This window comes from Myxococcus sp. CA023 (assembly GCF_010998615.1).
Taxonomy (GTDB): Bacteria; Myxococcota; Myxococcia; order Myxococcales; family Myxococcaceae; genus Myxococcus.
The window spans coordinates 57,672-115,018 of sequence record NZ_JAAEAH010000005.1 but is presented as its reverse complement, the minus strand read 5'-3'; the positions used below and the strand labels follow the sequence as shown (position 1 = coordinate 115,018).

Genomic DNA, 57,347 nt, shown 5'->3' with positions numbered 1-57,347 from the left:
GCGGCGGCAATAGTCCAGGAAGCGGTTCGTCATCGTCGTACACAGCCACGCAGCCGCCGCGGAGTCCGCCCGGTCCTTCAGATGCTCGAACTCCGGCATCGCCCGCTCGAAGGTCTCCTGGACGAGGTCCTCCGGCTCCAGGCTGGAGCGGGCACACAACCGGCGGGCCAGCCCCAGAAGGCTGGGCCGATGTTGACGGATGAACGCTTCGAAGCGCCTCCGTTCCCGGTTGAAGAGGTTGGACATGCAGCCCCACTCACATGCGCGCCTGCGCGTTACCCAGTCAAAGACGCGCAGCGGTCCAATCCTTGAGAAGAAAAAAAGAAGGACCCGGACAGAAAAATGCCCGGGAGGGTGAAAAACCCCGCCCGGGCCTGGAGATCAGCGGGCCTGGCTGGCGCTCGGATGCTCCGGCCCGGCCAGGGGAGGAACTGCTGGCGGCGGCAGCGGGAGCCGCTTGCGCGGGGCGACGCTGGCCGTGTCGCAGTTGACGTAGGTGTTCTTGACATGGGCTTCACCGGACTCGGAATCCAAGCTACCGGCCATAAGGGATTCGACGGGCGTCATGAGCGCTCGCACCTCGCGATGGGGATGGTCTGAAAGCTAGACATGGATGATACGGCAACACGTACAGTCCTTATCATGACACGCGCCAACCCCGTGCATCTGACGGGGCAACTCGCGACATGGAATTCACGGAGTTCTGAATGAGCAGGGAAGATTCGCGCCTGGCATTGGAGTGGCACACCTGGCTGGCGGAGAACCTCGCCCTGGGCGTGAGCGCGGAGGACGCGCAGCGGGTGCTTGTGGATGCGGGCGTGGAGGCTTCGCTGGCGCAGCGGGAGATCGCCGCGGCACAGGCGCACCCCTACATGGTGGCGGCGCGGCGGATTGGCCGGCGCTACGAGTGGCTGGAGGCGATGGCGGACCTCTACGCGGAGCTGCACCGCCAGTCCGGCGCGGTGACGCTGGAGAAGCGCCGCGGGGTGAGCCCGGAGGAGTTCTTCACCCGCTACTACTTCGGTCACCGGCCGGTGGTGCTGCAGGGCTTCATGGAGGACTGGCCGGCGATGCGCCGCTGGTCGCTCGCGGACTTCCGGGAGCGCTTCGGGGACGTGGAGGTGGAAATCATGTCCGGGCGCGACACCAACCCGGACCATGCCTCGCAGCCCGACAAACACCGCCAGGTGGTGAAGCTGCGCGACTACGTCCAGCGGGTGGAGACGGGCGGCGAGACGAACGACTTCTACATGGTGCCGCGCAACGAGAACTGGAAGCGCGACGGACTGGCCCGGCTGCGCGAGGACATCCGCGCGCCCGCCGGCATCATCGACCCGGAGCTGCGTCCCGACATGACGACGCTGCTGCTGGGACCGCCGGGCACCGTCACCCCGCTCCACCACGACAACATGAACGTGCTGCTGGGCCAGGTGATGGGCCGCAAGCACGTGCGGCTGGTGCCGTCCTTCCAGCGCCACCTCGTCTACCCGCGCCATGGCACCTTCAGCTCCGTGGACGCGGCGAGCCCGGACGCGGCGCGCTTCCCGCTCTACGGCGAGGCCACCGTCCTGGAGGGCGTGGTGGAGCCGGGCGAGCTGCTCTTCCTGCCCGTGGGGTGGTGGCACTGGGTGCGCGCACTGGACGTGAGCGCCACTGTCACGTTCCATCATTTCCAGCTCCCGGGAGGCAACACGCACCTGAGGACTCCGCAGTAGACGGCCGCACCGCGCGGCCGCCTGCACTCAATATGACTCCACGAGGATGACGTGCCGGGTCCACCCGGCACGGCTGTCCCGCTCCAACCAGCGCTGACGCTCGTCCCGCAGCGCCACCGCCGGCGCGGCCCCTTCGCGAATGCGGCGCCGGACCCCATCGAAGAAGCGGCCGGCGGCATCCGGGATGTCCACCGTGGAGGCCAGCACCGCCCGCGCGCCCGCGTCGATGAAGGCCGCGGGCAGGCTGAAGGGCTCGTGGCTGGTGGTGGTGCTCGCCGCGCGTCCGGCGCTGCACGCCGCCAGGAACACCATGGGCGCCCCCGTGAGCTTCTGCTGCCGCACCACGTCCGCGGTGAGCGCGTAGCGGCCGCTCGTCTCCGGGGACAGCACCACCAGCGACGCATCCGAGAGCGCCGGGTCCATGATGCCGTGGGCGTGGATTTCGATTTCGGTGGCGTCCCGCATGTCCGCCAGCACGCGCGCGGGCGTGGCGTCCGAGCCGGACAGCACCTGCAGCGGCACCGCCTCCGGCTCCTGGGAAGGCAGCCACGGAGGAAGCCGCGGCAGTTGGAGCAGCGCGGGCGCATCCACACTGGAGATGACGAGCCGCCGGGCGTTGGGCGTGGTGCGCGGCTGGGCCGTGCGGCCGAGCCGGAAGCTCCAGGGCACCTCCGGCGGCAACACGTCCGTGCGGCCGAAGACGGGCGGCCAGGCGAGCACGTCCACGCGCTCGCAGCCACGCAACACCTCACGCAGCCGATCCGGCACCAGCCGCGAGGTGTCCGCGCGGATGAATGGCCCCTGCCGGTCCGTCTCGTAGTGGCCCAGCACCTGGCCTTGCGTCCCGCGCGCCACCAGCACCGTGCGCTCGCCATGCACCGCCGCCGCCAGGGCGCAGCGCTGAGGCACGGGCGTGCCAAGCTGCGCGGCCATCAACTCCAGCGCCTGGGTGTACTCGCCCGCCTTGCCCGCGTCCGTGACGAGCGACGAATAGCTCAGCGCCCAGGCCTCGCGCGCCAGTGAATCTCCCCGAGGCAACGCCTCCGCCTCGGTGATGGTCTGCCGCAGCAGCGCCAGCCCCCGGGCTCTGTCGGAATCCAGCAGGAAGCGGCCCTCCACGTAACGGGCATACACCGCGTCGCTGGGCATGGGGTTGCTGTGGTCGGCCCACGTGAGGGCCTGCCGCAGCAACGCCTCGTCCCCAGGCTTCGGCCGGGTGCGCGACAGCTCCGCGAGGTTGACGGCGAACAGCAGGCTCAGCGGCTCGTTCTTGCAGGCGGCGTTCGCGTCCACTTCGCGGCGCGCGTCGTCCATGCGGTTGTCCAGGTAGTACGTGTGGGCCAGGTTCTCCCGGGGCCAGACGCAGTTGCCGTGCCCACGGGCGGACCACTCCTCCACATAGGCACGCGAGCTGGCGAAGTCCCCGCGTGAGCGGCTGATGGCGGCCAGCGTCTCCAGGGCGGTGAACTCCATGTCCCATTCCCGGAGCTGACGCGCCCAGGCCCAGGCGGTGCGGGCATGCTGCTCGCCCTCGGTGAGGCGCTGGAGGTCGGCGTAGAGGATGCCCAGGCGCAGCTCCAGGTCCACGCAGCGCGCGGACAGGCCGCCCTCGCGGCAGCGCTGGAGCGCGTTGAAGATGCGCTGCTCGGCCTTCCACCACTGGCCCTCGGCCGTCTCGCGGATGGCCTCCTCACGTTCGATATAGAGGTTGAACCAGGGGTCGTTCTGGCGCTTCGCCCGCTCCACCACCTGCGACACCATGCGGCGCGTGGCCCGCGTGTGCTGGGCCGTGCCCAGGAAGAGGTCGTCCTCTCCCGACGCCAGCACCCGCTCCAGCAGCTTGTCCGGCTGGTTCAGCTTGCCGCGCACCAGCGACGCATACTCACGCGACAGCGCGCCGCGGCGCGTGAAGTTCCGGCCGCTCACCCGCTTGACGTAGTCCGTCAGCGTGGAGCCGCCGTGGCCGCGGTCCAGCTCCTGCGCCAGGGGCAACAGGGCCAGGACGCGCTCCTTCGACGGCGCCGCGCGGACCACTTCATAGAAGGCCTGCCGGACGATGCCCGGGTCCTTGCGGGCCGCCTCCAGCGGAAGAGGTGCCTGAGGGTCATCCACCAGCGCCAGCGTGGCCTCGCGCGCTTCCTTCCACCGGCGGGCGCGCTCCATCGTGGCGTCGCGCTGCTCACGGGCGTTGGCCTTCGCCTCGCGGCTCCAGCCCGACTCCCCCATCAGCGCCACCTGTTCGAAGGTGTCCGCCGCCTTCATCGTGAGCCCCATCGCCTGGAGCACCAGCGCGCGGTTCCACATGGCCTGCGCATGCTTCGGCTGCGCCTTCAGCACGCCGTCCAGCAACCGCAAGGCCTGCTCATGCGAGCCGCGGGCGAGGTACACCGCGGCCAAATCACTGTCGCGGTCCGGAGAGGCGGGCATGCGCTCCAGGAACGAGGCCGCCTGGTTCCACTCGCCCTGAAGGGCATACGCGGAGGCGATACCGGACAGGTCGCCCGCTTCCTCCAGCCGGGCGAGGTCTCGCAGTGGGATGGGTTCGGGAGTGACGGGGCAGCCGCCCGCCGACATGCGTGGCCGGTAGCGGTCCGCTTCGGGGTGCGTGAGCCGGGCCTCGATGCGTGACGCGGAGCGGCGCTCCGCCCAGAACTGCGCTGATACAGGTGCCCCGCTTCCCTTGGAGGGCGTGCGGGCAAGAAGGACGGTCAACACCAAGACGGGCGTGGCCAGCGCCAGGACCAGGACTTTGTCGTACGCCGGCTTCAACATACTGCCCCCTCGGGCGCCATCCCCCAAGCAGCCGCCCAGCTATCGCGTTGTACACCATCCACCGCTCTCCACCGACTTCCGGGGAGGCTGGGCGACCCGAAACAGACGCCTGGCTCATCGCCACCTGCGGCATTTCTCCCGCTTTTTCCAACCCACCTCCCCGACTGCCCGCCCACGATTCGCCGGGTGGTCAGGCCGTGAACCAGGCGGCCTGACCTGGAGACGGCTTGCGCCGAAAACCTTGAGTGCAGGTCCTCCGCGCATCCCTTCGGAATCACTGTCTCCTCGGAGGAAAAAGCCAGCATGACGCCAGAGGCCCGCCCGTCAGGCAGCCCTCTACCTGAGACGGCGGACCCACGTCCGCCTGAGGGTTTTACGAGAGGACACGAGCGGGAAGTAGCACGTCCGCCTGAGTGTCCCACTGCGCCAACCTGGAACGAAAGGACCTCGCTTGACGCAGCTGCTTCGACTCGCCGCCCTGGTGTCTCTGATTCCCTCGTTCGCCTCCGCGGACGTGGTGTGGAAAGGCGACTTCGAGACGGGCAATACCTCGCAGTGGACGCGCAGTCAGAGCGTCTCCAACAACCGTCTCCAGGTCGTGACGGATGTGGTCCGCGAGGGCCGCTATGCGCTGAAGGCCACGGTGCGCCAGGGCGATGACCCCATCAACGCCAGCGGCAACCGCAATGAACTGCTCTACATCAGCCAGGAGAAGACGGACTCCACCTGGTACTACAAGTGGAGCACCCTCTTCCCCGCCAACTACCCGCTCGATGACAGCTGGCAGGTCTTCGCGCAGTGGCACCAGGAGGGCTGCTGCGGCTCACCGCCGCTGGAGTTCTACGTGCGCGGCGAAGAGATGCACATGCGCGTGGGCGGCGCGAAGGGCAAGGTGCTGTGGACGGCCCCGCTCAAGCGCGGAGACTGGAGCGACTTCGTGTTGCAGGTGAAGTGGTCGCCCAACGCGAAGACGGGCTTCGTCCAGCTCTGGCACAACAACGAGGTCGTCGTGCCGAAGACCTACGTCGCGACGCAGTTCGGCAAGGAGATGAACTACCTGAAGCTGGGCCTGTACCGCGACGACGCCATCCGTCCCGAGGCCAGCGTGTACCACGACGGTTTCACCATGGCCTCGACGATGGAGGAGGTCATGCCGCCGCCGGAGCCGGCCCCCGCGCCGGAGCCCGAGCCCACCACTCCCGCGCCGGAGCAGCCAGGTGAGGACGCGCCGTCCGAGGAGCTCCCCGACGAGCCCATCGTCCGGACACCCGACACGCAGCCGCAGCCCCGCTGGGACGTCACCACCCCCGAGGACGTCCTCTCCGGGGAGCGTCCGCTGGGCGCCGACGGGGCGCGGGGCTGCAATGCCTCCGGCGGCGGAACGGCGGGTGTGCCCATCACCGCCGCGGTGGGCCTGCTCTCCTTCGCCGCGCTGTTCGCCCGCCGCCGCAAGCCAGCACAGGCTCGCGCCCACGCGAAGCACTGAGCGGCCTCGGCATCGCGGGGCGTGTCGGTGATACGGCAGGCCCCGCGCGGCAAGGTCGTGCGTCAGGGCTCCTTGAGCAAGGGGAGCCCTGAGCTGACCTTGGCCAGCAACGTCCGCAGCGTGGTGCGCTCCTCTTCACTCAAGGGCGCCATCAACGCGGCAATCCGCCGGTAGTGGTCCGGCAACACGCTCTCGATGAGTTGCCGGGCCTTGGGCGTGAGGCGCACCGTGTACATGCGGCGGTCCTCCGGATGGTCCTCGCGGGAGATGAGGGCATCCTTCTCCAACGTGTCCAGCAGCCCCGTCATCGTGGCCCGGCTGACGCCAGAGCTCTCCGCGAGGTCCGCGGGCGTGAGCCCACTCACGCGCTCCACGTCGTCGTCCTCGGTGGTGAGCAGTCGGACCAGCACCATGAAGCGCCCCATCGACAGCCCGTGACGGCCCAGGTGCGCCTCATAGGCCCCCGACAAGTCGTGCGAAGCCCGCAGCAACGTGATGCACGTCTCGATGGCGCTGGCGTCGAGCTCGGGGAAGCGCAGCGCCAGGCGCTGGAGCCGCTCGTAGCGAGGCATCGCCGCGGACGTCGGGGAAGTGGGAGATCGAGTAGGCACGGCACAGGCCTCGTAAGGCCCCTAATGATTTTAGGCAATCAGAAAGGGCGCGCTCCGCACCGTGGGCTGGCGCCTGCTGACCCGGGCGTTATGAACAGGCCGTGCTGGATGTGAAGGACGCGGCCGTGCAGACGGCCCTGCGCCGCGCGTGCGAGGAGGTCGGCTTGCCGGACTCGCTGCGGGGCTGCGTGTATCCCCTCCTTCGCGACCCGGAGGGTGACTGGCCGGGCTGCTGCGGTGGAGGCTGCCACCCGTGTGCCTCCTCCCTGGTGGACGTGGCGATGCGCACGCTGGAGCTGCTCGGCACGCCCCGGCGCGCGCCCGTGGTCGGGTGAGGTGAAGTGAGGCCGGACAGCGGCATAGGCTGCGGGCATGAATCCCATTGTCCATGCCGAGCTGGCCTGGCTCGCGGCGCAGGGCCTCAAGGAGCGCAGGGACCGCATCCTCGTCACCTGCGCGGGACTGGCGCCGGACCTGGACGGACTCACGCTGCTCGCGGGCGAGGCGTATTACGTCCGCTATCACCACGTCATCTTCCATGGCTACGTGGGTGCCATCGTCACGGCGGTGGCCTGCGCGGCGCTGGCGCGGCAGCGGCTGCGGGTGGCGGCCCTGTCCCTGTTCACCTTTCACCTGCACCTGCTCTGCGACCTCGCGGGCAGCGGCCCGGGCTGGCCCATCTACTACTACTGGCCCACGAGCATGCGGGAGTGGTTCTGGGAGGGACAGTGGAACCTCGCCTCCTGGCAGAACGCGGTCATCGGGCTGGCCACCACGTTGCTGTGTCTGGCGTGCGCGCTGCGCTTCCGACGCACCTTCGTGGAGGTGTTCTCCGCCCGGTGGGACGCCGAAGTCACGCGCACGCTCCGGCGCCGGTTCCTCCGTGAGGATTTCGTGCGGGAACCATGACGTGATTGTCCATGCGTCCGTCGCCAGCATGGACGCATGCTCATCCTCGGACTCGGGTTGATGGCAGTGGGCGTGCTGGGGGCGTCGCTCGAAGCCCCCGTCACATCAGTCACGGTCTACAGCGACCAGGCGCAAGTGGTGCGCTCCGGCAGCCTCACGGTTTCCGGCTCGCGGCGGGTGACGTTTCCCCGGCTGCCCAAGAACGTGGATACGGATTCCATCCGCGTCGAAGCCGAGGGCGCGGAGGTGTCCCACGTCGACGTGCGCATCGTGAAGGGAGAGGCCTTCTCCCATGACGAAGCCCGGAAGCTCATCGCGAGGCTGGAAGACGTCGACGTCGCGCTCGCGCGCATCGCTGCGGAGCGCAATGTCCATCACTCTCAGATTGAAGCGCTCCGACGTATTCGCCCCACGGTGCCGGGTGACGGCGAGGCGACACGGGCGCAGACGCCCCCCTCCAGTTGGAGCACGGCCGCGGCCTTCCTCGTTGACAACATCGCGCGGCTCGACGCTCGGATGCGAGAGCTGGAGGCACAATCCGAGACGCTCAAGAAAGAACAGCAGCAGCACAAGGAGCGCGCCTCGACGTTGGGCAAGACGTTTGGCGAACCGGGTGTCGAGGTGGGCGCCACGCTCACGGGCAAAGGCGCCACGAAGGTGACGTTGACGTACCTCACCACCGGGGCCCGCTGGTATCCCCGATATGAGTTGCAGCTCCAGCCTGAGTCGCAACGGATGCAGATGGCCTTCTACGGCCGCGTCAGTCAGGAGACGGGTGAGGATTGGGAGGGCGCGCGGCTCACGCTCAGCACCGCCCTGCCCTCCAATGCCACCGCGATGCCGAAGCTCAGCACCTGGAAGTTGGGCGTCCGGGAGCGCTTCATTCCCACACCCCATCCCCATCAAGAGTCCATTCGGCCCGCGCAGGCCGCTCCAGACAGCCAGCCCAAGGTCACGGCATCGGCCGATCAAGCACTGCGTGGGCAGTTGCTATTCCTGGCTGGAGCGCAGGCCGGGGAGCAACCCGCGCCCACGCAGCCCCAAGCCCCCGAGCCTCCTCGGGAAAAGGGCCGGGGCACCATCCTGGGCACCGTCATCGACGCGCAGTCCCGAAAGCCGCTTTCAGACGTGGTCGTCATCGCGACGGCCCCCTCGCTCGAGGGGGACTACGTGACAGTGACCAACGCCAAGGGTGAGTACCTCATCCCCGGGATTCCCGCGGACCTCTACACCTTGCGGTTCGAACGCGAGGCGAACAAGCCCTATGACCGCAGCCACATCCAACTCCGTCCGGCCCGTACGATCCGCGTCAACGTGGAGTTGCTATCCGATTCCCTGCGCGAAACCATCGGAATCAATGGCCGCGGGCCCATCATCGACGTCAGCTCCTCCATGGCGGGCGTCAATATTGACGTGACGTTCGTCCACAGGGACTCCATCCCGCAGGACGTGGGACTGAGCCCACCGCCTGCCTGGCGGCCCCCCACATTCGCCCCGGAGTCGCCCGTCGCCGTCGCGGGGGGCTACAACCTCACCTTCACCTCGCAGCATCGGGAGACGCTTCTCAGCGGCAAGGGTGAACGCAGCCTGCCCCTGGTCTCCGAATCCTGGCCCGTGCAGGTGGAGCGACAGGTGTTCCCCGCGCTCTCGCCAAACGCATACCTCGTCGCGACACTCAAAGGCGCCGCCCGGACCGTGCTTCCCGGCGGTGACGCGTCGCTCTTCGTGGGGACCGACCCGGCCGGCTCCGCGACGTTGGAGACGCTCGTCCCCGGCGGCACCTTCACCCTGCCGCTGGGCATCGACCGCGCGGTGCGCAGTGCCCGCAATGTGCGGCTCGTCGAGGCGGAGAAGGGCTTCATCTCCAAGGAAGAGGTGGGTACCTACGAAGTCACCATCGAGGTTCCCAATCCCTATCCCTTCCCGCTGGCAGTGAGCGTGATGGACCAACTCCCGCTCAACACCGACGGCAAGGTGGAGGTGGCGCTGGTCCGCGCCGTGCCCTCCGTTCAGCCCGACGCGGGAACGGGGAAGCTCCAGTGGAACGTGACGGTGCCCCCGTCCAGCAAGTCCACCGTCACCTTCCAATACACCCTGAGCCGCCCCAAGGGCTGGCGTCTGTACCAGAAGTAGCCCGAGGACCGAACCATGCCTGCCCTGTCCCTGACGCTGTGGGCGCTCGTCGCGTCCGCCAAGGTGTCCACCGTCGTGGTGTACCCGGACCGTGCGCAAGTCACGCGCGAGCAGACCGTGACGTGCCGAGGCCCCACCAGCGCCCGTTTCGAAGCCGTCCCCCTGGCCGCCGCAGCCGACAGTGTGCGTGCCCGCGCCACGGGCGCCACAGTGGAAGGCCTCATCAGCGAGGAGTACACGCGAGAGGAAGCCCATCGCGAGGAACGCGCCCGCCTGGAAACCCGCCTGGGCGCCATCCTCCGTGAGGAAAAGGCCCACAACGACGCGGTGGCACGAGTGAGCGACCTGAGAACGCTCGCGAACGGCTACACGGATGTCGCCGTGGACCGCATCACCCGGGAACTGACGGCTTCTTCAAAGCCTGACCCACGTGCCTGGGAAGCCGCCCTCGATTCGGCGTTGGCCGTGCGGCAGCGCGCGATGACCGAGGCTCTGGAGGCGAGCGCCAGGCTTCGTGCGCTCGAGAAACAGCGCTCTCAGGTGGAAGCCGAAATAGAGATGCTCCGGCTCGACACCGAACGACAGGAACGCCGCGTGGAGGTGCGCCTGTCCTGTCCCGAGGGAACGCGGGCCCGCGTGGAGCTGACCTATCTGGTGGGCCAGGTTTCCTGGACACCTTCCTATGAGGCCCGCGCGAACGAGAACACCCGGACGATGGAGTTGACAACGCTGGCCACGGTGCGCCAGGCCACCGGCGAGGATTGGACGGAGGCGAAGCTGGTGCTCTCCACGGCGCAGCCGCAACGGGACGCGACGCTTCCGGCAATCCGGCCCCTGACCGTGTTCGCGGAGGAACGGACGAAAGAGCGCCGGGTGTTGGTGCGCCGCGACGAGCAGCCACAGCACGCCCACGCGGGAGGTACCGACAACACCGCGCGTTCGAAGGGACTCGAATCCGTACCACAGGGCCTGTCCGTGCAACTGGTGGCGCCGACCCCCGTGAGCATCCCTGGCGATGACAGCGCCGTGCGCGTGCAGGTGGCACAAACCCGGCTCAAGGCCGCGTTCCACTGGCGCACCATCCCCAAGCTACACCCCGTCGTCTTCCGCGTGGCCCGCATGAACAACGCCGCCGCATTCCCGCTGCTGCCCGGCGACGTGGACCTCTACCGGGGGACAGGCTTCATCGGCCGCCAGTCCCTGGAGCACGTGGCGCAGGGCGCACCCTTCGAGCTGACCTTCGGCGTGGAAGAAGGCTTGCGCGTGGAGCGCCGCGTGGTGGAGGAACTCCAGCGCCCCAAGGGCCTGTTCAAGGACACGCAGCGGTTCCGATACGCCTACCAGTTCACGCTGAACAACCTGCGCGCGCACCCGGAAGAAGTGGAGCTCTCCGAGCACTTCCCAGTGTCCGAGTTGGAGGACGTGAAGGTGGAGCTGGAGCCCGAGACGACGGCTGGTTACACGCTCCAGTCCAACGACGGCATCGCGACCTGGAAGGTGAAGCTGGCTCCGGGCGAGAAGCGCACCCTGGACTTCGCCTTCCACGTCGACGCCCCGTCCAGCTATGAAACGAAGGGGCTCTGACGGCTTGCCCGGGGCATCCTGCCCCTCTCCGGGGCAATCTGCCCCGCCCAGGGTGGGACACGGCACACGCGTCCCCGAGTGAGGCCCCGCCCCGCATCCGTTGGCACAGCGGATGCTTTGCGTGGGCCCAAGGAAGCACGTCCCGCCCGCCCCGACAGCCGGCGAGGGCTCGTGCGGCAAACGCCGCCTTCCTTGTTGCAGCACTCGCGGTACGTTGTGAGAACCCACCTCCAGTCCGTGCGCTCCCTCCCCTCGAGGCGCACGGACCGGAGCAGCCTCTTTCGAACCGCCCGTGAGACTCGCCCGCAAGTTCACCCTCGCCCTCGTCCTGCTCGCCATCGCCGTCATGGCGGGCTTGCAGTACGTCCAGGTCCGCCGCGAGCTCGAGCGCTCCGCCCTGGACATGCAACATGACCACCGGTTGCTCGGCCACACGCTCGCCGGCTCCATTGGCAAGGCGTGGCAGCTCGCCGGGGAGCGTGAGGCGCTCACCCTGCTCCACCAGGCCAACCGCTTCCAGGAGCAGGTCCACCTGCGCTGGGTGTGGCTGGATGGCGGCCCCGGCACCCCGGCCCTCACCGGCTTCCCACCGCGCCTGCTCTCGTCCCTGCTCCAGGGCAAGGACGGCTCCATGGTGGACCCCGCCGTGGACCCCGGCCTGCTGCATTCGTACACGCCGGTGCTCATCGGCGACCGGCTGGGCGCCATCGAAATCACCGAGTCGCTGGGCGAACAGCAGAAGTACGTCAACACCGTGGTCATGGGCACCTTCGCAGCCACCGCCGCCATGGCCATTGGCTTCATCGTGGCCGCCATGGCCATGGGCCGCCGGCTGGTGGGCGAGCCGGTGGACCAGCTCGTGTCTTTGGCCCACCGCATCGGCGAGGGAGACCTCACCGCCCGCGTGCCGCTCCCGCAGCGCCGCGGCGACGAGCTCACCACGCTGGCCGGCGCCATGAACCGCATGGGCGAGCAACTGGAGGAGACGCGCTCGCGCCTCGCCACGGAGACGGCCGCGCGCCTGTCCGCCGTGGACCACCTGCGTCATGCGGACCGGCTCACCACCGTGGGCAAGCTGGCCTCCGGCGTGGCGCATGAGCTGGGCACCCCGCTCAACGTCGTCATGGGCCGGGCGAAGATGATTTCCTCCGGCGAGGCGGAGGGCGAGGAAGTGGGCGAGTGCGCGCAAATCATCTCGCAGCAGGCCCAGCACATGACGGCCATCATCCGTCAGCTCCTCGACTTCGCGCGGCGAAGGAAGCCGCACCGCGCGCCGGAAGACGTGCAGGGCCTGGTCGAACGCACCCTGTCGCTGCTGCGCTCCATGGCGGCGCGCGGCAGCGTCACGCTGGAGACGGACATCCCCGCGGGGCTCACGGTGGAGGTGGACGCGGGCCAGGTGCAGCAGGTGCTCACCAACCTGGTGATGAACGGCGTGCAGGCCATGAAGCAGCCGGGCACGGTGCGCGTGCGCGCGGCCCACACCCGGAACACCCCGCCCCCGGATGTGGGCGGGCCCGAGGCGGACTACGTGCGCCTGGACGTGGAGGACGAGGGCCAGGGCATCCCCGAGGACGTGCTGGCCTACGTCTTCGAGCCCTTCTTCACCACCAAGGACGTGGGCGAGGGCACCGGACTGGGCCTGTCTGTCTCCTATGGGCTCATGCTGGAGCATGGCGGCTGGATTGCCGTGCGCAGCGAGCCCGGACGAGGTAGCTGCTTCTCCATCTACCTGCCAAGGGGTGAAGACACATGCCAGGCCGCGTCCTAGTCGTCGAGGACGAGCGCGAGATGCGCGCGATGTTGGAGAAGGGGCTCACGCGCCGGGGCTTCACGCCCGTGGCGCTCCCGTCAGCGGACGAGGCCCTGGTGCGGCTGGCCGCCGAGGACTTCGACGTGGTGCTCACCGACCTGCGCATGCCCGGCATGGACGGGCTGGCGCTGTGCGAACGCATCGCCCTCAACCGCCCGGACATCCCCGTGGTGGTGGTGACGGCCTTCGGCAGCCTGGAGACGGCGGTGGCCGCCATCCGCGCCGGCGCGTACGACTTCGTCACCAAGCCCATCGACGTGGACGCGCTGGTGCTGGTGCTGGAGCGCGCCGTGCAGCACCGCGCCCTGCGTGAAGAGGTGCGCAGGCTGCGCCAGGAGCTGGGCCGGCGCGAGGACAGCGGCACCGTGGTGGGTGAGAGCCCCGCCATGAAGCAGGCCTACGCGCTCATCGACCGCGTGGCGGACCTGGACTCCACGGTGCTGATTACCGGCGAGAGCGGCACCGGCAAGGAGGTGGCGGCCCGGGCCGTCCACACGCGCGGGCGCCGCAAGGACGGGCCCTTCGTCGCCATCAACTGCGCGGCCATGCCGGAGGCCCTGTTGGAGAGCGAGCTGTTCGGCCACGCCAAGGGCGCCTTCACCGACGCCAAGGCCGCGCGCACCGGCCTGTTCGTCCAGGCCAACGGCGGCACCCTCTTCCTGGACGAGGTGGGCGAGCTGCCCCTCACCCTCCAGCCCAAGCTGCTGCGCGCCCTGCAGGAGCGCACCGTGCGCCCGGTGGGCGGCGACACGGAGGTGTCCTTCGACGCGCGCATCGTCGCCGCCACCAACCGCGACCTGGAACTGGCCGTGGAGGAGGACCGCTTCCGCGAGGACCTCTACTACCGGCTCAACGTCATCGGCGTGGAGTTGCCGCCGCTGCGGGCGCGAGGCAACGACGTGCTGGCCCTGTCCCAGCGCTTCATCGAGCAGTTCGCCTCGCGCACCGGGAAGCGCGTGCTGGGCCTGTCCCCCGCGGCGGCCCAGCGGCTGCTCGCCTACGGCTGGCCGGGCAACGTGCGCGAGCTGCAGAACTGCCTGGAGCGCGCGGTGGCGCTCACCTCCTTCGAGGAAATCACCGTGGACGACCTGCCCGAACGCGTCCGCAACTACAGCCAGCCGCGCGTGGTGCCGGAGACACAAGACGCCTCGGAGCTGGTGACGCTGGAGCAGTTGGAACGGCGATACATCCACCGCGTTCTGGAGGCGGTGGGCGGGAGCCGCACGCTGGCGGCGCGCATCCTCGGGGTGGACCGCAAGACGCTGTACCGCAAGCTGGAGCGCGACGACGACACGCCCAAGGGCTGACGTCAGTCCACCACGTCCAGACGCACCTCGAAGATGCGGGGCCACAGCTTCCCCGTCATGAAGATGCGGCCCGAGCCCGGCTCCACGGCGATGCCGTTGAGCACGGCCTCGGGGTTGGTCACCTGCCCCGCCACCGCGCGCGTCAGCGCCGACGCGTCGATGACGCCCACCACCGTGCCCGTGGCGGGGTCGATTTCCAGCACGTCCGAGCTGTGCCAGATGTTGGCGTAGATGACGCCGTTGGCGCACTCCAGCTCGTTGATGAGCTCCACGGGCTGGCCGCGCAGCTTCACCTGCACCGCGCCCACCAGGGCGAAGCCGTCGGGCTCATGGAAGGTGAGCATGGTGCCGCCATCGCTGCGCACCAGCTTCCCGTTCCAATAGCAGAGGCCCCAGCCCTCCCCCGAGTAGCGCGTGGTCCGCTCGCGCCGCGGCGGCATGCCGCTCCAGGTGAAGAGCAGTCCTTCGGTCCAGGTGAGCTGGTACAGGCGCTCGCCGTCGCTGGCCAGGCCCTCCGCGAAGATGTTCCCCAGGCGCTCCATCCACACCGGCTGCGCGCTCTCCAGCGACAGCTGCCGCAGCGTCCCCTGGTGCCCGGTGCTCTCGAAGAGGTGCCCCTGGTGGAACACCAGTCCCTGGGTGAAGGCATTCGTCGCGTGGGGATACTCACGGATGATGTGCGCCACGCGCCGCACGGGTTCCTGCACGCCGCCTCCCGCATCCGGCACCGGCCGGTTCGTGGGGCTGCAATGGCACGCCGCGCCCAGCGCGAGCAAGGACAGCAGCGAGGATGGAATCCGCATGAGACGCCTCGAGTGAAGCGGTTCGTGCGACGCCCACCGCCCCGCGCGAGCCTGGACCCAGGCCCGTCAGGGTGCAAGCACCCGCCCCACCGCGTCCATCGGATTTCTCGCCGGGCCCACGACACTGGGCGAACAGTCGGGGCACGCGCGCCGTGAAGGCTCAGCGCGGCGGCGGTACCAGCGTCTCCACCGCCTCGCACAAATCCTCCATGGCGAAGGGCTTGTTGAGCACACGCGCCGCGCCGAGCAGCTCCGCTTCCTGGTGGAGCTGCGCATCGCCGAAGGCGGTGATGAGGATGACGGGCGTCGTCCAGCCCTCGCGGCGCAGGCGGGCCAGCACCTCGATGCCCGAGAAGCCGGGCATGCGCACGTCGGTGACGATGAGGTCGGGGACCTGCGTCTGCTCCGCGAGCAGTCCGTCCACCAGCGCCTTGACCAGTCCCGGGCCGTCCGGGGCCTCCACGACGTCATACCCGCGCCGGGACAGCGCCCGCCGCAGCAGGCTGCGCATCTCGGGTTGGTCCTCCCCCAGGAGGATGCGCGGAGCGCTGCGGCGCGACACCCACTCACGCGTCGACAGCGGCCACTCCCGCGCCTCGTCGCTGACCGCCGTGAATTCGTCTGGCCCCATCAATGGCTGCTCCTTGTGGTGTGGTGGGCACGCCCGGCACCTGGGCCCCTTCCTCGCTTCGGGACGGGGCGGCGCCGGGCGCCCAATCCATGAGCATCCGCCGTGCCACGCCGTGGCCCCTGGAGCGTTGGCCCCTGCCCGCCCGCCAGCCGGCCCGCGGGGGCTCGCTCGCCTCCCATGACTGAGCAGCCAGGAGCCCCAATCCCTGTCGCTCATATAAGGAGGCGCTCCGCTTCTGGGACAGGCGCGGCACACCCGGACAGCGCGCCGGCCCAGGTGCGGGACGCTCCTGACAGGTTCCACACCCGCTGTATGGCCCGCTGGCGCCCCAGAACATGGGGCGGGGCACGTTGCCTCGGGGAGAAATGCCCCAAGCCGGGGCAGTTTGCCCCGGGATGATGGGGCACCTGGGGCACGCACGGACTGTGGCCCCGAGGCATCCCGAGGGCGAGGAGCGTTGGCCCGCCAACTGCAATGCCTCCCAGCATCGGTTCGGGCGCGGGGCTCACGCAAGAAACCCCATGGCGATGACCGCTGCTGACGTCGGGGGACAGTCGGCCGCAGGGCATCACCTTCCACCCCTCCAAGGTGGGACCTTTCTCGCGCAGGCCCCTCGCCTGAACCGGCATTTTCCCTCTCGATTGGAGAACGAACGATGGCCTGCTCGCTCCCCTCCCGCCGCTTCCTCAGTGCTCTGGTCCTTCTTCCCGCCGCCACGCTTGGCGCCTGTGGCCAAGCCATTGGCTCCGCGTCCGCGGCGACGCCCGCTCCCACCGCCCAGGTCGCCGCCGCTGTTCCGGCGCAGGCGGCGCCGCCCATCCAGAAGGCGCTCTTCAATCCGGCCGTGGCCGGAAGCCAGGGCGGCATCACCTCGCTGGCGCCGCTGGTGGACGCGGTGAAGGGCGCGGTCGTCAACGTGGAGGTGCGCGCGCGGCCCCGCAGGTCAGCCGCCATGCAGCGCCTGCCACCCGGCATGGCGGAGCGCTTCGGCCTGCCGCCCGGGTTCGGCGGCGAAGGCAACGGCCCGGCGCGACAGGGCGCGGGCTCCGGCTTCATCATCGACGCCTCGGGCATCGTCCTCACCAACAACCACGTGGTGGAGGACGCCGACCAGGTGCGCGTGAAGCTGGATGACGGACGTGCCTTCGACGCGGAGGTGATGGGCCGCGACCCGCTCACCGACGTGGCCCTGCTGAAGCTGAAGGGGGCGCCGGGCAACCTGCCGGCGGTGCCGCTGGGGGACTCGGACGCGCTGCGCGTGGGCGACGCCGTCATGGCCATTGGCAATCCCTTCGGCCTGGCGTCCAGCGTGAGCGCGGGCATCCTCTCCGCGCGGGCCCGCGACATCCAGGCGGGCCCCTATGACGAATTCCTCCAGACGGACGCCGCCATCAACCCCGGCAACTCCGGCGGGCCGCTCTTCAACATGCAGGGCGAGGTGGTGGGCATGAACACCGCCATCGTCGGCGGCGCCACGGGCATCGGCTTCGCGGTGCCCAGCAAGCTCATCCAGGCGCTGCTGCCGCAGCTCAAGGAGACGGGCGTGGTGCGTCGCGGCTGGCTGGGCCTGGCCGTGCAGGACCTCACGCCGGACCTGGCGCGGGCGCTGGGCCTGGAAGCGATGAAGGGCGCGGTGGTGGCGGGCGTCAACCGAGGCAGCCCGGGTGAGCGCGCCGGCCTGCGCGAGGAGGACGTCATCACCTCCGTCAACGGCAAGCCGGTGGAGTCCGCGGGCGGACTGACGCGCGCCGTGGCCCTGCTCCAGCCCGACAGCCGCGTGAAGGTGGACCTGCTGCGCGGTGGCAAGGCGCAGTCGATGGACGTCACCCTGGGCACGCGGCCCGCGCAGAATGGCGAGCAAGAGGTGCTTCCGCGCAACGCGTCCGCCTCCGCGCCGAGGCGGCTGGGCGTGCAGCTGTCGGACACGCGGGACGGCGGCGCGCAGGTGGTGGCCGTGGAGCCGGGCAGCCCCGCCGAGCGCGGAGGACTGGTGCCGGGCATGGTGCTGGTCCAGGTGGGCGACCAGAAAATCGCCAGCGTGTCGGACGCCGCCCAGGCACTGACGGCCGCGAAGCCCGGCGCCGCGCTGCTCCTGCGCGTGCGCATGCCGGGTTCGGAGTCCACGCTGCTGCGCGCGGTGGAAGTCCCGGAACGCTGAACGCGGTGGTGGGAAACTCTGGACCCCCGGGATGGTACGTAGACGACCCCGGGGGTTCTGAAACCGGAGGACACCTGACGTAGAGTCCCCTCCGTGCCGCGATGCCAGACATGCGGACGGCGCTGGGAAGGCTCTCATGCGCCGTGCCCGCCAGGACCGTCTCCTCAGGGAGACACGCCCTCGCCGTCCCCTGTGCCCGCTGTTCCGGGCTACCAGGTGGACGGCGTCTTCGCGCGAGGAGGCTTCGGCGTGCTGCTGGGCGCCCTGCGCGAAGCGGACGGCCTGCGCGTGGCCATCAAGGTGGCCCGCGGGAGCAACTGGTTGGGCCGCGCCCAGCTCGCCCGTGAGTCGGAGGCCCTGCGCGTGCTCGGGCCGCCCACGGTGCCCGCGCTCTACGAGGCGGGCGCCATGACGGGTGGCGCGCGCTTCCTGGCCATGGAGTACGTGCCGCTTCCCACCCTGGCGGACCGGCTGGCTCGCGCCGCGGGACCGCTGCCCCCCGAAGAGCTGGCGCCTCGCGCGCTGGCCGTGGTGGACACGGTGGCCCAGGTCCACGCACACGGGCTCGCCCACTGCGACCTCAAGCCGGAGCACCTCTTCGTCGACGAAGCAACGGGCCGCGTGCGCGTCTTCGACTTCGGCCTGGTGCGGGGCGCCACCACGGAGAGCGCCTCGCAGCCCAGCGATGCCTCCACGCCCAGTGACGCGTCTGGCTTCGCCGGCACCGCGGAGTACATGGCCCCCGAGCAATGTGCGGGCAATGCGGACATCTCCGCACGCACGGACGTGTACGCGCTGGGCGTCCTCCTCTACGAGATGCTCACCGGACGGCCGCCCTTCTTCGGCCCCACCCCGGACGTGCTCCAGGCCCACCTGTCGCTGCGCCCACCGCCCCCGTCCGACTTCGCGCCCGTGGCGCCCGCGGTGGAGGAGGTGGTGCTGCGCTGTCTGGCGAAGGAGCCCGCCCGCCGTCCGGAGAACGCCGCCGCGCTGGGCAGCGCGCTGCGCGAGGCCTTCGAGCACGCCCTCCGCGCCACCGAGCCCACGACGCCTCGGCCCGCGGCACCGGGCGAGCCGCGCCCCGCACAGGTGCGCCGCTCCGTCGCCATCCTGTTCCTCACCTCGCGCGCCAATCCCGTGTCGCTCCAGAAGGCCCTGGCCTCCTATGGCGGCCACCTGGCCTTCTCCGACGCCCAGCGCATCGCCGCCGTCTTCGACCCGGACGCGGGAGAGAACCCGGTGCGCCGCGCCATGCGCGCCGCGGAAGGGCTGGCGGAGCGGGGCCTGTCGCCCAACGGCCTCGTGGACGTGTCCGCTGTCACCGTGCAGCGCCGCCCCTCCGGCGCGCCGCGCTACCTGGGCGCCATCCTGTCCCGCGAGGACCGCTATCCCAGCGGGCCCGAGGCCCATGGCCTCTTGCTATCTCCCGCTGCCGCCGAGGCCGTGCCCGAAGTGCCCTGCATGGAGGTGCCGGAGCTGCGCGGCCTCCTGCGCCCCGCGCCGCCAGGCGCCGCGCCCCGTCCGGACATCACCGTCCTCCAGTTGGGCAGCGAGGTGCTGGTGGGCCGCGAGGCGGAGCTGGCCGAGCTGCTGGAGAGCGCACGCTCCGCGGTGGGCGGCGCCACGCCCACCATCGTCACCGTCTTGAGCGAGCGAGGCCTGGGCAAGAGCCACCTGGCCGCCACGCTCGCCCGCCGTCTGCAACTGCTGCTGCCCCACGCGCGGGTGTACAGCTCGCGCTCCCGGGAGCCGGTGCAAGGCGACCCCGACGGCACCCTGCGCACGCTGCTGCGGTGCGCCCTCAACGCCTTCGAGCGCGACGACACGGACACCGAGCAGCAGACACGCGCCGCCATCCTCCAGCGCCTGGGCCCCACGCTGGGCACCGAGCTGTGGCCTGGCGTGGCCGCCACGCTGGGTTGGTATACGCCCGGTGGTCCGGAGCTCCAGAGCTGGGCCGCCGCGCCCGGCGCGCTTCGCTCGCTGGCCATGCGCGCCGCGGGTGAGCTGCTGGCCGCCAATGCCCGCGAGCGTCCGCTGTGCCTCGTCCTGGACGACGCGCACTTCGCGGAGGAGACGGCGCTGGACGCGCTGGAGTACGCCTGCCTCGCCGAGGCCAGTGTCCCGCTGTGGGTGTGCGTGCTGGCGCGCCCGGGCTTCGAGAAGAGCCGTCCCACCTGGGGCACTCGCGCCGCGAAGCAGGCCACCTTGGCCCTGCCGGTGCTGGCGGCCGACCAGGCGCAGTCGCTGTGCCGCCTGCTGCTCAAGCCGGTGGAGAACGTGCCCGCGCAAGCGGTGGAGCGCATCGTCGAGCGCGCGCAATACGTCCCCCTTTACCTGGTGGAGCTGGTGCGCGGCCTCAAGCGCCAGGGCCTGGTGCGCCAGCGCGCGCCGGGCGGGAGCTGGTACCTGGTCACCGACGGGCTGGAGAAGGTGCCCGAGCTGCGGCTGGTGGAGTGGTTGGCGGACCGCGAGCTGGGCGCGCTGCCGCCATCGCTGGCCGCGCACGCGCGCCTGTGCGCGATGCTGGGCACCGACTTCACCGCGGCCACGGCCGAAGGTGTGGTGCGCGAGCTGGAGCGCGAAGGCGCCGCGGGCGGCTTCCCCCTGGACGCGGGCCACGCCACCAAGCGGCTCCTGGACTCCGGGCTGCTGGTGTCCCACCGCCACGAAGGGTTGAGCTTCCGCAACGAGTTGCTGCGCGAAGCGGTGGCCGCCACCCTGCCCGCCGCCGAGCGAGAGCACGTCCACCACGCCGCCTACCGCTACTTCCTCAGCGCGGCCGGCGCCGGTGAGCGCCAGCGCCTGCCTCGCCTGGCCCTGCACGCGGCCGCCGCCGGGCGCCGCGACGAGGCCGCCGCGCTCTCCATCGACCTGGCCGAGTCCGCCCGGGGCCGCCACGCGTTCCTCGACGCCGAGGCCATGTACACACGGGCGCTGGAGCTGCTGGAGCCCACCGACGAGCTGCGCTGCCTCACCGCGCTGCGCGGCCGGGGCCTGATGCGCATCCGCATTGGCCGGTATGACGACTCGCTGGCGGACTTCGCCGCGGCCCGCGAGCGCGCCCGCCGGCTGGGCCACACGCGCACGGAGGTGGAGCTACTGCTGGACGAGGCCATGGCGCTGGACTGGGTGAACGACTACACGCGCAGCGAGGCCCGCGCGCTGGAGGCCCAGCACCTGGCGGCCACCGTGGCCTCGCCCTACGTACAGGCGCGGCTGCTGCTGGCGCTGGGACGCGCCCAGTTCCGCAAGGGTGAGTGGCAGGAGGCGCGCATGCCCTTGGAGGCCGCCGCCGAGCGCGCGCGCCGCCTGGGCGACGCGGGCTATGAGACGCAGGTGGTGGCGCAGCTGCTGCTGGCCGTCATCCTTCCCAACCTGGGCGACATCGACGAGACGGAGCACGTGCTCACCGAGGTCATCACCGCCTGCACCGAGCGCGGTGACCACTTCCACCTGGGCAGCGCCATCAACAACCGGCGCAACTTGTGGGTGGCGCGCAAGGAGCTGACGCGGGCGCTGAAGGACCAGGAGCGCTTCATGCACCTGGGCCGCGAGCTGGGCATGGTGGGCTGGGAGTACTTCGCCGAGCACAACCTCGGTGAGCTGCACTACCAGGCCGGCGACGCCGACGCCGCGGCGCCCCACATCGCTCGCGCCATTGCGTTGGAGCGACGGCACCCGGAGGTGGCCTCGCGCCCGTGGGCCCTGCTGCTCCAAGCGCGGGCCCTGGCCTGGATGGGCCGGCACACCCGTGCCCGCGAGGTGCTGACCCAGGTGCGGCACGTGATGGCGGAAGGCCCGCCGGGCGTGGAGCTGAGCCCGTCGGAGGAGGTCCTCTTCTCCATGGTGGAGCTGGCCACCCGCGACGCCGCCCCCGAGGCGTGGTGGTCCCTGCGCGAGCGCTCCGCGCAGGTGTCCGTGGAGCAGGAGCCGCTGGAGGTCCTGGAGATGATGGGGCTGGCGGCGCTGCGCCGGGGCGACCGGGAAGAGGCCGCGCGCGTGCTGCGCGAGGCCCTGGAGCGCGCGCGGCACGTGCCCAACCTCATGGAGGGCCGCATCCGCCGCTCCCTGGAGAAGGTGCACGCGTCTTCGTCAGCTACGTGAGGCCGAAGGCCATCAGCGCGGCGATGAGCACGCCTGCCAGCGACTCGCCCGCGATGGCGCCCGCCGCCAGCGTGGACGTGTCCCGGTCGGCCGCCTGAGGCCAGCGCCAACGCGCTGCCGCCAGTCCCAGCGCCCCCAGGCACAGCGTCACCGCGTAGTAGGCCGGCAGGATGAAGCCGATGCCCAGCGCCACCGGCAGCGGCAGCCACCGCGCCGCCCGGCCACGGGACACAAAGGTGAGCAGCGCGCCCACGCCCACGGCCACGCAGGCCGCCAGCGCCGCGTGAGGCGGCAGCCCGTCCAACCCTCGCACCGCCACCTCCGCCACCGCGCGGAACTGGTGGGCGAAGGGCGCGGGCAGCGCCTCCGAGCCCAGGCCATGCGCCCTGGACAGCAGCAGGTACACAGGCACGCCCACCACCGAGCCCGCCAGCACGCCCACGAGCTGCGCGGCGAGCTGGTGGCGCGCGGAGGCCCCCAGCAGGTGCCCCGCCTTGAGCGACCACATGCTGACGCCCGTCTGCGCGGCCGCGCCTGACACCACGGCGCCCGCGGCGACGTTGGGCGCCATGGCCCCCGGCAGCAGCGCGCCGAAGATGACCTGCGTCACCTGCCCCATCTGCGTCACTGGGGACACGTCCACCTGTCCGGCGCCGCGCGCGCACACCGCGCACAGGGGCAGCACCAGCACCAGCGCCAGCAGCATGTACGGCACGCTGAGGCCGAACAGCGCCGAGCCCACCACCACCGCCAGCACGCACGCCGCCAGGCCCGCGCCCAGCGCCCAGGACGGCACCGCCGCGCCCCGCCCCAGGCTGCTCACGTCACGCGCCGCACTCAGGAAGTCGCGCGCCTGCGCAAGCAGTGCCGCCAGGGCCGAGCCCACCATCAGCCCCACGCCCGGCCACGTGAGCCAGGCGGAGAGCGTCTCGTAGCGCGTGTCCGCCAACACACCCGCGCCCGCGAGCCCCGGCGCCAGCACGCCCCACGCCACCACCGCGCCCGCCAGCATGCTCAGGCCCAGGCGCGGCCCCGTCATCATTCCAATGGCCAGCAGCATGGGGCTCCACCCCACGCCCCACGTCAGCGACGCGGCGGGGAGGCCCGCGAACGTGCCGGGCAGCGCCGTCATCCCAGGCAGCCATTTGAACGCATCCCGCGCGGCGGTAACCGCCACCGCCACCGCGCCCGCGCCCGCCAGCAGCCGTCCACGGCCCGCGCGGACCGTGTCGCCCGTGGACGCGTGCATCGCGGTAATCAGCTCCGCGGTGGCGATGCCGGTAGGAAACGGCAGGGCCTCCTGCGCCACCAGCCGACGCCGCAACAGGTGCGCGGCGAGCACGCCCAACACCCCCAGCGCCACGCTCCACACCGCCACACCCCAGCCCGGGACGGAGGTGCCCAGCAGCGTCAGCGCTGGCAACGCGCCCAAGAGGCCCGCCGCCGCCGGCATGGCACCCACGGCCGCCGCCGCCGTCTGCGTGAGGTTGTTCTCCAACGGCGTATAGGGCACGCCGCGCCTGCGGGACACCGAGGCCAGGGCGCTGAAGCCCAGCACCGCGGCGGTGACGGAGCCGCTCTCCCACCAGCCCGTCTTCAACCCCATGTACACATTGGTGATGGCCAGCAGCCCACCAATGAGCAGGCCCATGCCCAGCGCGCGCGTCGTCAACTCCAGCGGCGCGGGGCGCTCCGTCACCAGGGACAGGGAGGGCGCGGGCGCGACCTCCGAAGGGTCCTTTCCAGAGAGGCCACTCACCGGATGGCTCATCGCCCCGCCTCGGCGGAGCGGCCCACGAGTTCGCGCAACTGCATCAGGTCCAGCGGCTTGGCAATCTTGGCGTTGGGCACGTCACGCAGGAACGACACCGTGCGCGGCGTGAAGGCGCCGCCCGTCATGAACACCATGCGTCCAGCTTGCTCCGGGGCGCAGCGGCCCAGCTCGTGGTACAGGTCCATGCCCGTCATCCCGGGCATCATCACGTCACAGAGGATGAGGTCGAAACGGCCGCCATCGTTCACCAGCCGCAGCGCGGCCTGGGCGCTGTTCGCGGTGGCCACCTCGTGGTCCGCGGCTAGCGAGCGCTGGAGCGCCAACGTCACGTTGGGCTCGTCATCCACCACCAGGATGCGCGCGCGCGCGTTGGCCTGCATGGCGGCGGACAGGCGCGGCAACACCTCCAGCTCGCGCGTGGCGGCGCACAGCACCACGCGGAAGGTGCTGCCCCGGCCCGGCTCGCTCTCCGCCTGGATGGAGCCGCCCATGGATTCGATGATGCCGTGGCAGATGGACAGCCCCAGCCCCGTGCCCACGCCCACCGGCTTGGTGGTGAAGAACGGGTCGAAGATGCGGCCCAGCACCTCCTGGCCCATGCCCATGCCCGTGTCGCGGACCTCCACCACCACCCGGTCCCTCTCTCCGGCGCGGATGACCACGCGAATCTCGTGCTCCACGCCCGGCGTGCCCTCCTCCGGAATCGCCTGCGCCGCGTTGAGCAGCAGGTTGAGGAACACCTGGCACAGCCGCGACTCGCTGGCCTCCACCGGCGCCACCGGCTCGAACTCCGTCACCAGCCGCGCCCGGTGGCGGATGACGTTGTCCGCCATCTTGCACGCCAGCTCCACCGCCCGGCGCACGTCCACCGGCATCAGCCGCGCCTCCTGCTCACCGCGCGCGAAGACCTTCAGGTCTCGAACGATGGTGGCGATGCGCTCCGCGCCTTCCGCTGTCTCACGCACCAGCTGCTGCAACGACGCCACGGGCGCCGCGGGCGCCTGGCTCTCCAGCCGCTCCAGCCCTTCGCGGATGAGGTGCAGGTTGACGAGCATGTAGGCCAACGGGTTGTTGATTTCGTGCGCCACGCCCGCGCCCAACGTGCCCACCGACGCCAGCCGGTCCGCCACCACCAGGTGCGCCTGGAGTTGCTTCCGCTCCGTCGTGTCGCGGTGGACCATGATGTTGGCGATGGCGCGCCCCTCGCTGTCGCGCAGCGGCACGACGACGGACTCGCACCAGCAGGTGGTGCCGTCGCGGCGCTTGAACTCCAGTTCTCCGGACCAGCGCCCCTGCTTGTCCAGCGCGGTGAGAATCAGGCCGGTGAGCCGGTCGGGCTCATCCGGGTGCAGCACGCTGAAGAGCGTCTGGCCCAGCGCTTCCGACTTCTGCCGCCCGAACATGCGCTCGGCGCTGGAGTTCCAGTCGATGATGCCGCCGCCCAGGTCGGTAATCACCACGCCGTCGTAGATGCTCTCGAAGATGAGCGATTGGCGGTGCAACTCCTGTTCGGCCAGCTTGCGCGCGGTGATGTCCATCACCGTGCCCGTCACCCGCGCCGGCGCGCCCGAGGCGTCACACAGCACGTCACCCTTGCAGGAAATCCACCGCCAGCCGCTCCCCTGCGGCTCGATGCGGTACTCCACGTCCACCTGCGTCTTCTTCTCCAGCGCGGCGCCCAGCACCTCGCCCACGCGCGGCAGGTCCGCTGGGTGCACCACCTCCGACAGCTCCATGGCGCGGCCGGACAGCTTCCCCACGGGAAGCCCCAGCAGCCGGTCCACCTGCTCGCTCCACGTCACCCGGCCGCTCTGCGCGTTCCAATCCCAGATGCCCACGCGCGCGGCGGTCAGCGCCTGGCGAAGCTGCTCCTCCCGCTGCTCCAGGACTTCGCGCTTGGAGAAGCGGAACACGGTGACGGTGCCGATCTGCAGCCGGTCCCCTTCCATCAACTCGGCGGTGCTGACGGGCACGCCGTTGAGCAGCGTGCCGTTGGTGGAGTCCAGGTCGGTGACGTGGCAGGCACCGTCGCCCGCACGAACGACGCGCGCGTGCTTGCGCGACACCCCGTGGTCGTCGATGCGCACGGTGACGTCGGAACCGCGGCCGATGATGTGCTCGCCCTGGTCCAGGCGGTAGGCCTTGCCGATGGCTGCCGGCGTGGTGGTGCTGATGAGGATGAGACAGGCTCCCGTGGAGGACGGTGGCGCCAAGGCAAGGCCCGCGCACGTCGTGAGTTCATCCAACGTCGTCATGTAGCAGCCCCCCGACGCTCGCCCGAAGCCCCACTCTTCCTCCATCCCCGCTCTAAGCGTCACGCCCCCTGAATCCCATCAGTGCCAGGGCCCCTCCGTCCAATCCCCCCCGACTCCAGGGCAGCAGACCTTCCGCCAGCGAACACCCCGCGGGACGCGCCCACGTCCTCCCCGATGGGTGGCCAACGCCCACACGCCGATGCCGCGGCGCGGCGGGAATTCAACCCGGCGTCAGAGCAGACTCCTTGGGGAAAGGTGTAAGGATGAGGCACCCCATGGCGGCGGACTCCGAGAGCACCTTTCGCATCCAGGCCCGAGCGGACCTGCATGCATCCGAGCGGGCCCAGAGCGAACCTTCCCGTGCGCAGCGAGGCCCGGGCACGCTGGCCGGAGAGTACTTCCTCAAGGCGCTGCTCGCATCGGGCGGGCACGGCAGCGTGTACGAGGCGGAGCACCGCATCCTGGGCCGGCGGGCCGCGGTGAAGGTCCTCCACCCGCACCTTGCGGACCAGGGGGAGATGCTCAAGCGCTTCGTGCGCGAGGCGCGCGTGGTGAACCAGATTCGCCACCCCAACATCGTGGACGTGTATGACTTCGGGCTGATGCCGGACGGCAGCCCCTACTACGTCATGGAGCTGCTCACCGGCCGCACGCTCAGTCAGGTGGTGCAGGAGCGCGGGCGGCTGTCGTCGACGCGCGCGCTCGCGTACCTGGAGCCCGTCTGCGGCGCGCTGGAGGCCGCGCACCGTGCGGGCGTCGTCCACCGCGACTTGAAGGCCAGCAACATCCTCGTCGTGGAGGAAGGTGAGCGCCCCCGGGTGAAGCTGCTGGACTTCGGCATCGCCAAGCTGCTGCACGCCGAGCCTTCGCAGGAAGGGCTCACCATCGCCGGCCAGCGGCTGGGCACCGCGCACGCCATGGCGCCCGAGCAGTTCCGCGGCGGCCCCATTGGCCCGCACACGGACATCTACGCGCTGGGCGTGCTGCTGCATCAGCTCATCACCGGCCGCTATCCCTTCCAGTGCGAGGACCGGATGGAGCTGGAGCGGCTGCACCTGGAGGCGCCCGCGCCCCGGCCCAGCGTCCTCGCCGCGGTGTCCCCGGCGGTGGACGCGGTGGTGCTGCGCTGCCTGGAGAAGGACGGCAGCCGCCGCTTCGGCAGCGTGACGGCCTTCCTCGCCGCGCTCAGCGAAGCGGCCGAGGAGCCCGTCCAGCCCACGCGCCGCACACGGCTGGCGCTGGCCGTCCACGCCGAGGTCGTCCTCGCCGCCTCCGCCCAGGATGACGACGCCGTGTACGCGGTGCTCGCGGACGTGCTGGATGGGCTCGAGCAGGGCCTGCGCGGCGGCGGCTTCCTGCTGGCGCTCCAGTCCGGCACCTCCCTGCTGGCCGTGCACCCGCTGGACCACGGCGCCCCCAGCGCCGAGCGCACCGAGTACCTGCGCGAGGCGGAGCGCACGCTGCGGGTGCTCCAGGACATGGCGCAGAAGCTGGCGGACCCGGTGAACGCCCGCGTCCACCTCTGTGTCCACCTGGGCCAGGCGGAGACGCGCGGCGATTCCTCGGAGTCGGAAGTCGTGGGAGGCCCCGTCACCGACGTGGGCACCTGGCGCCTGCGCACCGCGGATGGCTTCGCGCTCACGCCAGCGGCGTCGCTCGCCCTGGAGTTCGACGAGAGCGACTAGCTGACGGAAAACACGTATCTGTTATCAGCTTGCGAGCAGGTGAGCGTGACGCCGTCGCCCATGACACACACCAGGTGTCTCCGGGCAGACCCCCACCCGAATTTTCCCGCTGGGCCATATTTCTCACGGCTTGAACACCGTCACACTGGTCTCACCCATCAGCGACAGTGTTTCAGTTCGTGGGAGCTGGAGCTGATGGCATCCGGGGAGCAGGCATTGCTCGCTCCCCGAAACGGGGGAAGCCATGCGTCTCATGCCAGCGTTTCTGTCTGGAATCCGAATCAATCACTGCCTGAAACACCTGCGCCGGCCGCGCATCGCCGGAGGGCTGCTGGGCCTGGCGCTGGGATTCGGAGGCGGGGCATGTGGTCCAGCGGAGCTTTCGGGTGATACGTGGACGCTGTGCGAAGCCCACGGGTCGGCCGATTCGGGCAACGGACTGTCAACCAATGGCTTATCAACCAATGGCCTTTCAACCAACGGGCTGTCCACCAATGGCTTGTCAACCAATGGGCTATCCACGATTGGATTCTCCAACTGGTTCAACCAGGACCCCGCACACGCCGATGAAATCATGCGTTACATCATCCGGTGCGCGGTGAAGGGGAATCAGCAGCGCAAGTACACCAACCCGGTGACGGGGGTGAAGTACACTTGGGAAGGAGGCCTGGGTCTGGCACACAACTGGGCCACGGGCGCACCGGCGACAGTCCAGGAAGAAGAAGTCGTCTCCGCCTGCCTGGCGGCCCATGCGAACAAGTTCGGGATTCCCGTCGCCATCTCCGTGCTGGGCCGCGACGCGCGGGGCGGTGCCCTGCCGTACACGGAGCAGGAGCTGTCGACGTTCAGCGAGCGGGAGGCGTGCTTCTTCGGCAACCTCTTCGACGGCACCGGCGTCTTCGCCGCCACGGACCGCGGCTACCTGCGCGAGGACGAAAGCACCGTGCGCGCCTGCGGCCTGCCCTCGAACCCCGCCCACGCGGACTGCCTGCCCATCATCCACGCGGGCACCTGCGAGTCGCTCTGCCAACGCGCCGCCACGGCGGCCCTCCCCTTCGACCGGGACGCGGACAAGAAGAACCCGCCCCCCCACGGCGAGCCGCCCTATTACGAAACCTGCACGTATAACGGACGGACCTTCCTGCCGCTCACGACGCGTCTGCAGCCACGCGACATCCACCGCTGTGGAGACGGCGTCTGTCAGCTCACTGAACGTTGCGGCGACGGCGCCGCGGCGGGAAGCTGCCAGGCGGACTGCGGCACGTGCCCCTACTGATGCAGCGGGTGCTCGGATGGAACACACTGCCTCCGTCCTGCGGCACACGCTGTCACCATCCTTCCGTCCCTTGCCCCTGACCGCCATGACAGTGTTGACTACGCGGGTCTGTCGCGACTCGGGGATTTTCCACGAACAGACACCACACCGCTGGAGCCGGACGTGATGACGCTGCGAGCGAGGGTGATGCTGATGTCGGCGGTGGCACAGCGGCGCGGAACACTGCGGCGCGCCTTCGACACGCTCCAGGGCCCCACAGTGAATGGCGTGCGGCTTCGCGCGCCGCGGTCCTCCACACGCGAGGCGGCGCTGCTGGAGGAGACGGTCCGCGAACGGACCGCGGCGCTGGAGGCGGCCAACGTCAAGCTGTCCCGCAGCCTGGAGCAGCTGCGCGCCACCCAGGCGCAGCTGCTGTTCGCGGATCGGCTGATTGCGCTGGGCCGCATCGCCGCGGGCGTGGGACACGAAATCAACAACCCGCTGGCCTTCATCCTCAGCAACCTGGAGTACATCCACCAGGAACTGCAGCAGAAGGAGCACCTGTCCGAGCAGGACCGGCAGGAGGTGCTGGAGGCGCTGGCGGAGACGCGCGACGGCGCAGAGCGCATCCGCCTCATCGTCCGGGACCTGCAGACGCTGTCACGCGCGGAGGACGTGGGCACGGGCCCGTCGGACCTGGGCTCGGTGGTGCGCACGGCGGCGAAGATGGCCATGCACGAGCTGCGGCACCGCGCGCGGCTGGTGGTGGAGTGTGAAGGCCTGCCGCCGGTCCAGGGCAACGGCGCGCGGCTGGGTCAGGTGTTCCTCAACCTGCTGCTCAACGCGGCGCAGTCCATCGTCCCTGGCGAGGTGGAGAAGAACGAGGTCCACATCGTCGCCTGCGAGTCGAAGGCCGGACGGGTGGCGGTGGAGGTGCGCGACACCGGCTGCGGCATCTCCCCGGAGCATCGCGAGCGCATCTTCGACCCGTTCTTCACCACCAAGCCCCTGGGCGTGGGCACGGGCCTGGGGCTGGCGGTGTGCCATGGCATCGTGACGTCGCTGGGCGGAACCCTGACGGTGGAGAGCGCCCCGGTGCGGGGCAGCATCTTCCGCGTCACGTTGCCCGTGGCCGGCGCCTTCGCCCAGGCGCCTCGCGCTCCGCAGCAAGCGGACGCGGTGGCCTGAGCGACTCCGGCGCCAGGCTCGCGTCGTACGGCGTCATCCCCTGCATCGGCGGCGCGTAGAGGTGCAGGGACACCGCCCCGTGGCGGGACGCATTGTCGATGCGGTGGATGGTGTCCGGAAACTCCACCAGGAGGTCGCCCTCGCTCGCGCCCACGATGACCTCGGGCACCAGCCGGTCCCCCGCCCACGCGAAGCGCGTCTCTCGCAGCATGCCCCGCACCAGCCAGGAGGCGCCCCCGGAGCCGCCATGGTCATGGACGCGGGACGCCTGCCCGGGGAGCCAGGAGACGAGCAGCAGCTCGCACGCTGTCGTCCGGGCAATCGTCTGCCGCGTGTAGCCCGAGGGCTCGAAGCGCACCAGCTTGTCCAGCAGTCCCCAGTCGACCCTGCTGGAGCGCAGCCGCTCCACCAGCCATGCCATGGAGACGATGTCTTCTGTCTGTTCCGGCAATGACCAGCCGAGCAGCGCCTGGGCCACCGCGCCGTGCGCACGCTGGTCGATGATGGGCTCGCGCATGGTGTTTCCCCCCGCGTGTGCGACGGAGTGTGAGCACGGAACAAGCCCCTGCCCAGGGAGGAGGGCCGGACATCCGGGCCCGGCGCTTGGACACCCGGCCGCCACCAGAGGATGCCAGCGAGCATGTCAGGACCTACGATGGGTGCGTGCGAGCACAGGGGTGGTGGGATGTGGCCATCGTGGGGGGAGGCGCCAGCGGCACGCTGCTGGCCGTGCACCTCCTGAGGAGCGCGCGGGCGCCGCTCCACGTGGCCTTGGTGGAGCGGAGTGGGCGGGCGGGCCTGGGTCTGGCGTATTCGACGACGAGCCCGTGTCACCTGCTGAACGTGCCAGCGGCGCGGATGGGGGTCTTCGCGGACGACCCGGAGCACTTCCTGCGCTGGGTGCGCCGAGAGCTGCCTGACACGGCGCCCGGCGCGTTCATCTCCCGCCAGCGCTATGGCCGCTACATGGAGTCCGTGCTGCGCGAGGCGCGCGCCCAGGCCGTGCAGGGCGTGCATCTGGAAGTGGTGACCAGCGACGTCGCCTCGGTCGAGGAGACGGACGACGGCACGGTGCGCGTCGCGCTGGCGAGCGGGGGGCAGTTGGTGGCCCGGACCGTGGTGCTGGCCCTGGGCAATGCGCTGCCCTCCAACCTGCGCGTGCCCGACGGCGGGCTGTACGCCAGCCGCCGGTATCACCGCTCCCCTTGGGCTCAAGATGCGCTCCGGGGCGTGTCCGCCACCGACGACGTGCTGCTCATCGGCACGGGGCTCACCATGGTGGACACCGTGTTGTCGCTGGTGGAGCAGGGACACCAGGGACACATCCATGCGCTGTCCCGGCACGGCCTGTTGCCCCACGTGCACCAGGAGATACCCCGGGCGGGTGCCACGACGTATGCCTCGCCCGGCATCCGGGAGGCGCTGCGGGCCCTGCGCAAGGAGGTGCGGCGCGAGCGCGGCGACATGAGCGCGACGGGCACGCACGCCGTTCCCATGCGCATCCGCCCCATCCTCCATCTCTTGCGCCGGGAGGTGCGGCGCGCGGCGGAGGCGGGCGCGGACTGGCGGACGGTGGTGGACGCGCTGCGGCCCGTGACGATACCGCTGTGGCAGCGGTTGCCGGTGGGCGAACGACAGCGCTTCCTCCGGCACCTGCGCTCGTACTGGGACGTGCACCGGCACCGGATGGCGCCCAGCATTGGCGAGACGGTGGAGCGGTTGCGGCGCGAGGGCCGGCTGACGCTCCATGCGGCGCGCGTCCGGGGCTTCGCGCTGGAGGCATCCGGCGTGGAAGTCCGCGTGTGCCCTCGGGGCCAGGGCGGGGAGGAGACGCTGCACGTCCAGCACGTCATCAACTGCACGGGGCCGGAGGGCGCAATGACGCACGGCCATCCGGTGCTGGGTGGGCTGGTGGAGACCGGGCTGGTGCGCCCGGACGTCCTGGGCATGGGACTGGCCACGGACGCTGACGGCGCGCTGCTGGACGCGGGCGGACGCGCCTCTGGACGCCTCTACACCCTGGGCCCGCCGCGCCGGGGCGAGTTGTGGGAGACGACGGCCGTCCCCGAGATTCGAGGACAGGCGCGGGAGCTGGCGTGGCACCTGCTCCAGCGCCTGTCATCCACGCGGGCGCCTCGGCCGGTGATGGAAGCAGCGGGCGTTCCGCTCGACGGGTAGCGCCCGGCGCTACTCGGCGGACACCGCCACGATGCCCAGTCCTTCCACCGTGAGCTGCACCCGGTCCCCCGGGCGCAGCATGTGCGCCGCGGTGGCGGCGCCCGCGAGCACGATGCTCCCCGCCGGCAACACCTGGCCGCGCTGGGCCAGCAGCTCACACAACTGGATGACGGAGACGACTGGATCGCCAGAGATGGCGTCCGAGCGGGCGGATTGAACGGGCTCGCCATTCACCGAAAGGGTCATCTCCAGCCGCGTGAGGTCCATCGCGCGCGGAGGATGCTCGGTGGTGCCCAGCACGAACAGCGAGGACGACGCGTTGTCCGCCACCACGTCCGGCAGGGAGAAGTACTTGAAGTCGCGGTAGCGCGAGTCGAGGATTTCCATCGCCGCGAACACGGACTCGCAGGCGTCCAGCACCTCGTCGCGCGTCACCGTGCCGCGAAGCTCACGCGCGGTGCGGAAGGCAATCTCCGGCTCGATTTTGGGGTGGACGCCCTGTGACAGTTGAATCACGCCGCCGGCGGGCACCTGCATCCGGTCCGTGAGCACGCCATACACGGGCGAGTCCAGGTTCATCTGCTTGCGCTTGGCCTCGGAGGTGAGGCCCATCTTCAAGCCCACCACGCGCTCGCCGTGGGACAGGCGCAGCCGGATTCCGGCCTCCTGGATGGCGTAGGCATCCGGCACGCTCAGTGCGGGTTGCTCGCGGGTGAGGGGCGCCACCTCGCGGCGCTCCAGCCTGGCCGAGTCCAGAAAATGTGCCAGTGCCTCGTGGTCCACGGTCGCGGTCATCCCCGTCCCTCTCTTGGTCGTTCCGGCCACGCCAGGATGGCGCACCGCCCGGATGGTGGCGCGGAGCTTCCGGCACCCGAACGCGGACGCGCAAGCCTCGCGAACGCGGCCCGGCCTGAAGCGGATGCTGGCCTTTCAGCTCGCCGTGCTAGATAGCGCAGAGACCCCGGCCGGGTGGGATTCTCCGAAGGAGCTGTTTTCATGCGATACCCCAGCATCATCGCGGCCCTGCTTTTCACTGCCACCACCGCGAGCGCCCAGGAATACGACGAGAACGTCCACGACGGCTTCTACCTGCGCCTGCAGGTGGGCGGTGGCTATCTCCGAGCCAAGGCGACTGACATCTCGCCCGAGCTCGTGGTGAAGGGCGGCGGCGCCAACATCAACGCGGAGCTCGGCTTCGCGCTCGTCAACAACTTCATCCTCTACGCGAAGTTCTACGGTGCGTCCGCTCCCAACCCGAGCCTCCAGGTGGGGGACCTCACCGTCGAAGGGCAGAACGAGAATTTGAGCGAGAACTTCGGCGCCGTGGGCTTGGGCGTCACCTATTACATCATGCCCGCGAACGTGTATCTGTCCGGCGCGCTCACGTACACGCAGCTCAGCGTCACCGACGACGGCGAGAAGGTGGCCGAGTCGGACATCGGCGGCGGACTGCACCTGGGCGTGGGCAAGGAGTGGTGGGTGAGCAAGAACTGGGGCCTCGGCATCGGCGCCGAGCTGGCCCTGGGCCGCATCCGGAACGAGTCGAACAGCGATAGCTGGAACGTCACCAACGTGTCGCTCGTCTTCTCCGCGACGTACAACTGAACGGCGCCGCCGCGGACGCCAGCCTCAGCCCTGCTGGTTGAGGCTGGCCGCGAGCGCGCGCACCGCCACGCGCGGGCTGAAGCGCACGCCCAGGGTCCCCACCCAGTTGAGCAGTCCGTGGATGGAGAGCACCCGGCCGCGCATCATCATCGCGTAGGCATGGGCGGCCACGTCCTCCGCCCTGGCCACACCCGGCCGCTGAAACAGCCGCGTCTGGCCGTTGCCCGCGCGCTGGGTGAACTCCGTGTGCGTGGCACCCGGGCAGTGGCACGTCACCGTCACACCCGTGCCCTTCAGTTCGTGCGCCAGCGCCTCCGACAGGGACACCACGAAGGCCTTGGTCGCGAAGTACGTGGCCATGAAGGGGCCGGGCTGGAAGGCCGCGGTGGAGGCGACATTGAGGATGCGCCCGCTGCCCCGCTCCCGCATGGGCCGCGCGAACAGGTGCGACAGCTTCAGGAGGGCGGTGCAGTTGACCTCCACCATCTCCGCCTCGCGCGCCAGGTCCTGCTCCAGGAAGGGACCACACGAGCCGAAGCCCGCGTTGTTCACCAGGAACTCCACCACCAGCCCCTTCGCGCGCACGGCCTCGAAGAGCTGCTCGGGAGACTCCGGCCGGCCCAGGTCCGCTGGGAAGACGTGTGCCTTCACACCATGGGCCTGCTCCAGCTTCGCCGCCAGCGCCTCCAGCCGATTCGCGCTGCGCGCGACCAGGATGACGTCGTGTCCGTCCTTCGCGAACAGGTGTGCGAACTGCTCTCCCAAACCCGCCGAAGCCCCGGTGATGAGCGCCACTTTCCGCGACATGATGTCTCCTCCAGGTACCGCGTTATAGCCGAGCGGCTCGAGCGTGGCGGTCCCACCAACATTCATCCGCCCCGGCAGGTGGGGCTGACGGGCGGCCTCGTGGCTTCAGGGAGCGCCCACGGCTTGCCGCGTCCTGGTGGGGTGGTGAGCTTCCCGTCCACCCAGGGGAGGGGCGACCTATGAAGCGAGGCATTCTCACGGGCTTCACCACCGGGCTGCTGACGGCCACCGCGGCCTCCGCATGCCCCACCTGCCGCCCCGACGTGGTGGCCACCATCCTCGATGAGCGCTTCTGGGGCCGGTTGTCCTTCACCGCCCTGCCCTTCCTCATCCTCGTCATCATCCTGGGCGCGCTGTTCTTCGCCACGCGAGAAGTCCCTCCCCCCGTGCCGGTGAAGCAGCGCGCACGGAGACAAGGGCGGGAGCGCTCCCGATGAGCGCCCGGAATCGCGGCCCGCTCATGCTCGCAAGACTGCTGCTGGGCGTTGGGCCGCGCGGGCCGTGAGGACCGGGTCCCCCGGGACCGACTGCGCGTGCCCCATCCGGCGCACTGACAGCGGCTTCACCGCGTGGCGCAGCTGGCGGCCCCCCGCGCGTTCGCGCAGTGCGGCATTTCAAAGGGCCTCCGAGCGGGCGGCCACGATTCCATGACAGTGGACTGCGGGCGCGCGTGGCGCTGGTGAGGTACGGAGGGGCGGCGTACATTGCGCGCCCTCCCACAGGGCTGGCGGGGTTCACCGTCGCCGGGCCATGGGCAGGCGCTACCGGAGGGCTCGGCCATGGAGAAGGTACTCAACTACATCGGTGGTGAGCTGCTGCCCGCACGCGGAGGCGGGTGGCTGGACAAGCCCGAGCCCGCGACGGCCGAGACGTATGCCCACGTGCCGGACTCCGACGCGTCCGACGTCCAGCACGCGGTGGAGGCCGCCGCGCGGGCCTTCCCTGCCTGGGCCGCCACCCCGGCCACCGAGCGCTCGCGCATGCTGCGCCGCATCGCGGACGGCATCCGGAGCCGCCTGGACGCCTTCGCCCGCGCGGAGTCCATCGACACCGGCAAGCCGCTGTCGGTCGCCTCCACGGTGGACATCCCGCGCAGCATCCTCAACTTCGAGTTCTTCGCGGACGCGGTGACGCAGTTCTCCAGCGAGGCGCACCAGACGGACGACGTGGCCCTCAACTACACCCTGCGCGCGCCGCTGGGCGTGGTGGGCTGCATCTCCCCGTGGAACCTGCCGCTGTACCTGCTCACGTGGAAGATTGCCCCGGCGCTCGCCATGGGGAACTGCGTGGTGGCCAAGCCGTCCGAGGTGACGCCGATGACGGCGTACCTGCTGGCCCAGGTCTGCCGCGACGTGGGCCTGCCGCCGGGCGTGCTCAACCTGGTGCACGGCCTGGGCCCCAAGGTGGGCGCCGCGATGAGCGAGCACCCGGACATCAGCGCCATCTCATTCACCGGCAGCACCCGCACCGGCGCTGAGATTGCCCGCGTGGCCGCGCCCGCCTTCAAGAAGCTGTCGCTGGAGATGGGCGGAAAGAATCCCAACGTCATCTTCGCGGACTGCGACTTCGACGAGGCGCTGGCCACCACGGTGCGCTCGTCCTTCTCCAACCAGGGTCAAATCTGTCTCTGCGGCCCACGCATCTTCGTGCAGCGGCCCCTCTACGAGCGCTTCAAGGAGGCGCTGGTCACCCGCACGCGCGCGCTCAAGGTGGGTGACCCGCTGGAGGCGGGCACGGACCAGGGCGCGCTCGTGTCGCAGCAGCACTTCGACAAGGTGCTGGGCTACGTGAGCCTGGCGAAGCAGGAGGGTGGCCGCATCCTCACTGGCGGACAGCGCGCCAACGTGCCCGGACGCTGCCGCAATGGCTGGTTCGTGGAGCCCACCCTCATCGAGGGCCTGGACGCGGGGTGCCGCACCAACCAGGAAGAAATCTTCGGCCCGGTGGCCAGCATCATGCCCTTCGACTCGGAGGACGAGGTGCTCGCGTGGGCCAACTCCACCCGGTACGGCCTGGCCGCCAGCGTGTGGACCCAGGACGTGAAGCGCGCGCACCGCTTCGCCTCGCGGCTGCACAGCGGCATCGTCTGGGTGAACACGTGGATGCTGCGCGATTTGCGCACGCCCTTTGGCGGCGTGAAGGACTCCGGTGTGGGACGCGAGGGCGGCTGGGACGCGCTGCGCTTCTTCACCGAGCCGAAGAACGTCTGCATCAAGCTGTGAGCCCCCCTAGCCCCCACGTGAGGAGAACACGCCGTGAGCAGTGACAGCGCACGAGTCGATTCGCAGAAGGCCCCCGAACCGGTGGGCCTGTACCCCCACGCCCGGCGCGTGGGCAACCTCCTGTTCCTGTCCGGCGTGGGCCCGCGCGAGCGCGGCACGAAGAAGATTCCCGGTGTGGAGCTGGACGCGGAGGGCAACATCGTCTCGTACGACATCGAGGCGCAGTGCCACTCGGTGTTCCGCAACGTCCGCTACATCCTGGAGGACGCGGGCTCGTCCTGGGACAAGCTGGTGGACGTGACGGTGTACCTCACCGACATGAAGAAGGACTTCCCCACCTTCAACCGGCTGTGGGCGGAGTACTTCAAGGACAACCCGCCGTGCCGCACGACGCTTGAAATCAACCGGCTGCCCACGCCGATTGCCATCGAGCTCAAGTGCATCGCCACCATCGGAGGTGAATGAATGGGCCGCCTGACCCCCATCAACTTCAAGAAGTGGATTGATGAGCACCGCCACCTGCTCAAGCCCCCCGTGGGCAACCAGCAGGTGTGGGAGGACCGGGAGTTCATGGTCACCGTCGTCGGCGGACCCAACGCGCGCACGGACTTCCACATCAACGAGGGCGAGGAGTTCTTCTACCAGCTCGAGGGCACGATGAACCTGCGGGTCATCGACGAGGGCCAGGTGCAGGACATCCCCATCCACGAAGGGGAGATATTCCTGCTGCCGCCCAATGTGCCCCACTCGCCCCAGCGTCCCGCGGGTACGGTGGGCCTGGTGCTGGAGCGCCGCCGCCAGCCGAAGGAGCTGGACGGCTTCATGTGGCTGTGCCCGCAGTGCGGCGAGAAGCTCTACGAAGAGTTCGTGCATGTCACCAACCTGGTGACGCAGCTGCCGCCCATCTTCGAGCACTTCTACGGCAACCCCGACAACTGCACCTGCAAGAAGTGCGGGACGAAGGTGGTCAAGGGAGGTCCCGCCCGTTGAAGGTCGACATCCACACGCACCTCCTCCCCGCCCACCTGCCGCGCTTCGCCGAGCGCTACGGCTACGGCGGATTCATCACCCTGGACCACCACGCGCCCTGCCGCGCGCGCATGCTCCGGGATGACGGCAAGTTCTTCCGCGAAATCGAAAGCAACTGCTGGGACCCGGTGAAGCGCATCGAGGAGTGCGACGCGGCCGGCGTCCACGTCCAGGTGCTGTCCACGATTCCAGTCATGTTCGGCTACTGGACGAAGCCGGAGCACGGCGCGGACCTGGCGCGCTTCCTCAATGACCACCTCGCCTCCGTGGTGCACGCGCACCCGAAGCGCTTCGTGGGCCTGGGCACGGTGCCGCTCCAGTCCCCGGAGCTGGCGGTGCGCGAGCTGGAGCGCTGCGTGAAGGAGCTGGGGCTGGCGGGTGTGCAGATTGGCTCGCACGTCAACGACTGGAACCTGTCCGACCCGGCGCTGTTCCCCTTCTTCGAGGCCGCCAGCGAGCTGGGCGCGTCCGTCTTCGTCCACCCGTGGGACATGATGGGCGAGGCGAAGATGCAGAAGTACTGGCTGCCGTGGCTGGTGGGCATGCCGGCCGAGGTGTCGCTGGCCATCTGCTCCATCATCTTCGGCGGCGTGCTGGAGCGGCTGCCCAAGCTGCGCTTCGCCTTCGCGCACGGCGGCGGCGCGTTCCCGCACACGCTCGGCCGGATTCAGCACGGCTTCGAGGCCCGGCCGGACCTGGTGGCCGTGGACAACAAGGTGCCGCCCCGGGACTACCTGGGCCGCTTCTGGGTGGACTCGCTGGTCCACGACCCGGAGGCGCTGCGCTACATCGTCCGGCTCTTCGGGCAGGACAAGGTGGCGCTCGGCAGTGACTACCCCTTCCCCCTGGGCGAGGACCGCCCGGGCACGCTCATCGAGTCCCTGACCGAGCTGGAACCCGCCGCGCGTGAGCGGCTGCTCTGGCGCAACGCCTTCGATTGGCTGGGACGCGCCCCCGAGGACTTCGCACCATGACGACGCCGTACCCCTTCGAGGACTCCGAGGTCTTCGCGCGGAAGCTGGACGCGGAAGACGCGCTGCGCGGCTACCGCGACGCGTTCCACTTCCCGCCTGGCCCGGACGGCAAGCCGGTGGTGTACCTGGCGGGCAACTCGCTGGGCCTGCAGCCGCGCAACGCCGCGCGCTACATCCAGGAGGAGCTGGAGGACTGGGCGCGGCTGGGCGTGGAGGGCCACCACCACGGCCGCCACCCGTGGCTGCACTACCACGAGCTCGTCACCGAGCAGGCCGCGCGGCTGGTGGGCGCCAAGCCGTTGGAAGTGGTGGTGATGAACACCCTGTCGGTGAACCTGCACCTGATGATGGTGTCGTTCTACCGGCCCACGAAGCAGCGCTTCAAAATCCTGGTGGAGGCCGGCGCCTTCCCGTCGGACCAGTACGCCGTCGCCTCCCAGGTGCGCTTCCACGGCTACGACGCGCGAGAGGCCGTGCTGGAGCTCACGCCCCGCGCGGGCGAGGAGACGCTGCGCACCGAGGACATCCTCGCCACGCTGGAGCAGCACGGCCACGAGGTGGCGCTGGTGATGCTGGGCAGCGTGAACTACCTCACCGGGCAGGCCTTCGACCTGGCCGCGATTACGAAGGCCGCGCACGCCAAGGGCTGCTTCGTCGGCTTCGACCTGGCGCACGGCGCGGGCAACCTGAAGCTGTCGCTGCACGAAGACGGGCCGGACTTCGCGGTGTGGTGCTCGTACAAGTACCTCAACGCGGGCCCGGGCGCGCTGGGCGGCGTGTTCGTCCACGAGCGGCACGCGAACACGAAGGACCTGCCCCGCTTCGAGGGCTGGTGGGGTCACGACAAGCAGACGCGCTTCCAGATGGGGCCCACCTTCAGCGCGCTGCCGGGCGCGGAGGGGTGGCAGCTCTCCAACCCGCCCATCTTCCAGCTCGCGGCGCTGCGCGCGTCCCTGGAGCTGTTCGACCAGGCCGGCATGGCGGCGCTGCGCGCCAAGAGCGAGCGCCTCACCGGCTTCCTGGAGTTCCTGTTGGACAGGCTGCCCGAGGGCTTCGTGCGCATCACCACGCCCCGGGACGTGAAGCAGCGCGGCGCCCAGTTGTCCCTGCGCTTCCGGGGCGAGCCCCAGGGCCTGCTGAAGCGGCTGGGCGACGCGGGCATCATCTGCGACTTCCGCAAGCCGGACATCATCCGCGCCGCGCCCGCTCCGCTCTACAACTCCTTCACGGACGTGTACCGCTTCGTGAAGACGCTGGAGGGCCACGCCCGTGAGTGAGGCTCGCAAGGACACCGTCACCGTGGTGGGCGCGGGGCTGGTGGGCTCGCTGCTCTCCATCTACCTGGCGCGCCGGGGCCACACCGTGGAACTGCTGGAGCGGCGCCCGGACATGCGGCGCGAGCTGGTCGACGCGGGCCGCTCCATCAACCTGGCCATCTCCACGCGCGGGCTGCACGCGCTCCGGCAGGTAGGCCTGGAAGACGAGGCGCTGAAGCACGCCATCCCCATGCGCGGGCGGATGATTCACCCGCCGCAAGGCGAGCTCGTCTACCAGCCCTACGGCAAGGACGACTCGCAGCACATCAACGCGATGTCGCGCGGGTGGCTGAACGCCTTCCTCATGACGGCGGCGGAGGCCACCGGGAAGGTGCGCATCCGCTTCAAGCAGCGGGTGACGGACGTGGACTTCGGCTCGGGCGCGCTCACGGTGCACGACGACGCCACCGGAGAGGCGCGCCAGGAGCCCGGCCGCGTGGTGTTCGGCACGGACGGCTCCGCCTCCGCCATCCGCCAGGCCTTGGAGAAGCGGCCGGACTTCAAGGGGACGCAGGAGCAGCTCGGCCACGGGTACAAGGAGTTGACGATTCCGGCGGGCCCCGGCGGCGCGTTCCAGATGGAGAAGCACGCGCTCCACATCTGGCCTCGCGGCACGTTCATGTTGATCGCGCTGCCCGACGAGGAAGGCAGCTTCACCTGCACGCTGTTCCTGCCCTGGCAGGGGCCGGTGAGCTTCGCGTCCCTGGACACACCCGCGAAGCTGGAGGCGTTCTTCGGCGCGCAGTTCCCAGACGCGAAGGCGCTCATCCCGGACCTGGTGGAGGCGTTCTTCTCGCGCCCCACGGGCAGCATGGTGACGGTGAAGGGCGCGCCCTGGCACGCGGGTGGGCAGACGCTGCTGCTGGGCGACGCAGCGCACGCCATCGTCCCCTTCTTCGGCCAGGGGATGAACTGCGGCTTCGAGGACTGCGTCGTCCTGAACCAACTGCTGGGACAGGGCGCCGGCTGGGAGCAGGTCTTCACGGACTTCGAACGCCTGCGCAAGACGAACGCGGACGCCATCGCCGACATGGCGGTGGAGAACTTCGTCGAGATGCGCGACAGCACCGGCGACCCGCGCTTCCAGCTTCGGAAGGCCGTGGAGAAGGTGCTGCTCAACGCCTTCCCGGGCGAGTTCGTCAGCCGCTACTCCCTGGTGAGCTTCAGCCACGTGCCTTACCGGCTGGCCTATCAGGTGGGTGCGCTGACGGACGGCATCGTCTCCGAGCTGAGCGAGGGCCTGCCGCGGGCGGAGGACGTGGACCTGAAGCGCGCGGCGGAGCTCATCCGAAGCCGACTGACACCATTCATGAAGGAGCACGCTGATGGATTTCGGACTGAAGGGTAGGCGCGCGCTGGTGATGGGCGCGTCCGCGGGGCTGGGCTACGCCATCGCGGAGGCGCTGGTGAAGGAAGGCGCCACGGTGGCCATCTGCTCGCGCGGTGGCGACAAGCTGGAGCAGGCCGCGAAGAAGCTGGGCGCGGCGCTCGCGGTGCCGTGTGACTTGACGCAGCCCGGGGCCGCGAAGGCGCTGGTCGAAACCGTCAGCGCGAAGCTGGGCGGCGTGGACGTCCTCGTGGTGAACACGGGCGGGCCGCCGTCGGGCGGCTTCGAATCGCTGACGGCGGAGCAGTGGCAGCTCGGCTTCCAGAGCCTGTGGATGGCCGCGGTGGACGGCATCCAGGCGGTGCTCCCGGGGATGAAGGAGCGCCAGTGGGGCCGCATCGTCCTGGTGACGTCGCTGGCGGCGCGCGAGGCGATGAACAACCTGACCATCTCCAACGGCCTGCGCGCGGGCCTGCTCGGGCTCGTGAAGACGGTGAGCAACGAGGTGGCGCAGCACGGCGTCACGCTGAACGCGGTGCTACCGGGTTACCACGCCACCGAGCGCATGCAGCAGCTCGGGCTGACGGATGAGAAGGTGGCGCCGCAGATTCCCGCGCGGAGACTGGGCCGCCCGGAGGAGCTGGCCGCGCTCACGGCGTTCCTCTCCTCCGAGCAGGCGTCGTACATCACCGGTCAGTCCATCGCGGTGGACGGCGGCGCGCAGCGGGGCTTCTGAGCCAACGGGACTCGGAGGCTGGTGCGCCCACTCACACGAGAGAGCGCACGGCCTCCACCACCTTGCCCCACTCCGGAGCCTTGGGGTCGATGACCTCGAAGTGCCCCGCGCCCGGCAAGGTGACGCAGCGGACGTCGTCTCCCAACTCACGGCCGCGCACGCAGAAGTCCTCGCTCATCAACACGGGCACGGTGTCGTCCTCCGCTCCGTGGACGAGCACCTGGGGCACCCCGATCGGCTGGAGCGACGCGGGCGAAGCCGTGCGATAGCGCTCCGGCACCGAGGACGGCGTGCCGCCCAGGAACGTCTCCACGATGCCATCCCCCAGCCGGTGCGCGAACGCGCGCGGCAGGTCCACGACGCCCGCCAGCGGCACCACGCCATGCAGGGGCAACGGCGCCGCACTGTAAAGCGCATCGCCGGGCCGCAGCCGGTGCCTGGCCCCCAGCCACGCCACCAGGTGCCCTCCCGCCGAGTGGCCGAGCGCCACGACGCGCGAGAGGTCCAGCGCATGCGCCTGTGCGAGCGTGCGCAGGAAGTCAGTGCCGCGCGCCACGTCCTCCAGCGTGCCGGGCCAGCCACCGCCTTCGTGCCCCACGCGCCGGTACTCCAGGCTCCACGTCGCGAAGCCGCGCCGGGTCAGGTCCGCGCACAGGTGCCCGGCATGCTCCAGGTCGTACTTCGCGCGCCAGAAGCCACCATGGATGACGACCACCACCGGGTGCGGCCCAGGCCCTTCGGGCATTCGCAGGTCCCCGAACTGGTGGGGCTCCCCGCCATACGCCACGCGCGCATCCGCGGTGGGAGCGGGCGTCTCCAGGACCCACATCGAGCTCATGCGGACATCCTACTCCGCGGCATCCGCCCGCCTGCCTGGGGCCGACCGGGAAGCCCTCCCCACGGCTACGCGGCCCACTTCCCGGACGCCCGCAACGAGCCCATCCAGACCGACCGCCCCCGGCCGCCCCAGTGTCCACCGGCCATCAATCCGAGGGCTCCCATGGTAGGCGCGAGTGTCATCCAGGGGGCTTAGAACGTTTCATCGCCAAGATTTTATGTTCCACATCGCCAGATTTAGACTTGATTTCCAAACGGCAAATGTAAATACCTGGGCCCACGGATTCATCCCGCCGCACCGACGGCGAAGAATCCGGCCTGGGAGGCACGAACAATGGACGCGAAGGGGCTACGGACGTTCCTGGAGATTCCCTACGACGAGCTCGAGGAGCGCAACCTCAAGGTCAAGGAGCAGCGCCTCAAGCACATCGCGCAGGAGAAGCTCCGTGACGAGCGCATCGAGTACCTGACGAAGGAACGCGCCATCAAGGCGGTCACCGTGTGCTTCACCGACCTCGAGGGTCGGCTGCACATGCTGGACTACGACAAGAAGTTCCTCATCAAGAGCGCCGACAACCTCACCTTCGACGGCTCCTCCATCCGGGGCTTCTCCGCGCAGCAGGAGAGCGACCTGCGGCTGAACATCGACTGGAGCGCCTTCTACTGGCTGCCCTCGGACATCTTCGGTCCGGGCAAGGTGCTGGTGTTCAGCGAGGTGCACGAGCGTGACGGCACGCAGTACCAGTCCGACCTGCGTGGCAGGCTGAAGCAGCTGACCGAGTCGATGTACCAGAAAGACGGCACGGTGGTCCACGCGGCGCCTGAAATCGAGGGCTTCCTCTTCAAGGGCCGCGACGCCGAGCACCACTTCCACGAGAAGGGCCACTTCGACTTCATCTCCACCGGCGGCTACTACCACTCGCTGCCCGGTGACGTGCTGCGCACGTTCATCGACAAGGTGGCCGAGGCCCAGCGCGCCATGGGCTTCCAGAACGAGAAGGACCACCCCGAAGTGGCGCCCAGCCAGTTCGAGATCAACTTCTCGTACAGCGAGGCCCTCATCGCGGCCGACCAGATTCAGCTCTACAAGCTGCTCAGCCGCCAGGTGGCCGCGCAGCTGGACTGCACCGCCAGCTTCCTCCCGAAGCCGGTGACGGGCGTCAATGGCAACGGCATGCACATGAACCTGTCGCTGTCCAAGGGCGGGAAGAACCTCTTCCACGACCAGAACGGCCCGGACGGCCTCAGCCCCATGGGCTGGGACTTCATCGACCGCATCCTCACCAGCGCGAATGACATCTGCCTCACGCTCAACTCCAGCGTGAACGCGTACCGCCGCCTGGACCCGCACTTCGAGGCCCCCAACCAGATCAAGGCCAGCGCCAACAACCGCGGTGCCATGGTGCGCATCCCCTTCGGAAACGAGCGCAGCGCGCGCATCGAGTGCCGCTCGGTGGCGCCGGACGCCAACCCGTACCTGGTGCTCTACACCCTGCTGCGCACCGGCATGGAGGGCCCGCAGCCGCAGGAGGACGCGGAGGCCAAGCGCAGCCGCACCCGCTTCCTGCCGGACAACATCTTCGACGCCATCCGCATCTTCAAGGGCAGCCAGTTCGTGGCGTCCATCCTGGGTGAGGGCTTGCAGAGCAAGTTCGCCGAGCTCAAGACGACCACGGCCGAGCGCAGCCCGAAGCAGCTGGGCACCCGTGTGAAGTACTCGGAGGTCAAGTTCCACCACGAGGTCACCAACCAGTACCTCTGGAACCAGTTCTAGGAACGGACGTCCGCACCGCCGGATTTCAGGAGCCGCCGCCCTCCCGCGACATGGGGAAGCGGCGGCTTCGTCCGTTACAGCGGCTCGCCGCGAAGCGCCGCTGGCGGCTCGGAAGCCCGGGGCCGCGACAGCCGCAGCAGCACCACGCCAGCGATGAGGGTGAGGGCCATGGTGACGCCTTCACGCGGGTTGGCGCCGAAGGCCACCAACGTCAGCCCCAGCCCCAGCGCGGGCACCGCCAGCAAGGCGTGAAGCGGACGCAGCCCCCGCTCGCGCCGCCAGGCCAGCGCGGCCAGCGCCGCGGACGTGACGCCGTACTGCATCAGCACCGCGATGCTGGAGAGGGCGAACAGCTCCGACAGGTCGCCCAGGTTGACGAACAGCAGGACCAGCGCCCAGGTGACAGCCAGCGCGCGCACCGGCACGCCTCCGGCGGACATCCCGTCCAGCCCCAGCAACGTGTGCGCGCCCGACGCCAGCGCGGACAGGTAGCGCGGCGTCGTCACCATCATCCCCAGGCAGATGCCCAGCGCGGACACGCTGGTGCCCGCCTTCACCCACCCTTCGAGCCCGGGCCCGCCCCACACGCCCGCCGCCGCGGCCAGCGGCGCGGCCTGTGAGGCCAGGTCCGGCAGCGCGGCCACGCACGCCCACACCAGGCCCACGTACAGCAGCACCGCCACCAGCAGCGAGCCCACCGTGGCCAGCGGCACCGTGCGCGATGACGAGCGCACCTGCCCCGCAATCACCGGGACGATTTCGAAGCCCTGGTAGGCGAACATCACCGTCAACCCCGCACGCAGCCACGACACGTCCACGGACGGGCCCGCGGCCACCGCCACGGCGGGAGGTGGCCCCGACAGCGCCAGGGAGGCCACCAGCAACGCGGCCAGCGGCAGCAGCTTGAAGACGGTGAGCGCCGTCCAGGTCCCCGCCGACACGCGGATGCCAGACGCCACCACGCCCGCCAGCGCCGTGACGAGGACGGAGGCGAGCACCGACTGTCCCAGGGCGCCCTCCAGGCCCAGGGAGGGCGCCACCGCCTGGGAGAGGCCCGCCACCACCGCGGCGGTGCTCAGGAACGCGCTGACGTAGGCCACCCACCCCACCAGGAAGGACGCCCGCTCTCCAAAGGCCGCGCGCGCGAAGAGGACGGGCCCGCCGTCCGCGTCGAAACGCCGGCCCAGCACGGCGAAGGCCAGCGCCACCGGTATCAACGCGAGCCCGGTGAGCGCGAAGGCGGCAATGGCGCTGGCACCCGGCGCCAGCGCGGCGACCTCCGCCGGGGCGAAGAAGATGCCGACGCCGACGATGCCATTGACGCCAAGCGAGAGGAGCTGGAACGGCCCCACCGGACGCGACGCGGATGCGACAGCGGGGGCGGAGGAAGGAACCGGCACGGAGGTAGTTCACTACACCTGAGCGCCGGACACCAATGCACCGGGTGGACACCCCCGATATGGTTGTGAGCGCCGAGCGTTTCGGCCCGACATCCAGGCCGTTTACCTGAGGCACGGCTCTGAGGAGGGTTCGATGCGGCTTCACGGTGCGCTGATGGGACTGGGGCTGATGTGCGCTGGCTGCGCGACGCTGAGCCGGGGTTTCGGCGCCACGGCCAACGAGGACACGGGCGAGTACGAAACGCCGGCAGAAGAGCTGGTGTACATCGTCCCCGCCGAGGACGCGATGATGGTGGCGCGCCGCATCCTGGAAGAGCAGCGCTACGACGTCATGGAGAAGGAAGGCGGGCTGGAGATGTTCTCCTCGGCCCATGAGCCCGGAAAGAACATGCCGGGCCTGCGCACCATCGAGCGCTACTACATCAAGGGCGAGCGGCTGGGGCCGCGGCAGACCGTCGTGCGCGTCTTCCGGCTCAGCTACAACGAGATGGATACCCAACTGGAGATTCCGCCACAGGCGGCGGGCAAGCGGGAGGCGGCCATGTTCGCCGCGCTGGATGCCCATCCATTTGACGCCACGCGGGACGCCTTCACCTACGCAAACGGTCCCAGTGGCCCCCGGGCGGTGCCCATGGAGGACCCGTTCAAGAACGCGCCGGGCATGGAGCGCATGCGAATGGTGCGCGGCGTGCGCGACCTGGACATCGAGCGGACCTTGCTGCAACGGCTGGAGATGGTGCCCGCCCTGGAACTGGTGGGCAGCAACGCGCCCGTGCCCATCCGCTCAGTGACGCCAGAAGGAGGACAGACGGAGCAGGCGCAGCAGGTGCCGGAGTGTGGCACCCCGGTGGACGGCGCCGGCCCGCTGATGGCGCCAGGGCACGTGCTGCTGCTGGCGGACCCCCTGGGCACGCGGGAGTTGCCCACGGCGGCGCTGCGGATGCTCTGTGAAGCCACGGCCCAGGGCCTGCCGGTGACGCTTGCGCTGTCGCTGCCCGCCTCCGAGCAGCCGCTGCTGGAGACCTACCTGGCGAGCCCGGGTCAGCCCCAGGACCTCCAGACCATGATGAGCGAGAGCCCCTTCTGGCGCCGCACCTATCAGGACGGCCGCAGCAGCAGCGCCATGCTCTGGCTCATCGAACAGGCACGCCGGCTGCGCGCCTCTGGCAAGGACATCTCCCTGGTGGCCTTCGACGCCGAGAAGGCCCAGGGCAACGAGCGCGAGGCGGAGATGGCCCGGCACCTGCTGGCCCACCAGCAGACACGCGCCCAGGCCTGGACGCTGGTGCTCGCGGGTGGCACACACGTGCGGACGGCGGGCGTGAACTGGGACAGCGACTATGCGCCGCTGGGAGCGCGGCTGGCCCAGGTCCTCCCGTCGGTGCGCGCGCTCGACGTGGGCTTCACGCGAGGCACGCAGTTCTCCTGCCGCTTCAACGTGTGGGACGCGGTGGAGTGCAACGTGTTCGCCATCAGTCCCACGAAGGAGGTCCGGCAGAAGCCCGACATCGCCTCCGGGGTGCGGCTCTTCCCGCAGCCGCTCGCGGAAGGCTTTCACGGCCGCCTCTACGTGGGGGCGCTGAGCGCGTCACCTCCGGCGCTCCATCGGCGGGCCACCACCGCCGCCCAGACACCGCCCGCCACCACGCCGTAGACACGGCAAGTCCTGCCGGGGTTGGTGAGCCTGCGCTGCGTGCTGCCGGGGCAGTACACCAGCCGAGGCGGGTTGGAACACCACGGGCCCCGCGTGCCTCAGCCACCTGCGCTGGAAGCACCTGACCGCGCCCTGCGTGCCGCTCAATCCCCCCATCTACGATGCGAACGGCGACATCGTGAACGACTGCAGGGACCCGAACACGCCCTACGCCCCGGGCAAGTGCGCGGAGATTTGCGACAACGCAGAGGAGGCCGCCCAGCACTACGGCAGCCGCGTCTTCAACCACTCCGCCATCAACACGCCCTGACTCACGTACCCGCGAGGCGGTCCCAGTCCTCCTCGCCCTGGAAGACGTGCACCGCCAACCGCTCGCACACGGCCTGGTGCGAGCGCGCGGCGGCGCCGCCCACCCAGACGGGCAGTCCTCTGGGCAGCGCCTGCCTCAAACGCGTCAGGGTGTCCTCGAAGGCCTCGGCGCTCCGGCTGGCCACCGTGGACAGCCCCACGAAGTCGGGCCGCAGCGCCAATACCGCGCGGCCCAGGTCCTCCGCGGGAACGCGCTGCCCCAGCAGCGTCACCCGCACACCCAGGTGCCGCAGCCGCAGCGCCGCTCCCAGCAGGCCCATCTCGTGCTCCTCTTCCGGAAAGCACGCCAGGACACCATGCCGGTGCCGCCCCAGGGGCGCCGCGTGCAGCAGGCTCACCAGCCGCGCCCGCACCATCTGCGACACCAGGTGCTCCTGCGCCACCGTCAGCGTGCCCGACTCCCAGCGCTCGCCCACGTCGCAGAGAAGGGGCGCCAGCACTTCATCGAAGGCCTTGAGCGGGGGCAGCGCGGCCAGCACCTCGTCGAGCACGTCCGACACGCGCGGCTGGTCATACGCCTGGGCGGCGGCGAGCACGGACTCCCGCCACGTCTCCGTATGAAGCCGCGCATCCTGGCTGGTACCCCGCCCCGCGACTTCCGCCTCCAGCCCCTCCATCAACTGAGGCAGCAGCTTCGCCGCCTCGCTGATGGCCACGCCTTCGTCGGTCAACCGCTTGAGCTGCTTGAGCACCGCCACGTCCCGGTCCGTATAGGCGCGGTAGCCCGCAGGGGTGCGGCGTGGCGTGAGCACGCCGTAGCGACGCTCCCAGGCCCGGATGAGCTCCACCCGGACTCCTGCCAACTCCGCGGCGATGTTGATTCGATAGGTGCGCTCAGCCATGTCGCTACGGCAAGACTACGGGCGATTCTGAGCGTTGCGCACCTGGTTCCAGATGGCCACCAGCTCTTCCGACGACTCCGCGTACTGCGCGCCGAGCGAGAAAATGGCCTTCAGGTGCTCGCGAGCCCCCAGCCCGCCGACGACCACGGGAAAGGGCGCGCAGGCCCGGAGCGCTTCTTCCAGGACGGACGCGAACTCCTCCGGCGCATGGGCGCGCACGAAGGACAGCGCCACCACGTCCGGCCGCACCTGCACGCAAGCCCCCTGCAGCGCCGCCGCCGGGGTGTCCGCGCCCAGCATCGTCACCCGCCACCCCTTGCGCTTGAGGTGGATGCCCAGCGCCAGCAGGCCGCCTTCATGGTGGTCCCCCGCCGGACAGGCGAGCAGGGCACGGGGGCCGGAAGGCGCGGGGGACAGGGCGTCATACACCTGCCGCAGGCGCTGGCGAATGAGCGCGGAGGCCAGGTGCTCCCGCGCGACGTCCAGCCGCATGCCCATCTCCCGCAGCAGGGGCAGCAGGAAGCCGTCACAGTAGGCCTCCACGTCCATGACGGTCTGCGCGTCATCCAGCACGCGCGTCACCTCGTCCCCTTCCAGCGCCCCCACGGAGGACCAGAAGCGCTCGCTCAGGCGCTCGGCTTCGGGCTGCTCACGCGGCGGCTCCGTCCTCACCTGGGCGATGGCCTCGCTCACCGACAGGCCTTCCTCCTGGATGAGCCGGGCCACACGGCGGACGGCCTCCACCTCCTCGCGCGAATAGACGCGGTAGTTGTTGCCTTCGCTGCGCAGCGGACGCGGGAAGCCGTAGCGCCGCTCCCAGGCGCGCAGCGTCGCCTCACGGATGCCCGTCATGCGCGCGATGGTGCGGATGCGCAACGTCATGACGCCAGCCCCCGGGCCGCGTCCCAGCGCTCCGCCACGCCTCGCGCACCGGACACCCTGCGCGTGAAGCCCTCCATGGACGTCACCGCCGCCAGTCGCCGCACCACCGTCTCCAATCCCTCCTGGAAGACGGACATGTCACCGGGCGGATGCGGGGTGCCCACCTCCAGCAACACGTCTGGACGCTCGTGTTCGAAGAAGCCGTAGCGCACCGCGATGGGCAGGCACTCCACCTTCGACACCCGCGCCAGCAGCTCCACGCCCCGCTCCAGTCGCAGTGGGAGCACGCCGAAAGGGCGGTGCTCGCCCTCCGGGAAGACGAACACCACCGCGCGGGGCTTGCGCAGCAACTCCTTCGCGTAGCGCAGCGACGCCACCGGCGACGTCGCGTCCTTGCGCCGGATGCTGAAGGCACCAATGCGCGTGAGGAAGCGGTAGCGGCGCAGGTTCTCCTCATCCATGAGGCAGTAGCCGTCCCAACCCGCCGTCTGGCAGAGCTGGTTGAGCACGAAGCCGTCCCACCAGTTGGAGTGGTTCAGGTACACCAGCCGGCCCGGACCTCCCGGCGGAAGCGCCCCACGCACCCACAGTCCCCGGAACGCCGAGCGGAACTTCCATCCGATGTACCTGTCCCACGCCCAGCCCAGCGGGCCGCCTTTCGCCGCGTGAATCACGACGCCCGGGCCTCCCCCAGCAGCGCCACCAACCCGGTGAACAGCGCCAGGCCCAGCGACACCAACACGCTGGTAATCAGGAAGAAGACCACCTCTTCCAGCGGCACCACGCCCAGGTACACGCCCAGGTGCTTGCCTTCACCGAAGTTCCAGATGCCAGTGGAGATGGCCAGGTGGTCCGCGATGGACAGGTACAGCCCCATGATGAAGGCCGGCGGCAGCACCGCCTTGAGCACCGCGCCGGAGCGTTCCTTGTAGTGGCGCACCAGCACCACCAACTGGAAGGCGATGACCGGCAGCGTCCAGCCCAACAGGTGGATGAGGTATGCCCACTTCGTCTCCATCATGGCGCCACCTCCCGAGCCGTCAGCGCGCCGTCGCGGCGCTCACCCGTCTCCGCCGTGGGCCGAGTCGCCTGGGCATCCGGCGCCAGTGCACGCGCCAGCCGGGCCTGGGCCCACAGCCCCACCAACAACGTCTGAAGGCCGAAGAAGAGATACTCCTCCAGAGGCAGGTACCCCAGCTTGATGCCCCAGATGCGCTCGGGGTCGAAGCCCCACAGGCCCCACTTCACCGCCAGGTTGTCCCAGGGAGACGTCGCCGCATACACGACGATGAGCAGGAGCCCCATGGGCGCCAGGCTCCTGGCCGTGAAGGTGCGGCGGTAGCGCCACGCCAGGAAGAGAATGGGCACCACCACGAACAGTCCGAGGAATCGCGCGTACGTCATCCCGGTCCTCCACTCAGCTCCGAAGCTACCCGTACCATTCGGCCTCCGGGGCGCAACGCATAGGTCTGCCCTCGCCACGTCACCGTGCCCTGCTGCCACAGCGAGCGCAGGAAAGCAGCCAGCAAGAGCGCTTCGCCCAACAACCAGTCCGTCACCGCGTAGGCCCTCCCCGCGTCCGCCACCGGCGCGTGGAGCCCGGCCAACCGAAGCGCCAGCAAGGTCCGCACGGCCACCAATCCCACCACCGAGCCCGCCAACACGGGCGACCCCAGCGCCGCGGCCAGCACCGTCAGCGGCAGCGTCGGCGTGAAGAGCAGCGGCACCGTGGGATACAGCGCGGGCCGGTGACTGGCCAGCACCTGCATCCAGCGCGTGAAGCGCGACAGGGGCGCCGCCCAGGGCACCTCGGCGTCCAGGGGGACCACCGCCGGGGCGCTGCTCAGCACCACGTCCAGTCCCTGAGCGTGAAGACGTTTGGCCAGCTCCAGGTCCTCGCCGATGTGGTCCGCGAGCCGCCGCAGCGATTCCACGGCCACGGGAGACAAGCCCAAAGCCTTGCCACACACGGCCTTGGCGCCCGCGCTCATCGCATCCAGGGCCCGGAAGCTGTGGTGTGTGTAACGCAGAAGGCCCGCCATGGCCCGGCTCGCGCCGTCCCGAGGCCCTACTGGCAGCGGCGCCGCGGTGCTCAGCGCGGCGCCCACGGCCACTGGCACGGCCAGGCCTTCCACCAGCGCGCCCGTCACCGCCACGTCCGCGTCCACCGACAGCACCACCCGGTCGCCCACGGGCAACACGTCCAGCGCATACAGCAGGTGTCCCACCTTCCGGTTGGGCGTCAGCGGATCGCTGGGAAGCCACCGCACGCCCGGGGCGAGCCGGGGACGGTAGGGCGACACCACCACCTGTTCCAACAGCCCGGCGTAGTCGATGGACTGCGCCAGATTCTCCAGCTCTCGAGGCGTGGGCGCGTCCACCGGGCGCAGCAGCAACACTGGCGGCAGCGCGCCGGGCTGGGGAGCGGCGCCAGCCCGCGCGCGCGACAGACGCACGCACGCCACCGCGCTGAAGCCCGTGGCCACGGCGCACCACACCAGGGACGCGAGGACGAGCGCGCTCATGCCGCCCGTCCCATGCGCGTGCGGAAGTGCGCCATCCAGCGAATGAAGGGCGAGTGGAAGCGACGGAAGTCCGCCACCTCGCCCAGGGAGTCCAGAGGCCCCTGGCGCGCCTCCAGCCGCGCGTAGAAGGGCGACGACTCCAGCAGCTTCGGCTGTCCCACCACCACGTTGCCCGCGTGCAGGCGTGACGGCACGCGCAGGCCCCAGCCGGTGATGTGGGTGGGCCGCGCCTCCACCAACGCGGGGCCCCGTTCGCAGCGCACTCCGCGCGCGCCCGCAACCACTCGCAGCGGCGCGACACCTTCAGGCAGGTGGTAGTCCACCACCGTCTCGTCCTCGCGGTGCGTGCGAGCCCAGTGCCACCCCGACAACCGCGCGCCCAGCAACTCTCCGCCGTGGTTGGTGTCGTGGTAGCCCAGGCCATTCGCCTCGATGCCCAGCGAGGACACCTCCAGCCGTGCCTGCGAACGAGGCGCCAGCGCCTGCCAGTAGTGCGGCAGCCCAGGCATGAGCTGCACCACCTCGCCCACGGGCGTCATCGGCTCCAGCGTCAGGCCCGCGCGCACGGGCCGGCCCCACGGCGCCGTCCCGTCGTCCACGGCCATCCGCACCGTGCCGTCCCCCTCGTACGACAGCGTGGAGCGGCCGATACGCAGCCGGCCCGGGGCATCCAACTCCGCGCGCGCGTACTCGCTGAGGACCCACAGCCGCCGCACACCCGCGTGGTACAGCGCGAAGTTCACCGCGCTGTGCTCCAGCGGCCGTCCGCCCCGCCGCGCCGCCACTGAGTACCGGGGCGAGAACAGCGAGCCCAGCATGAAGATGCACACCGCGCTGTAGGGCCCCGCGGTGACGTCCGCATAGAACCAGCGGTAGGTGCCCGCCGCGTCCGGCAGGGCGGGGAGTTTCGCCAGGCGCATCATGCATCCCCCCGAAGGTGCTGCGAAGCCAGCTCCGCGGCGAAGCGACCGGACAACATCACCAGCGGCACGCCGCCGCCTGGATGCGTTCCGCCGCCCGCGAAGAACAGGCCCGGCGTGTTGCCGCGGATGCGCGGCCGGCGAAAGGGGCCGAACTTCCCGTGCGGCAGGAAGCCGTAGATGGAGCCGCCCGGAGCTCCCTGCGCGGCCAGGTCCACCGGCGAGCGCTGGCCGATGACACGCACGCGCCCCTTGAGCGCCGGGTAGTGCCGACACAAGCGCTCCAGCATCTGCGCCTTCACGCGCTCGGCACCTGCTTCCCAGTCGTGAGTGGCCTGCTCCGCGCCGCGCGCGTCCACGGGCAGCGCGGGCGCGTTCACCATGACGAACAACCCGGTGCGGCCCAGAGGCACCATGCTCTCGTCGGTGGCGGAGGGGTTGCAGAAGTACACCGTCGGGTCGGACGCGAGCTGCCCGCCGAACAGCTCGTCGAACTCGCGCCGGTAGTCACCGCCGAAGAGCACCGTGTGGTGCGGGAGAGCCATGCGGCCCTCCACCTCCAACAGCAACACGAAGCCAGACAGCGCCAGCGGCTCCTCCGCGCGAGCGAGCCGCGCCAGCGGGTCCGCGTTCACCACCACGCTGTCGAAGCGCTCCGTGCCCTCCTGCGGGCCCACCTGGTAGCCCTCGCGCGTGCGCTCGAAGCGAGCCCGCGTGTCCAGGTGGATGCGCACGCCCAGCCGGCGCACGGCCTGCCCCAGCGCATCCACCAGCGCGCCGATGCCGCCGCGGACGTGGTGCACGCCATAGGCATGCTCGATGTGCGGAATCAGCGCGAAGGCGGCGCTGGCCTCGTAGGGTGACGCGCCCGTGTACGTGGCGAAGCGGCCCACGTACTGCCGCAGGTGGTCCGTCTTGAAGTGCCGGGCCGCCAGTTCGTGCAGCGTGCCCATCTTCATCCCCGCCATGACGGCCCCCACGCCGCGCTTCGCCACGCGCGTCATGAAGCCAGCCATGCCCTCGAAGGGGGCCTCCAGGTATGGCTCGCCCGCGGCCCGCCAGATGGCCGCAGCCTCCGTGTAGAAGCCGCGGATGCCGTCGCGCTCACCCGGGCGGACACCCGCCGCGCTCTCCGCCATCCGCTCCACGTCCTTGTAGGCCGTGAAGTCGCACCCGTCCTCGAAGCGGTAGGCGCACTGCGGCTCCAGCTCCGTGAAGCGCGGCAGCAGGTCCTCGGCGCCCAGTTGCTGAAAGGTGCCACGCACCAGGTGCGGCAACGTCAGCAACGTGGGCCCCGTGTCCAGGGTGATGCCATTCACGGTGACGGCCTGGGCCTTGCCGCCCAGCGAGGCGCCTCGCTCGAACAGCGTCACCTCATGCCCGTCCTTCGCCAGCAGCCCGGCGGCCGTCAGTCCACCGATGCCGCCGCCCACCACCGCGACGCGGGTGCGCTTCATGCTCCACCTCCCATGCGCAGCCGAAGCTCCGTCTTCATTCCATCGCCACGCATGACGCCCTCACCCTCCCGTCCCGGTGGGAAGCAGCGGCATGCGCACCTCGCCCTGGGGGACGGGCAGCACCGCGGCGGGCCGCACCATGGCCGCGGAAGCCAGCGCGAGCTTGCGGCGCGTCGTCACATGGGCCCGGGCGCTGAACACGTCGTAGTCGCGCGCTTCAATGTCGCGCAGGATGTCGCCGTAGATGGCGCCCATCAGCCGCACCATCCGCTGACTGCCGAAGCCCGTCAGGTAGCGCACCCCGGCCGCCGCCCGCGCGTAGTACGCCCGCGAGCGCTCCACCTGGAAGCGCATGAAGGACCGCCAGCGCGCGTCCACCTGTCCGCGCCGCAAGTCATCCTCCGACAATCCGAAGGCGGCCAGCTCCTCGGCGGGCAGGTACACCCGGCCGCGCTCCAGGTCCTCGCGCACGTCGCGGAGGATGTTGGTGAGCTGCATGGCCCGGCCCAGGTCGGCCGCGGGCTCCACCGCCGCCGCATCCGAGCACCCCAGCACCGGCGTCAGCATCAGCCCCACCACACCCGCCACGCGGTAGCAGTAGAGGTCCAGCTCCGCCCAGGTTGCGTAGCGGTGCTTCGTCAGGTCCATCTCCATGCCGGAGATGAGGTCCTGGAAGGGCTGCTCCGGAATCCGGAAGTGGCGCACCGTGTGCTCGAGCGCGGCGAACTCCCGCGCGTCCCACAACGTCGCGGCCTCGCTGCCCTTCACCCGGTCCGCGGGCGGGCCCAGCTCGCGCGAGGCCAGCTCCGGCATGGGCAGGTACAGCTCCGCCACGCGCTGCCGCGCCCGCGCCAGCCGCACCGGCAAGGCATCGGCCGCGCTCGCCGCGTCGTCCCCGTCCACCATGTCGTCCAGGCGCCGGCAGAAGGCGTAGAGCGCGAACGCCGCCTTCCGCCGCAAGCCGAAGAGCAGGTACGAGGCGAAGAAGAAGCTCTTGGCGTGATGACGCGTCACCTGCTTCGCCAGCACATAGCCGCGCTCCACCAGCGCCTTGTCGACAGGCGGGCTCACGCGGCCACCCCTTCCAACGGCGTGGCGGCGGCCGTCCGAGGCGACAGCGAAACGCCCTGCGCGTGGGCCCACGTCATCAGCCGCTCCGTTACCAGCCGCGCGGAGATGAGCACCGTGGGCAGCCCCGTCCCCGGCTGCGTGGAAGCACCGACGAAGAAGAGGTTCTTCACCCGCGCGTCCTGGTTGGACGGACGGAAGGGGCCAATCTGCGTGAAGTTCTGGGACAGGCCGAAGGCGCTGCCACGCGCCAGATTGAAGGTGCCGGCCCAGTCATCCGGGGTGAAGACGCGCTCCACCTCGATGTCCGACTCCAGCGACGGGAAGCCCAGCTCCGCCATGCGCGCGAAGAACTTCGCGCGCACCCTGGGCCCCTCCACCTTCCAGTCCAGGTCCGGGTGCTGGTGCGGCACGGGCACCAGCACATAGAGCGCGTCCTTGCCCTCGGGTGCCAGGGACGTGTCGGTGCGCGTGGGCGCGTTGACGTAGAAGCTGGGGTCCTCCGGCACGCGGAAGCGCTCGAAGATGTCGTCGAAGGAGCCCTTGTAGTCCCGGCCGAACACCACGTTGTGGTGCAAGAGCTCCGGGTAGCGCCGCTTCATGCCCAGGTAGAGCATGTAGCCGCTGGACGTGTAGCGCAGCTTCTCCTTGCGCTTGAGCGTCGTCGCCTTCGGGTCCAGCAGCTTCTCGTACGCGTAGGGCAGGTCCGCGTTGCACAGCACCGCGTCCGCCTCCACCACCTCGCCGCCCTCCATCCGCACGCCTTGAGTACGGCCGCCATCGGTGAGGATGCGCTCCACGGGCGCGCCGTAGTGGAAGCGCACACCCTCCTCGCGCGCCAGCCGCTCCAGGGCCTGGGGAATGGCGTACAGGCCGCCCTTGGGGAACCAGATGCCCACACCCAGCTCGGCGAAGGGCAGCAGGCCGTACACCGCGGGCGACGCGTAGGGCGACACGCCCAGGTACATCGTCTGGAAGGTCATCGCCGCGCGCAGCCGCTCGTCCTGGAAGAAGCGGCTGACGTCCCCGTACATACGGCGGTGGGCGCGTACCTGGAAGATGCGCGCGAGCACGCGCGGCGAGAGGTAGTCGCGCAGGCCCGCGTAGTTGCGCCCCACCAGGTGGTCCAGGCTCGTTCGGTACTGGACGCGGCCCTGGGCCAGGAAGGCGAGGTAGCGCGCATAGCTGCCGGGCTCCACGCGCTCCAACTCGCGGCCCATGGCGCACAGCTCTGACGTG

General features: G+C 70.3%; 49 protein-coding genes (2 of these 49 cut by a window edge). 26 read left to right on the top strand and 23 right to left on the bottom strand.

The annotated features are described in order from the left end of the window. Together F8M74_RS03070 and F8M74_RS03065 are read right to left on the bottom strand one after the other, a co-directional pair. Positions 1-246: the beginning of an RNA polymerase sigma factor gene (locus F8M74_RS03070; protein ID WP_141252843.1), read on the bottom strand. The gene continues 315 nt to the left of window position 1, outside the view; 246 of the gene's 561 nt are visible here — the first part of the coding sequence; its start codon is at positions 244-246; the stop codon falls past the left edge of the window. Between the two features lie 135 nt (positions 247-381). Then, positions 382-546, bottom strand: coding sequence for a hypothetical protein (locus F8M74_RS03065; protein ID WP_163884316.1), 165 nt, complete (start codon positions 544-546; stop codon positions 382-384). A 161-nt stretch (positions 547-707) separates the two neighbouring features. Here F8M74_RS03065 and F8M74_RS03060 point away from each other — a divergent pair, with 161 nt between their 5' ends. Beyond that, on the top strand, positions 708-1,715 hold the full coding sequence (locus F8M74_RS03060; protein ID WP_141252842.1) for a cupin-like domain-containing protein: 1,008 nt from the start codon (positions 708-710) through the stop codon (positions 1,713-1,715). A 27-nt stretch (positions 1,716-1,742) separates the two neighbouring features. On the opposite strand, the gene F8M74_RS03055 is transcribed toward F8M74_RS03060, so the two are convergent. Beyond that, on the bottom strand, positions 1,743-4,487 hold the full coding sequence (locus tag F8M74_RS03055) for a CHAT domain-containing protein (protein WP_141252841.1): 2,745 nt from the start codon (positions 4,485-4,487) through the stop codon (positions 1,743-1,745). Positions 4,488-4,938: 451 nt separating this feature from the next. Here F8M74_RS03055 and F8M74_RS03050 point away from each other — a divergent pair, with 451 nt between their 5' ends. Further along, entirely contained in the window at positions 4,939-5,973 is a 1,035-nt protein-coding gene (locus F8M74_RS03050; protein ID WP_141252840.1) for a heparin lyase I family protein, read from the top strand. A gap of 62 nt (positions 5,974-6,035) precedes the next feature. Here F8M74_RS03050 and F8M74_RS03045 read toward each other — a convergent pair whose 3' ends face one another. After that, the gene (locus tag F8M74_RS03045; protein WP_141252839.1) at positions 6,036-6,584 is read right to left on the bottom strand and encodes a MarR family winged helix-turn-helix transcriptional regulator; all 549 of its coding nucleotides are present in this window, start codon (positions 6,582-6,584) and stop codon (positions 6,036-6,038) included. A 101-nt stretch (positions 6,585-6,685) separates the two neighbouring features. On the opposite strand from F8M74_RS03045, the gene F8M74_RS03040 reads away from it, so the two are divergent. The 6 genes from F8M74_RS03040 to F8M74_RS03015 all read left to right on the top strand — a co-directional run bounded on the left by F8M74_RS03040 (position 6,686) and on the right by F8M74_RS03015 (position 14,330). After that, a complete protein-coding gene (locus F8M74_RS03040) occupies positions 6,686-6,919 on the top strand; it encodes a hypothetical protein (RefSeq protein ID WP_090485340.1) in 234 nt (77 codons plus the stop codon). Between the two features lie 37 nt (positions 6,920-6,956). After that, positions 6,957-7,493, top strand: coding sequence for a metal-dependent hydrolase (locus F8M74_RS03035; RefSeq protein ID WP_141252838.1), 537 nt, complete (start codon positions 6,957-6,959; stop codon positions 7,491-7,493). A 36-nt stretch (positions 7,494-7,529) separates the two neighbouring features. Beyond that, entirely contained in the window at positions 7,530-9,626 is a 2,097-nt protein-coding gene (locus F8M74_RS03030) for a mucoidy inhibitor MuiA family protein (RefSeq protein ID WP_141252837.1), read from the top strand. Between the two features lie 15 nt (positions 9,627-9,641). Next, complete coding sequence (locus F8M74_RS03025) at positions 9,642-11,210, top strand: mucoidy inhibitor MuiA family protein (RefSeq protein ID WP_141252836.1); 1,569 nt, start codon at positions 9,642-9,644, stop codon at positions 11,208-11,210. 292 nt (positions 11,211-11,502) lie between these two features. Beyond that, positions 11,503-12,981 carry a HAMP domain-containing sensor histidine kinase gene (locus F8M74_RS03020; protein WP_141252835.1) on the top strand — a complete coding sequence of 493 codons (1,479 nt, stop codon included), beginning with the start codon at positions 11,503-11,505 and terminating at the stop codon, positions 12,979-12,981. Then, positions 12,963-14,330: a sigma-54 dependent transcriptional regulator gene (locus tag F8M74_RS03015; RefSeq protein ID WP_141252834.1), complete on the top strand. Its 1,368-nt coding sequence runs from the start codon at positions 12,963-12,965 to the stop codon at positions 14,328-14,330. The genes F8M74_RS03020 and F8M74_RS03015 overlap by 19 nt, the downstream gene beginning before the upstream one ends. A gap of 2 nt (positions 14,331-14,332) precedes the next feature. On the opposite strand, the gene F8M74_RS03010 is transcribed toward F8M74_RS03015, so the two are convergent. Beyond that, the gene (locus F8M74_RS03010; RefSeq protein WP_141252833.1) at positions 14,333-15,133 is read right to left on the bottom strand and encodes a glutaminyl-peptide cyclotransferase; all 801 of its coding nucleotides are present in this window, start codon (positions 15,131-15,133) and stop codon (positions 14,333-14,335) included. Positions 15,134-15,293: 160 nt separating this feature from the next. Further along, the gene (locus F8M74_RS03005) at positions 15,294-15,764 is read right to left on the bottom strand and encodes a response regulator (protein WP_141252832.1); all 471 of its coding nucleotides are present in this window, start codon (positions 15,762-15,764) and stop codon (positions 15,294-15,296) included. A gap of 655 nt (positions 15,765-16,419) precedes the next feature. On the opposite strand from F8M74_RS03005, the gene F8M74_RS03000 reads away from it, so the two are divergent. Together F8M74_RS03000 and F8M74_RS02995 are read left to right on the top strand one after the other, a co-directional pair. Then, on the top strand, positions 16,420-17,922 hold the full coding sequence (locus tag F8M74_RS03000) for a Do family serine endopeptidase (RefSeq protein WP_141252831.1): 1,503 nt from the start codon (positions 16,420-16,422) through the stop codon (positions 17,920-17,922). 93 nt (positions 17,923-18,015) lie between these two features. Then, entirely contained in the window at positions 18,016-22,029 is a 4,014-nt protein-coding gene (locus F8M74_RS02995) for a serine/threonine-protein kinase PknK (RefSeq protein WP_141252830.1), read from the top strand. Here F8M74_RS02995 and F8M74_RS02990 read toward each other — a convergent pair. Beyond that, entirely contained in the window at positions 22,022-23,800 is a 1,779-nt protein-coding gene (locus F8M74_RS02990) for an OPT family oligopeptide transporter (protein ID WP_141252829.1), read from the bottom strand. The genes F8M74_RS02995 and F8M74_RS02990 overlap by 8 nt on opposite strands. Then, positions 23,797-26,058 (bottom strand): PAS domain S-box protein, encoded by a 2,262-nt coding sequence (locus tag F8M74_RS02985; RefSeq protein ID WP_228559176.1) that lies wholly within the window; start codon positions 26,056-26,058, stop codon positions 23,797-23,799. The genes F8M74_RS02990 and F8M74_RS02985 overlap by 4 nt, the downstream gene beginning before the upstream one ends. A 275-nt stretch (positions 26,059-26,333) precedes the next feature. Between F8M74_RS02985 and F8M74_RS02980 the strand changes: the two genes are divergently transcribed. From F8M74_RS02980 to F8M74_RS02970, 3 genes are all read left to right on the top strand, one after another. Next, the gene (locus tag F8M74_RS02980; RefSeq protein ID WP_141252828.1) at positions 26,334-27,743 is read left to right on the top strand and encodes a serine/threonine-protein kinase; all 1,410 of its coding nucleotides are present in this window, start codon (positions 26,334-26,336) and stop codon (positions 27,741-27,743) included. Between the two features lie 574 nt (positions 27,744-28,317). Further along, positions 28,318-29,019, top strand: coding sequence for a hypothetical protein (locus F8M74_RS02975; RefSeq protein WP_228559157.1), 702 nt, complete (start codon positions 28,318-28,320; stop codon positions 29,017-29,019). Between the two features lie 165 nt (positions 29,020-29,184). Next, a complete protein-coding gene (locus F8M74_RS02970) occupies positions 29,185-30,186 on the top strand; it encodes a sensor histidine kinase (protein WP_141252898.1) in 1,002 nt (333 codons plus the stop codon). Here F8M74_RS02970 and F8M74_RS02965 read toward each other — a convergent pair. Further along, entirely contained in the window at positions 30,116-30,703 is a 588-nt protein-coding gene (locus F8M74_RS02965) for a cysteine dioxygenase family protein (protein WP_141252826.1), read from the bottom strand. The two genes, F8M74_RS02970 and F8M74_RS02965, sit on opposite strands and share 71 nt — an antisense overlap. A gap of 146 nt (positions 30,704-30,849) precedes the next feature. Here F8M74_RS02965 and F8M74_RS02960 point away from each other — a divergent pair, with 146 nt between their 5' ends. Next, on the top strand, positions 30,850-32,364 hold the full coding sequence (locus F8M74_RS02960; protein ID WP_228559159.1) for an FAD/NAD(P)-binding protein: 1,515 nt from the start codon (positions 30,850-30,852) through the stop codon (positions 32,362-32,364). A 9-nt stretch (positions 32,365-32,373) separates the two neighbouring features. Here F8M74_RS02960 and F8M74_RS02955 read toward each other — a convergent pair whose 3' ends face one another. Further along, the gene (locus F8M74_RS02955; protein ID WP_141253599.1) at positions 32,374-33,159 is read right to left on the bottom strand and encodes a 2-keto-4-pentenoate hydratase; all 786 of its coding nucleotides are present in this window, start codon (positions 33,157-33,159) and stop codon (positions 32,374-32,376) included. 201 nt (positions 33,160-33,360) lie between these two features. Between F8M74_RS02955 and F8M74_RS02950 the strand changes: the two genes are divergently transcribed. Then, positions 33,361-33,969: an outer membrane beta-barrel protein gene (locus tag F8M74_RS02950; protein WP_216619891.1), complete on the top strand. Its 609-nt coding sequence runs from the start codon at positions 33,361-33,363 to the stop codon at positions 33,967-33,969. 24 nt (positions 33,970-33,993) lie between these two features. Here F8M74_RS02950 and F8M74_RS02945 read toward each other — a convergent pair whose 3' ends face one another. Then, a complete protein-coding gene (locus F8M74_RS02945; protein WP_141253601.1) occupies positions 33,994-34,776 on the bottom strand; it encodes an SDR family oxidoreductase in 783 nt (260 codons plus the stop codon). A gap of 179 nt (positions 34,777-34,955) precedes the next feature. On the opposite strand from F8M74_RS02945, the gene F8M74_RS02940 reads away from it, so the two are divergent. The 8 genes from F8M74_RS02940 to F8M74_RS02905 all read left to right on the top strand — a co-directional run bounded on the left by F8M74_RS02940 (position 34,956) and on the right by F8M74_RS02905 (position 42,380). Next, a complete protein-coding gene (locus F8M74_RS02940) occupies positions 34,956-35,213 on the top strand; it encodes a hypothetical protein (protein WP_141253602.1) in 258 nt (85 codons plus the stop codon). A gap of 342 nt (positions 35,214-35,555) precedes the next feature. Then, positions 35,556-36,998, top strand: a complete 1,443-nt coding sequence (locus tag F8M74_RS02935) for an aldehyde dehydrogenase (protein WP_141253603.1) — start codon at positions 35,556-35,558, stop codon at positions 36,996-36,998. Positions 36,999-37,031: 33 nt separating this feature from the next. Then, the gene (locus F8M74_RS02930) at positions 37,032-37,463 is read left to right on the top strand and encodes a RidA family protein (protein WP_141253604.1); all 432 of its coding nucleotides are present in this window, start codon (positions 37,032-37,034) and stop codon (positions 37,461-37,463) included. Further along, positions 37,464-37,988 (top strand): 3-hydroxyanthranilate 3,4-dioxygenase, encoded by a 525-nt coding sequence (gene nbaC / locus F8M74_RS02925; protein WP_011551040.1) that lies wholly within the window; start codon positions 37,464-37,466, stop codon positions 37,986-37,988. It begins immediately after the preceding gene. Further along, positions 37,985-39,001: an amidohydrolase family protein gene (locus F8M74_RS02920; protein ID WP_141253605.1), complete on the top strand. Its 1,017-nt coding sequence runs from the start codon at positions 37,985-37,987 to the stop codon at positions 38,999-39,001. Before nbaC ends, F8M74_RS02920 begins: the two co-directional genes overlap by 4 nt. After that, the gene (kynU, locus tag F8M74_RS02915) at positions 38,998-40,278 is read left to right on the top strand and encodes a kynureninase (RefSeq protein WP_141253606.1); all 1,281 of its coding nucleotides are present in this window, start codon (positions 38,998-39,000) and stop codon (positions 40,276-40,278) included. Before F8M74_RS02920 ends, kynU begins: the two co-directional genes overlap by 4 nt. Next, a complete protein-coding gene (locus F8M74_RS02910) occupies positions 40,271-41,665 on the top strand; it encodes an NAD(P)/FAD-dependent oxidoreductase (RefSeq protein WP_141253607.1) in 1,395 nt (464 codons plus the stop codon). Before kynU ends, F8M74_RS02910 begins: the two co-directional genes overlap by 8 nt. Then, on the top strand, positions 41,643-42,380 hold the full coding sequence (locus tag F8M74_RS02905) for an SDR family oxidoreductase (protein ID WP_141253608.1): 738 nt from the start codon (positions 41,643-41,645) through the stop codon (positions 42,378-42,380). Before F8M74_RS02910 ends, F8M74_RS02905 begins: the two co-directional genes overlap by 23 nt. 31 nt (positions 42,381-42,411) lie before the next feature. On the opposite strand, the gene F8M74_RS02900 is transcribed toward F8M74_RS02905, so the two are convergent. Then, on the bottom strand, positions 42,412-43,218 hold the full coding sequence (locus tag F8M74_RS02900; RefSeq protein WP_141253609.1) for a S9 family peptidase: 807 nt from the start codon (positions 43,216-43,218) through the stop codon (positions 42,412-42,414). A gap of 333 nt (positions 43,219-43,551) precedes the next feature. Here F8M74_RS02900 and F8M74_RS02895 point away from each other — a divergent pair, with 333 nt between their 5' ends. Then, a complete protein-coding gene (locus tag F8M74_RS02895) occupies positions 43,552-44,991 on the top strand; it encodes a glutamine synthetase family protein (RefSeq protein ID WP_141253610.1) in 1,440 nt (479 codons plus the stop codon). Between the two features lie 74 nt (positions 44,992-45,065). Here F8M74_RS02895 and F8M74_RS02890 read toward each other — a convergent pair whose 3' ends face one another. Further along, positions 45,066-46,343: an APC family permease gene (locus F8M74_RS02890; protein ID WP_141253657.1), complete on the bottom strand. Its 1,278-nt coding sequence runs from the start codon at positions 46,341-46,343 to the stop codon at positions 45,066-45,068. 181 nt (positions 46,344-46,524) lie between these two features. Between F8M74_RS02890 and F8M74_RS02885 the strand changes: the two genes are divergently transcribed. Continuing rightward, positions 46,525-48,045: a hypothetical protein gene (locus F8M74_RS02885; RefSeq protein WP_141253611.1), complete on the top strand. Its 1,521-nt coding sequence runs from the start codon at positions 46,525-46,527 to the stop codon at positions 48,043-48,045. A 136-nt stretch (positions 48,046-48,181) separates the two neighbouring features. Next, positions 48,182-48,355: a hypothetical protein gene (locus tag F8M74_RS02880; protein ID WP_228559163.1), complete on the top strand. Its 174-nt coding sequence runs from the start codon at positions 48,182-48,184 to the stop codon at positions 48,353-48,355. A 1-nt stretch (position 48,356) separates the two neighbouring features. On the opposite strand, the gene F8M74_RS02875 is transcribed toward F8M74_RS02880, so the two are convergent. The 10 genes in view from F8M74_RS02875 to F8M74_RS02830 are tightly spaced (at most 60 nt apart) and all read right to left on the bottom strand, a layout consistent with a single transcriptional unit that may run on beyond the window. Continuing rightward, a complete protein-coding gene (locus tag F8M74_RS02875) occupies positions 48,357-49,256 on the bottom strand; it encodes a MerR family transcriptional regulator (protein WP_141253612.1) in 900 nt (299 codons plus the stop codon). Between the two features lie 15 nt (positions 49,257-49,271). Continuing rightward, complete coding sequence (locus F8M74_RS02870; RefSeq protein WP_141253613.1) at positions 49,272-50,138, bottom strand: MerR family transcriptional regulator; 867 nt, start codon at positions 50,136-50,138, stop codon at positions 49,272-49,274. Next, positions 50,135-50,812 carry a lysophospholipid acyltransferase family protein gene (locus tag F8M74_RS02865; protein ID WP_011551023.1) on the bottom strand — a complete coding sequence of 226 codons (678 nt, stop codon included), beginning with the start codon at positions 50,810-50,812 and terminating at the stop codon, positions 50,135-50,137. The genes F8M74_RS02870 and F8M74_RS02865 overlap by 4 nt, the downstream gene beginning before the upstream one ends. Next, a complete protein-coding gene (locus F8M74_RS02860) occupies positions 50,809-51,159 on the bottom strand; it encodes a lycopene cyclase domain-containing protein (protein ID WP_011551022.1) in 351 nt (116 codons plus the stop codon). The genes F8M74_RS02865 and F8M74_RS02860 overlap by 4 nt, the downstream gene beginning before the upstream one ends. After that, complete coding sequence (locus tag F8M74_RS02855) at positions 51,156-51,542, bottom strand: lycopene cyclase domain-containing protein (RefSeq protein ID WP_141253614.1); 387 nt, start codon at positions 51,540-51,542, stop codon at positions 51,156-51,158. The genes F8M74_RS02860 and F8M74_RS02855 overlap by 4 nt, the downstream gene beginning before the upstream one ends. Further along, entirely contained in the window at positions 51,539-52,663 is a 1,125-nt protein-coding gene (locus F8M74_RS02850; protein WP_141253615.1) for a glycosyltransferase, read from the bottom strand. Before F8M74_RS02850 ends, F8M74_RS02855 begins: the two co-directional genes overlap by 4 nt. Then, entirely contained in the window at positions 52,660-53,586 is a 927-nt protein-coding gene (locus tag F8M74_RS02845) for a carotenoid 1,2-hydratase (RefSeq protein WP_141253616.1), read from the bottom strand. Before F8M74_RS02845 ends, F8M74_RS02850 begins: the two co-directional genes overlap by 4 nt. Then, on the bottom strand, positions 53,583-55,040 hold the full coding sequence (locus F8M74_RS02840; RefSeq protein WP_141253617.1) for an NAD(P)/FAD-dependent oxidoreductase: 1,458 nt from the start codon (positions 55,038-55,040) through the stop codon (positions 53,583-53,585). The genes F8M74_RS02845 and F8M74_RS02840 overlap by 4 nt, the downstream gene beginning before the upstream one ends. Positions 55,041-55,100: 60 nt before the next feature. Continuing rightward, the gene (locus tag F8M74_RS02835; protein WP_141253618.1) at positions 55,101-56,111 is read right to left on the bottom strand and encodes a phytoene/squalene synthase family protein; all 1,011 of its coding nucleotides are present in this window, start codon (positions 56,109-56,111) and stop codon (positions 55,101-55,103) included. Next, on the bottom strand, positions 56,108-57,347 hold the 3' portion of the coding sequence (locus tag F8M74_RS02830; protein WP_141253619.1) for an NAD(P)/FAD-dependent oxidoreductase. Its footprint extends 314 nt past the window's final position; 1,240 of the gene's 1,554 nt are visible here — the last part of the coding sequence; its start codon lies beyond the right edge, outside the window; the stop codon is at positions 56,108-56,110. Before F8M74_RS02830 ends, F8M74_RS02835 begins: the two co-directional genes overlap by 4 nt.

Bases quoted from the DNA above. Each gene is read 5' to 3' on its own strand.
- F8M74_RS03005 (WP_141252832.1), bottom strand. From the start codon at position 15,764: ATGGGGCCAGACGAATTCACGGCGGTCAGCGACGAGGCGCGGGAGTGG.
- F8M74_RS02860 (WP_011551022.1), bottom strand. From the start codon at position 51,159: ATGATGGAGACGAAGTGGGCATACCTCATCCACCTGTTGGGCTGGACG.
- F8M74_RS02940 (WP_141253602.1), top strand. From the start codon at position 34,956: ATGAAGCGAGGCATTCTCACGGGCTTCACCACCGGGCTGCTGACGGCC.
- F8M74_RS02955 (WP_141253599.1), bottom strand. From the start codon at position 33,159: ATGACCGCGACCGTGGACCACGAGGCACTGGCACATTTTCTGGACTCG.
- F8M74_RS02850 (WP_141253615.1), bottom strand. From the start codon at position 52,663: ATGAGCGCGCTCGTCCTCGCGTCCCTGGTGTGGTGCGCCGTGGCCACG.
- F8M74_RS02935 (WP_141253603.1), top strand. From the start codon at position 35,556: ATGGAGAAGGTACTCAACTACATCGGTGGTGAGCTGCTGCCCGCACGC.
- F8M74_RS03065 (WP_163884316.1), bottom strand. From the start codon at position 546: ATGGCCGGTAGCTTGGATTCCGAGTCCGGTGAAGCCCATGTCAAGAAC.
- F8M74_RS02965 (WP_141252826.1), bottom strand. From the start codon at position 30,703: ATGCGCGAGCCCATCATCGACCAGCGTGCGCACGGCGCGGTGGCCCAG.
- F8M74_RS02945 (WP_141253601.1), bottom strand. From the start codon at position 34,776: ATGTCGCGGAAAGTGGCGCTCATCACCGGGGCTTCGGCGGGTTTGGGA.
- F8M74_RS02950 (WP_216619891.1), top strand. From the start codon at position 33,361: ATGCGATACCCCAGCATCATCGCGGCCCTGCTTTTCACTGCCACCACC.
- F8M74_RS02845 (WP_141253616.1), bottom strand. From the start codon at position 53,586: ATGATGCGCCTGGCGAAACTCCCCGCCCTGCCGGACGCGGCGGGCACC.
- F8M74_RS03035 (WP_141252838.1), top strand. From the start codon at position 6,957: ATGAATCCCATTGTCCATGCCGAGCTGGCCTGGCTCGCGGCGCAGGGC.
- F8M74_RS02905 (WP_141253608.1), top strand. From the start codon at position 41,643: ATGGATTTCGGACTGAAGGGTAGGCGCGCGCTGGTGATGGGCGCGTCC.
- F8M74_RS02985 (WP_228559176.1), bottom strand. From the start codon at position 26,058: ATGACGACGTTGGATGAACTCACGACGTGCGCGGGCCTTGCCTTGGCG.
- F8M74_RS03025 (WP_141252836.1), top strand. From the start codon at position 9,642: ATGCCTGCCCTGTCCCTGACGCTGTGGGCGCTCGTCGCGTCCGCCAAG.
- nbaC (WP_011551040.1), top strand. From the start codon at position 37,464: ATGGGCCGCCTGACCCCCATCAACTTCAAGAAGTGGATTGATGAGCAC.
- F8M74_RS02875 (WP_141253612.1), bottom strand. From the start codon at position 49,256: ATGGCTGAGCGCACCTATCGAATCAACATCGCCGCGGAGTTGGCAGGA.
- F8M74_RS02895 (WP_141253610.1), top strand. From the start codon at position 43,552: ATGGACGCGAAGGGGCTACGGACGTTCCTGGAGATTCCCTACGACGAG.
- F8M74_RS02885 (WP_141253611.1), top strand. From the start codon at position 46,525: ATGCGGCTTCACGGTGCGCTGATGGGACTGGGGCTGATGTGCGCTGGC.
- F8M74_RS03000 (WP_141252831.1), top strand. From the start codon at position 16,420: ATGGCCTGCTCGCTCCCCTCCCGCCGCTTCCTCAGTGCTCTGGTCCTT.
- F8M74_RS02870 (WP_141253613.1), bottom strand. From the start codon at position 50,138: ATGACGTTGCGCATCCGCACCATCGCGCGCATGACGGGCATCCGTGAG.
- F8M74_RS02975 (WP_228559157.1), top strand. From the start codon at position 28,318: ATGCGTTACATCATCCGGTGCGCGGTGAAGGGGAATCAGCAGCGCAAG.
- F8M74_RS03015 (WP_141252834.1), top strand. From the start codon at position 12,963: ATGCCAGGCCGCGTCCTAGTCGTCGAGGACGAGCGCGAGATGCGCGCG.
- F8M74_RS03010 (WP_141252833.1), bottom strand. From the start codon at position 15,133: ATGCGGATTCCATCCTCGCTGCTGTCCTTGCTCGCGCTGGGCGCGGCG.
- F8M74_RS02840 (WP_141253617.1), bottom strand. From the start codon at position 55,040: ATGAAGCGCACCCGCGTCGCGGTGGTGGGCGGCGGCATCGGTGGACTG.
- kynU (WP_141253606.1), top strand. From the start codon at position 38,998: ATGACGACGCCGTACCCCTTCGAGGACTCCGAGGTCTTCGCGCGGAAG.
- F8M74_RS02980 (WP_141252828.1), top strand. From the start codon at position 26,334: ATGGCGGCGGACTCCGAGAGCACCTTTCGCATCCAGGCCCGAGCGGAC.
- F8M74_RS02855 (WP_141253614.1), bottom strand. From the start codon at position 51,542: ATGACGTACGCGCGATTCCTCGGACTGTTCGTGGTGGTGCCCATTCTC.
- F8M74_RS03060 (WP_141252842.1), top strand. From the start codon at position 708: ATGAGCAGGGAAGATTCGCGCCTGGCATTGGAGTGGCACACCTGGCTG.
- F8M74_RS02970 (WP_141252898.1), top strand. From the start codon at position 29,185: ATGACGCTGCGAGCGAGGGTGATGCTGATGTCGGCGGTGGCACAGCGG.
- F8M74_RS02990 (WP_141252829.1), bottom strand. From the start codon at position 23,800: ATGAGCCATCCGGTGAGTGGCCTCTCTGGAAAGGACCCTTCGGAGGTC.
- F8M74_RS03055 (WP_141252841.1), bottom strand. From the start codon at position 4,487: ATGTTGAAGCCGGCGTACGACAAAGTCCTGGTCCTGGCGCTGGCCACG.
- F8M74_RS02900 (WP_141253609.1), bottom strand. From the start codon at position 43,218: ATGAGCTCGATGTGGGTCCTGGAGACGCCCGCTCCCACCGCGGATGCG.
- F8M74_RS03030 (WP_141252837.1), top strand. From the start codon at position 7,530: ATGCTCATCCTCGGACTCGGGTTGATGGCAGTGGGCGTGCTGGGGGCG.